Annotated in this window: 55 protein-coding genes, 1 tRNA gene and 1 other RNA gene (2 of these 57 only partly in view); 38 read left to right on the forward strand and 19 right to left on the reverse strand. The window is 65.2% G+C overall.

Annotated elements, in window-relative coordinates; genetic code table 11:
* Window positions 1–166, forward strand: partial view of an AsmA family protein gene (locus CYD53_RS02685; RefSeq protein ID WP_103716545.1) — the end only. 3437 nt of this gene lie to the left of the window's left edge; the window shows 166 of its 3603 coding nt (coding positions 3438–3603); its start codon lies off the left edge, out of view; it ends in the stop codon at window positions 164–166.
* Window positions 167–277: 111 nt separating this feature from the next.
* Here CYD53_RS02685 and CYD53_RS02690 read toward each other — a convergent pair whose 3' ends face one another.
* From CYD53_RS02690 to CYD53_RS02720, 7 genes are all read right to left on the reverse strand, one after another.
* Window positions 278–502, reverse strand: a complete 225-nt coding sequence (locus tag CYD53_RS02690; RefSeq protein WP_092166840.1) for a ribbon-helix-helix domain-containing protein — start codon at window positions 500–502, stop codon at window positions 278–280.
* On the reverse strand, window positions 499–690 hold the full coding sequence (locus CYD53_RS02695; RefSeq protein ID WP_103716546.1) for a DUF4169 family protein: 192 nt from the start codon (window positions 688–690) through the stop codon (window positions 499–501). Before CYD53_RS02695 ends, CYD53_RS02690 begins: the two co-directional genes overlap by 4 nt.
* A gap of 14 nt (window positions 691–704) precedes the next feature.
* Window positions 705–2099, reverse strand: coding sequence for a class II fumarate hydratase (gene fumC, locus CYD53_RS02700; RefSeq protein WP_103716547.1), 1395 nt, complete (start codon window positions 2097–2099; stop codon window positions 705–707).
* 43 nt (window positions 2100–2142) lie between these two features.
* Complete coding sequence (locus CYD53_RS02705; protein ID WP_103716548.1) at window positions 2143–2781, reverse strand: SspB family protein; 639 nt, start codon at window positions 2779–2781, stop codon at window positions 2143–2145.
* Between the two features lie 64 nt (window positions 2782–2845).
* Window positions 2846–3258, reverse strand: a transfer-messenger RNA (tmRNA) gene (gene ssrA, locus CYD53_RS02710).
* 41 nt (window positions 3259–3299) lie between these two features.
* Window positions 3300–3575 carry a hypothetical protein gene (locus CYD53_RS02715; RefSeq protein WP_146055795.1) on the reverse strand — a complete coding sequence of 92 codons (276 nt, stop codon included), beginning with the start codon at window positions 3573–3575 and terminating at the stop codon, window positions 3300–3302.
* Between the two features lie 153 nt (window positions 3576–3728).
* Entirely contained in the window at window positions 3729–4040 is a 312-nt protein-coding gene (locus CYD53_RS02720; protein ID WP_103716550.1) for a PepSY domain-containing protein, read from the reverse strand.
* Window positions 4041–4254: 214 nt separating this feature from the next.
* Here CYD53_RS02720 and CYD53_RS02725 point away from each other — a divergent pair, with 214 nt between their 5' ends.
* The 7 genes from CYD53_RS02725 to CYD53_RS02755 all read left to right on the forward strand — a co-directional run bounded on the left by CYD53_RS02725 (window position 4255) and on the right by CYD53_RS02755 (window position 10268).
* Window positions 4255–5049 (forward strand): thymidylate synthase, encoded by a 795-nt coding sequence (locus CYD53_RS02725; RefSeq protein ID WP_103716551.1) that lies wholly within the window; start codon window positions 4255–4257, stop codon window positions 5047–5049.
* A complete protein-coding gene (locus CYD53_RS02730) occupies window positions 5046–5528 on the forward strand; it encodes a GNAT family N-acetyltransferase (RefSeq protein WP_103716552.1) in 483 nt (160 codons plus the stop codon). The genes CYD53_RS02725 and CYD53_RS02730 overlap by 4 nt, the downstream gene beginning before the upstream one ends.
* A 4-nt stretch (window positions 5529–5532) precedes the next feature.
* Window positions 5533–6063 (forward strand): dihydrofolate reductase, encoded by a 531-nt coding sequence (locus CYD53_RS02735; RefSeq protein ID WP_103716553.1) that lies wholly within the window; start codon window positions 5533–5535, stop codon window positions 6061–6063.
* 135 nt (window positions 6064–6198) lie between these two features.
* On the forward strand, window positions 6199–7374 hold the full coding sequence (hflK, locus tag CYD53_RS02740) for an FtsH protease activity modulator HflK (RefSeq protein WP_103716554.1): 1176 nt from the start codon (window positions 6199–6201) through the stop codon (window positions 7372–7374).
* Window positions 7371–8288 (forward strand): protease modulator HflC, encoded by a 918-nt coding sequence (gene hflC / locus CYD53_RS02745; protein WP_103716555.1) that lies wholly within the window; start codon window positions 7371–7373, stop codon window positions 8286–8288. The genes hflK and hflC overlap by 4 nt, the downstream gene beginning before the upstream one ends.
* 20 nt (window positions 8289–8308) lie before the next feature.
* Window positions 8309–8500, forward strand: a complete 192-nt coding sequence (locus tag CYD53_RS02750) for a DUF2065 domain-containing protein (RefSeq protein ID WP_103716556.1) — start codon at window positions 8309–8311, stop codon at window positions 8498–8500.
* Between the two features lie 247 nt (window positions 8501–8747).
* Window positions 8748–10268, forward strand: coding sequence for a Do family serine endopeptidase (locus CYD53_RS02755; RefSeq protein ID WP_245928047.1), 1521 nt, complete (start codon window positions 8748–8750; stop codon window positions 10266–10268).
* A gap of 103 nt (window positions 10269–10371) precedes the next feature.
* On the opposite strand, the gene serB is transcribed toward CYD53_RS02755, so the two are convergent.
* Window positions 10372–11259, reverse strand: a complete 888-nt coding sequence (gene serB, locus CYD53_RS02760) for a phosphoserine phosphatase SerB (protein WP_103716557.1) — start codon at window positions 11257–11259, stop codon at window positions 10372–10374.
* Between serB and miaA the strand changes: the two genes are divergently transcribed.
* The gene (gene miaA / locus CYD53_RS02765; protein ID WP_103716558.1) at window positions 11230–12198 is read left to right on the forward strand and encodes a tRNA (adenosine(37)-N6)-dimethylallyltransferase MiaA; all 969 of its coding nucleotides are present in this window, start codon (window positions 11230–11232) and stop codon (window positions 12196–12198) included. The genes serB and miaA overlap by 30 nt on opposite strands.
* A 3-nt stretch (window positions 12199–12201) precedes the next feature.
* Here the strand turns inward: miaA and CYD53_RS02770 are convergent, their stop codons facing one another.
* The gene (locus CYD53_RS02770; protein ID WP_103716559.1) at window positions 12202–13674 is read right to left on the reverse strand and encodes a GGDEF domain-containing protein; all 1473 of its coding nucleotides are present in this window, start codon (window positions 13672–13674) and stop codon (window positions 12202–12204) included.
* A gap of 358 nt (window positions 13675–14032) precedes the next feature.
* Here CYD53_RS02770 and CYD53_RS02775 point away from each other — a divergent pair, with 358 nt between their 5' ends.
* From CYD53_RS02775 to CYD53_RS02805, 7 genes are all read left to right on the forward strand, one after another.
* Window positions 14033–15796, forward strand: a complete 1764-nt coding sequence (locus CYD53_RS02775; RefSeq protein WP_181011684.1) for an acetolactate synthase 3 large subunit — start codon at window positions 14033–14035, stop codon at window positions 15794–15796.
* Between the two features lie 79 nt (window positions 15797–15875).
* Complete coding sequence (locus CYD53_RS02780; RefSeq protein WP_103716561.1) at window positions 15876–16583, forward strand: aspartate/glutamate racemase family protein; 708 nt, start codon at window positions 15876–15878, stop codon at window positions 16581–16583.
* A complete protein-coding gene (locus CYD53_RS02785) occupies window positions 16580–17269 on the forward strand; it encodes a glutathione S-transferase family protein (RefSeq protein WP_103716562.1) in 690 nt (229 codons plus the stop codon). Before CYD53_RS02780 ends, CYD53_RS02785 begins: the two co-directional genes overlap by 4 nt.
* Window positions 17270–17305: 36 nt before the next feature.
* Window positions 17306–17848 carry an acetolactate synthase small subunit gene (gene ilvN / locus CYD53_RS02790; protein ID WP_103716563.1) on the forward strand — a complete coding sequence of 181 codons (543 nt, stop codon included), beginning with the start codon at window positions 17306–17308 and terminating at the stop codon, window positions 17846–17848.
* A gap of 23 nt (window positions 17849–17871) precedes the next feature.
* Complete coding sequence (locus CYD53_RS02795; RefSeq protein ID WP_146055796.1) at window positions 17872–18069, forward strand: hypothetical protein; 198 nt, start codon at window positions 17872–17874, stop codon at window positions 18067–18069.
* 97 nt (window positions 18070–18166) lie between these two features.
* Window positions 18167–18913 (forward strand): helix-turn-helix domain-containing protein, encoded by a 747-nt coding sequence (locus tag CYD53_RS02800; RefSeq protein ID WP_103716565.1) that lies wholly within the window; start codon window positions 18167–18169, stop codon window positions 18911–18913.
* Between the two features lie 107 nt (window positions 18914–19020).
* Complete coding sequence (locus tag CYD53_RS02805) at window positions 19021–19746, forward strand: haloacid dehalogenase type II (RefSeq protein WP_103716566.1); 726 nt, start codon at window positions 19021–19023, stop codon at window positions 19744–19746.
* A gap of 138 nt (window positions 19747–19884) precedes the next feature.
* Here CYD53_RS02805 and CYD53_RS02810 read toward each other — a convergent pair whose 3' ends face one another.
* Window positions 19885–20430, reverse strand: a complete 546-nt coding sequence (locus tag CYD53_RS02810) for a DUF924 family protein (RefSeq protein ID WP_425428256.1) — start codon at window positions 20428–20430, stop codon at window positions 19885–19887.
* Between the two features lie 267 nt (window positions 20431–20697).
* Between CYD53_RS02810 and CYD53_RS02815 the strand changes: the two genes are divergently transcribed.
* From CYD53_RS02815 to CYD53_RS02830, 4 genes are all read left to right on the forward strand, one after another.
* Entirely contained in the window at window positions 20698–21360 is a 663-nt protein-coding gene (locus CYD53_RS02815; RefSeq protein ID WP_103716568.1) for a TetR/AcrR family transcriptional regulator C-terminal domain-containing protein, read from the forward strand.
* A gap of 16 nt (window positions 21361–21376) precedes the next feature.
* Complete coding sequence (gene ilvC, locus CYD53_RS02820) at window positions 21377–22396, forward strand: ketol-acid reductoisomerase (RefSeq protein WP_103716569.1); 1020 nt, start codon at window positions 21377–21379, stop codon at window positions 22394–22396.
* A gap of 308 nt (window positions 22397–22704) precedes the next feature.
* Window positions 22705–22896, forward strand: a complete 192-nt coding sequence (locus CYD53_RS02825) for a hypothetical protein (protein ID WP_103716570.1) — start codon at window positions 22705–22707, stop codon at window positions 22894–22896.
* A gap of 41 nt (window positions 22897–22937) precedes the next feature.
* The gene (locus tag CYD53_RS02830) at window positions 22938–23165 is read left to right on the forward strand and encodes a hypothetical protein (protein WP_103716571.1); all 228 of its coding nucleotides are present in this window, start codon (window positions 22938–22940) and stop codon (window positions 23163–23165) included.
* Window positions 23166–23484: 319 nt separating this feature from the next.
* Here the strand turns inward: CYD53_RS02830 and CYD53_RS02835 are convergent, their stop codons facing one another.
* Window positions 23485–23850, reverse strand: coding sequence for a ComEA family DNA-binding protein (locus tag CYD53_RS02835; RefSeq protein ID WP_181011685.1), 366 nt, complete (start codon window positions 23848–23850; stop codon window positions 23485–23487).
* A 257-nt stretch (window positions 23851–24107) separates the two neighbouring features.
* Window positions 24108–24632 carry a DedA family protein gene (locus CYD53_RS02840; protein WP_210202275.1) on the reverse strand — a complete coding sequence of 175 codons (525 nt, stop codon included), beginning with the start codon at window positions 24630–24632 and terminating at the stop codon, window positions 24108–24110.
* Between the two features lie 271 nt (window positions 24633–24903).
* Here CYD53_RS02840 and CYD53_RS02845 point away from each other — a divergent pair, with 271 nt between their 5' ends.
* The 11 genes from CYD53_RS02845 to CYD53_RS02895 all read left to right on the forward strand — a co-directional run bounded on the left by CYD53_RS02845 (window position 24904) and on the right by CYD53_RS02895 (window position 35886).
* A complete protein-coding gene (locus CYD53_RS02845; protein ID WP_103716686.1) occupies window positions 24904–25746 on the forward strand; it encodes an ABC transporter ATP-binding protein in 843 nt (280 codons plus the stop codon).
* Complete coding sequence (locus tag CYD53_RS02850) at window positions 25743–26534, forward strand: ABC transporter permease (RefSeq protein ID WP_103716573.1); 792 nt, start codon at window positions 25743–25745, stop codon at window positions 26532–26534. Before CYD53_RS02845 ends, CYD53_RS02850 begins: the two co-directional genes overlap by 4 nt.
* Window positions 26535–26601: 67 nt before the next feature.
* A complete protein-coding gene (locus CYD53_RS02855) occupies window positions 26602–27963 on the forward strand; it encodes a DUF3592 domain-containing protein (RefSeq protein WP_103716574.1) in 1362 nt (453 codons plus the stop codon).
* A 124-nt stretch (window positions 27964–28087) separates the two neighbouring features.
* Window positions 28088–29122 carry an ABC transporter substrate-binding protein gene (locus CYD53_RS02860; protein WP_103716575.1) on the forward strand — a complete coding sequence of 345 codons (1035 nt, stop codon included), beginning with the start codon at window positions 28088–28090 and terminating at the stop codon, window positions 29120–29122.
* Window positions 29123–29180: 58 nt separating this feature from the next.
* Window positions 29181–29588 (forward strand): nuclear transport factor 2 family protein, encoded by a 408-nt coding sequence (locus CYD53_RS02865; protein WP_103716576.1) that lies wholly within the window; start codon window positions 29181–29183, stop codon window positions 29586–29588.
* A gap of 97 nt (window positions 29589–29685) precedes the next feature.
* Window positions 29686–30534: a pyridoxal kinase PdxY gene (pdxY, locus tag CYD53_RS02870; protein ID WP_103716577.1), complete on the forward strand. Its 849-nt coding sequence runs from the start codon at window positions 29686–29688 to the stop codon at window positions 30532–30534.
* Between the two features lie 6 nt (window positions 30535–30540).
* Window positions 30541–31665, forward strand: coding sequence for an endonuclease/exonuclease/phosphatase family protein (locus CYD53_RS02875; protein ID WP_103716578.1), 1125 nt, complete (start codon window positions 30541–30543; stop codon window positions 31663–31665).
* The gene (locus tag CYD53_RS02880; RefSeq protein ID WP_103716579.1) at window positions 31662–32564 is read left to right on the forward strand and encodes a PhzF family phenazine biosynthesis protein; all 903 of its coding nucleotides are present in this window, start codon (window positions 31662–31664) and stop codon (window positions 32562–32564) included. Before CYD53_RS02875 ends, CYD53_RS02880 begins: the two co-directional genes overlap by 4 nt.
* Window positions 32561–33295 (forward strand): hypothetical protein, encoded by a 735-nt coding sequence (locus tag CYD53_RS02885; RefSeq protein WP_103716580.1) that lies wholly within the window; start codon window positions 32561–32563, stop codon window positions 33293–33295. Before CYD53_RS02880 ends, CYD53_RS02885 begins: the two co-directional genes overlap by 4 nt.
* A gap of 49 nt (window positions 33296–33344) precedes the next feature.
* Window positions 33345–35420 (forward strand): M3 family metallopeptidase, encoded by a 2076-nt coding sequence (locus tag CYD53_RS02890; RefSeq protein ID WP_103716581.1) that lies wholly within the window; start codon window positions 33345–33347, stop codon window positions 35418–35420.
* 97 nt (window positions 35421–35517) lie between these two features.
* Window positions 35518–35886 carry a hypothetical protein gene (locus CYD53_RS02895; RefSeq protein WP_092166728.1) on the forward strand — a complete coding sequence of 123 codons (369 nt, stop codon included), beginning with the start codon at window positions 35518–35520 and terminating at the stop codon, window positions 35884–35886.
* A 13-nt stretch (window positions 35887–35899) separates the two neighbouring features.
* Here the strand turns inward: CYD53_RS02895 and CYD53_RS02900 are convergent, their stop codons facing one another.
* On the reverse strand, window positions 35900–36271 hold the full coding sequence (locus CYD53_RS02900) for a hypothetical protein (protein WP_146055798.1): 372 nt from the start codon (window positions 36269–36271) through the stop codon (window positions 35900–35902).
* On the opposite strand from CYD53_RS02900, the gene CYD53_RS02905 reads away from it, so the two are divergent.
* The 4 genes from CYD53_RS02905 to CYD53_RS02920 all read left to right on the forward strand — a co-directional run bounded on the left by CYD53_RS02905 (window position 36270) and on the right by CYD53_RS02920 (window position 40840).
* Window positions 36270–36857: a hypothetical protein gene (locus CYD53_RS02905; protein WP_210202276.1), complete on the forward strand. Its 588-nt coding sequence runs from the start codon at window positions 36270–36272 to the stop codon at window positions 36855–36857. The genes CYD53_RS02900 and CYD53_RS02905 overlap by 2 nt on opposite strands.
* A 326-nt stretch (window positions 36858–37183) precedes the next feature.
* On the forward strand, window positions 37184–38767 hold the full coding sequence (locus CYD53_RS02910) for a 2-isopropylmalate synthase (protein WP_103716584.1): 1584 nt from the start codon (window positions 37184–37186) through the stop codon (window positions 38765–38767).
* A 455-nt stretch (window positions 38768–39222) separates the two neighbouring features.
* Window positions 39223–40494 carry a solute carrier family 23 protein gene (locus tag CYD53_RS02915; RefSeq protein ID WP_103716585.1) on the forward strand — a complete coding sequence of 424 codons (1272 nt, stop codon included), beginning with the start codon at window positions 39223–39225 and terminating at the stop codon, window positions 40492–40494.
* A 270-nt stretch (window positions 40495–40764) separates the two neighbouring features.
* Window positions 40765–40840 (forward strand) — tRNA-Lys (locus CYD53_RS02920).
* Window positions 40841–41393: 553 nt separating this feature from the next.
* Here the strand turns inward: CYD53_RS02920 and CYD53_RS02925 are convergent.
* The 5 genes from CYD53_RS02925 to CYD53_RS30975 all read right to left on the reverse strand — a co-directional run bounded on the left by CYD53_RS02925 (window position 41394) and on the right by CYD53_RS30975 (window position 47016).
* A complete protein-coding gene (locus CYD53_RS02925; protein WP_103716586.1) occupies window positions 41394–41924 on the reverse strand; it encodes a flavin reductase family protein in 531 nt (176 codons plus the stop codon).
* 179 nt (window positions 41925–42103) lie between these two features.
* Window positions 42104–44752 carry an erythromycin esterase family protein gene (locus CYD53_RS02930; RefSeq protein ID WP_103716587.1) on the reverse strand — a complete coding sequence of 883 codons (2649 nt, stop codon included), beginning with the start codon at window positions 44750–44752 and terminating at the stop codon, window positions 42104–42106.
* Complete coding sequence (locus tag CYD53_RS02935; RefSeq protein WP_103716588.1) at window positions 44752–45324, reverse strand: nitroreductase family protein; 573 nt, start codon at window positions 45322–45324, stop codon at window positions 44752–44754. The genes CYD53_RS02930 and CYD53_RS02935 overlap by 1 nt, the downstream gene beginning before the upstream one ends.
* 376 nt (window positions 45325–45700) lie before the next feature.
* Window positions 45701–46747 (reverse strand): alpha/beta fold hydrolase, encoded by a 1047-nt coding sequence (locus CYD53_RS02940; protein WP_245928048.1) that lies wholly within the window; start codon window positions 46745–46747, stop codon window positions 45701–45703.
* Window positions 46748–46779: 32 nt separating this feature from the next.
* A complete protein-coding gene (locus CYD53_RS30975; protein WP_103716590.1) occupies window positions 46780–47016 on the reverse strand; it encodes a ChaB family protein in 237 nt (78 codons plus the stop codon).
* A 321-nt stretch (window positions 47017–47337) separates the two neighbouring features.
* Here CYD53_RS30975 and CYD53_RS02950 point away from each other — a divergent pair, with 321 nt between their 5' ends.
* The 3 genes from CYD53_RS02950 to CYD53_RS30110 all read left to right on the forward strand — a co-directional run bounded on the left by CYD53_RS02950 (window position 47338) and on the right by CYD53_RS30110 (window position 56024).
* A complete protein-coding gene (locus CYD53_RS02950) occupies window positions 47338–48525 on the forward strand; it encodes a patatin-like phospholipase family protein (RefSeq protein ID WP_103716591.1) in 1188 nt (395 codons plus the stop codon).
* 1803 nt (window positions 48526–50328) lie between these two features.
* A complete protein-coding gene (locus tag CYD53_RS02960) occupies window positions 50329–55548 on the forward strand; it encodes an autotransporter-associated beta strand repeat-containing protein (protein WP_181011686.1) in 5220 nt (1739 codons plus the stop codon).
* Between the two features lie 173 nt (window positions 55549–55721).
* The gene (locus CYD53_RS30110) at window positions 55722–56024 is read left to right on the forward strand and encodes a hypothetical protein (protein ID WP_103716594.1); all 303 of its coding nucleotides are present in this window, start codon (window positions 55722–55724) and stop codon (window positions 56022–56024) included.
* A 12-nt stretch (window positions 56025–56036) separates the two neighbouring features.
* Here CYD53_RS30110 and CYD53_RS02970 read toward each other — a convergent pair whose 3' ends face one another.
* Window positions 56037–56123, reverse strand: partial view of a M20 family metallopeptidase gene (locus CYD53_RS02970; RefSeq protein WP_103716595.1) — the 3' portion only. It continues 1302 nt past the right edge of the window; the window shows 87 of its 1389 coding nt (coding positions 1303–1389); its start codon lies beyond the right edge, outside the window; the stop codon is at window positions 56037–56039.

Genomic DNA, 56123 nt, shown 5'->3' on the forward strand with positions numbered 1-56123 from the left:
GCAACAGCCCGGCCCGCTCGTGCTGCCCGGTGCGCCGCGCGCCAGTTTCCCGGAACCCGATCTTCAGCCGGCAAGGCCGGGCGGCTCGGTGCCGCCGCCCCTGCCGCCTCCGATGGCGATCGAATCCGTGCCGCGTCCGCTTTCGCGCAGCGTCCAGCCAAACTGATTCAAGTTCTTTGCAGCAAGTTCTTGGCAGAGTGATTCAAGTCGCTGGCGCTTTGATTCAATAGGGCGCCGCAAGCCGCTGGGATTGCACCGCTTTTGTTTGTCGCGGCGCTTACGCGCCGGCGGCGAGCCGGCGGTAATGTGCGAGCACATGCAGCCGCAGTGCCGAAGAGAGGTTGTTGCCCTCGCGCCGGGAATCAATCTCGACGATCAGGGCTGCCATCGTGCGCCCCTCGGCTGCCGCGATCTCCTTCAGGGCGGTCCAGAACGGATCCTCGAGCGAGACGCTCGTACGGTGGCCGGCAATGGAGAGCGAGTGCTTGCGCTCGCGGCTCATCGCTTCGGGGCGTCGCCGTCGAGCCGGTGGCCGTCGAGTTCCCGGGTGGCCTTGTCGCGCTCGGCATCGCTCAGGCTGCGTTCGGCCTTGCTGCGGCCGAAGGTGATGCGGTTCTGCTGCGCCTGGTCCTCGGCGTCCTGCCGGGCGCGCTGCTTGCGCGCGCGACGGAGATTGATGATCTCGGCCATGGCGCGCTCCGTGCTCAGGCCGGCCCGAGCATCAGCTCGGGTTTGACCGTTGCGTCGAATAATTCACCCGACACGCCGGCGCGCAAGGCTTCCTCGCGCAGGGTCGTGCCATTGTGATGGGCCGCCTTGGCGATGCCGGCGGCCTGATCGTAGCCGATGGCGGGCGCCAGCGCTGTGACCAGCATCAGCGAGCGTGAGAGCAACTCCGTCAGGCGGTGCTCATTGGCGACGATGCCTTCGACGCAATGGGCCTGGAAGCTCGCAGCCGCATCCGCCAGCAGCCGGACCGACTGCAGGAAGGCGCTGGCGATCACCGGCTTGAACACGTTCAGCTCGAAATGGCCCTGGCTCGCGGCGAAGCCGATCGTCGCCTGATTGCCATGGACTTGCGTCGCCACCATGGTCAGCGCCTCGGCCTGGGTCGGGTTGACCTTGCCGGGCATGATCGAGGAGCCGGGCTCGTTCTCCGGCAGGCTGATCTCGCCAAGCCCCGAGCGTGGGCCGGAGCCCATCAGGCGGATGTCGTTGCCGATCTTGAACAGGTCCGACGCCAGCGCCGCGAGCGCGCCATGTGCTGCGGCCAGCGCGCCATGGCTCGCCAGGGCCTCGAACTTGTTGTCGGCGGTGCGGAAGGGCAGGCCGGTCAAGGCGGTGACTTCCTTGGCGAAGAGCACGGCGAAATCGTGATGGGTGTTGAGGCCGGTGCCGACAGCCGTACCGCCCTGCGCCAGCGCGTAGAGGCCACCGAGCGAGGCCTCGATGCGGCCGATGCCGAGATGTATCTGCGCGGCGTAGCCAGAGAATTCCTGGCCGAGCGTGACCGGCGTCGCATCCTGGAGATGGGTGCGGCCGATCTTGATCAGATCCTTGAAGGCCTCGGCCTTGGCCTGCAGCGCCTTTTCGAGGTTGCGCAGCGCCGGCAGCAGCAGTCGGGAGAGTTCGAGCACGGCAGCGATATGCATCGCGGTCGGGAAGCAGTCGTTGGAGGATTGGCCGCGATTGACGTGGTCATTGGGGTGGACCGGGCTCTTGGCGCCGAGACCAACGCCGAGCAACTCGTTGGCGCGGTTCGCCAGCACCTCGTTGACGTTCATATTGGTCTGCGTGCCCGAGCCCGTCTGCCATACGACCAGCGGGAAATGCCCGTCGAACTTGCCACCGAGCGCCTCGTCGGCCGCCTGGCCGATCGCACCCGCGACACGCTGCTCGACCAGGCCGAGGCGCGCATTGACATGGGCGGCGGCCTTCTTGACCAGCACAAGTGCGTGGATGAGCGGCAGGGGCATGCGTTCACGCTCGCCGCCGATGCGGAAATTCTCAAGCGAGCGCTGCGTCTGAGCGCCCCAGTAACGATCGGCAGGCACGGCGATCGGCCCGAAGGAATCGGTTTCGGTGCGTGTCTCGGACATGGGTCGCCGTCAGGTTTTCGGGTGGGTCAGATCTTCTTGTACGTCAGGTCTTCTTGCGGAAGGAATCGAGGCTGACGACCTGTGCGCTGCCGGCCTCTTCACTCTCATCCGCCTCGGCCTTCTTGGCGCTCGCCTTGCCGGAGGTCTTGGCGGGTTCGGCATCCCGCTCCGCGGGCTTGAGCTTGAGGGCGGGGACGCCGGCGGGCGTCACCTTGGCGGGCAGGGCGATGGGGGCGGGCGGGGAGACGCTCGGCTCGGAGCCGGCACCGCGCGGTGCCTTGCCTGCGCCTGGCGCATCGTCCTCGACAGCTGCACCTTCGACGGCGTCCTGCGCCTCGAATTTCAGGCCAAACTGCACGGAAGGGTCGAAGAATGTCGTGATCGCGTCGAAAGGAACCAGCAGGCGCTCAGGCACGCCGGAGAAGGACAGCCCGACCTCGAAGGCGTGCTCACTGACGTTCAGGTCCCAGAACTGGTGTTGGAGGACAATCGTCATCTCCTCCGGGTGCTTGTCGCGCAGGCGCTGCGACAACCGCACGCCAGGCGCGGTGGAACGGAAGGTGACGTAGAAATGATGGTCGCCGGGCAGGCCATCGCGGCCGGCCTCGGTCAGAATCTTGCGCACGACGCCCTTGAGTGCCTCCTGCACCATGAGATCGTAGCGAAGAATATCCTTTGCCATCGTGTCGAGAATCCGTTTCCGCTTCGCGCTTCCGGCGGGAACAGCCGGCAGGCCTGCATAAAGAAGTGGAGGCTTCTGTTGCCAGGCGCCTCCGAGCCCCGCCTTACGTCGCTAAACGGAAGGACTTAGGTTTGGGAACCAGCACCGCTTACGCGGCGACAGCAACCCGAGCATTGTTGTCGTTGGCAACTATGCGTTAGCCCTATAACGGCGGAACCATACCGGGCAAAAGAACGGCCTTTACACTCTCGTCGATCCTATTTCGCCCCCGCCGCAACCCTGCCACCTGAGTGACCTGGCGAGCCCGCGGTCCAAGATCCCGCAGGCCGCCCCAAAGCTTGCGCCGCAGGGCTGTGGTGGAGGCGCCGGGTACCGCCCCCGGGTCCGAAAAGCTTATTACGACGTCCGTTTATCGCCATAGCCGGTCTTGCGATCGGCACAGCGAATATAGGGGCTGCGGAGGCGCGGGGAAAGAGAGGAACGCGAACCATGCCGGCTTAATTTCCCAAGGCTTCGCTTCAGTCGAGAATCCGGCCGTCATAAGCGCTGATATCGAGCATGGTTTCGTTCCCGTCACGGTCGCGCCCGGCGATCTCCCAGCGACTGCCGCAACGCGCGATCTCTTCGACATGAACGATGCCGAAACGCCAGGCGACCTGGCGCGCGCCATGCTCGGAGAGCAGCGCCGGCTCGCCGGGAGGGGGCTGATTCGACGTCATCGACAAAGCTGGCCCCGGCATCGTCATAACCGCGCTCAGCAGCGCCAATCCGGTCATCCGGCCGCGAAAATTCATCATATGCCTCCAATGCCGGTCTCCGGCGACGCCCCATCGATCGAGGCGAATAGATCCCTGGAATTGTGGCCGGCCTGAAGGCAGCTGGGGTGCTCACGGTTCACGTCGTTTCCCGATCTCGTGAGCGGGAACGTCGCGCGGAGGCCTTTACACTCAATGCGGTGCGGCGGCGGAGAGCGGGTCGTTGCGCTCGACTTTGACGACCTTGCCGTCGCTGGCGCGCAGGTCGATCTCGATGTCGGCGCCGAGATTGTCGCTGCCATTGAGCTGCCAGAGGCAGTCCTCAAGCTCGACCTCCTCGATCCGCACCATGCCGTTGTCGATGGCGATGCGACGGGCTTCAGTCATCGAGATGCCGGGCTCTCCGGGTTGATTCGGGGCAGCCGGCTGGGCGGCAGCGATGCCCGCCTGCAACATAAACGTACCTGCGAGCGCCCAGGCTGACGCAGCGCGATAAAGCGGCATTGCCTTGTCCCTAACTTTCTAATGCTGTTTTCAGGAGTGAAACACGGCTTCATGGCTTTGTTCCGGCATAGCGATGGCGAAGCCGGTTCGGGAGGGTGCCGGATGGGGCAAGCCGGGCAGAAGGCCATGCCGAGAAAGCTTGGGACAGTCGCTGATGACGGTGCGGCGCGCCTGACGCAAAGCGGCTAAACTGTCTGGCCTCACGAGATTCGCCATGCGCCAATATCACGACCTGCTCAATCGCGTCCTGACCGAAGGCGTCCGCAAGGACGACCGCACCGGCACCGGCACCTTTGCGGTGTTCGGCCATCAGATGCGCTTCGACCTCGCGGAGGGCTTTCCGCTCGTCACGACCAAGAAGCTGCATCTGAAGTCGATCATCCACGAATTGATCTGGTTCCTGCGCGGCGACACCAATGTGCGCTACCTGCAGGAGAACGGCGTCACGATCTGGGATGAATGGGCTGACGAGAATGGAGATCTCGGCCCCGTCTATGGAAGGCAATGGCGCTCATGGCCCGCGCCCGACGGCACGACGATCGACCAGATCGCCTGGCTGGTCAGCGAGATCCGGCGCAACCCGGATTCGCGCCGATTGATCATCTCAGCCTGGAATCCGGTCGACATCCCGAAGATGGCGCTGGCGCCCTGCCACTGCCTGTTCCAGTTCTTCGTCCTGAACGGCAAGCTCTCCTGCCAGCTCTACCAGCGCTCGGCCGATGTCCTGCTTGGCGTGCCCTTCAACATCGCGAGCTACGCGCTGCTGACGCATATGGTGGCGCAGGTGACCGGGCTGGCGGTGGGCGATTTCGTCCATTCCTTCGGCGACACCCATCTTTATATGAACCATGTCGATCAGGCCCGGCTGCAATTGACGCGAGAGCTGCGCGCCCTGCCGAAGCTGACGCTCAACCCGGATGTGAAGCGGCTGGAGGATTTCACCTTCGCGGACGTGCTCATCGAAGGCTACGATCCGCACCCGGCGATCAAGGCGCCGATCGCGGTATGAGCTTGACCATCCGTCCCGCCCGTCCAGACGAGGCCGGCCTCGTCCTCGGTTTCATCAGGGAACTGGCCGAATACGAGAAGCTGCTGCATGAGGTCGCGGCGACGGAAGCCGACATCGCCTTGGCGCTGTTTGGCCCGAACCCGCGCACATTCTGCGACATAGCGGAGTGGGAGGGCGAGCCGGTCGGCTTCGCGGTCTGGTTCTACACCTATTCCACCTTCTCGGGTCGGCATGGCATCTGGCTGGAGGATCTCTATGTGCGGCCCGGTCAGCGCGGGCGCGGCATCGGCAAGGGGCTGATCGCGCATCTCGCCAGGCGCTGCGTCGAGGAGGGGTTGCCGCGCCTGGCCTGGTGGGTGCTGAACTGGAACGAGCCGTCGCGGGTGTTCTATCGCTCGATCGGGGCCACCGCGCAGGGCGAATGGACGGTGAAGCGGCTCGAAGGCGAGGCTTTGGCGCGGTTGGGGCAGGGGGGCTGAGACGATGCCAGCGCTTCCCCTCGTGATTGTCGCAGCCATCGCCGACAACAATGTCATCGGCGACGACAACAAGCTGATCTGGCGACTGAAGACCGACATGCGGCGGTTCCGCCGCCTGACGACGGGTTGCCCGATCATCATGGGGCGCAAGACCTATCTCTCGATCGGCAAGCCGCTGCCGGGACGCGAGACGATCGTGCTGACGCGCGATGCCCATTTCAGCACTGAGGGCGTGCATGTCGCGCATTCACTTGACGGAGCGCTCGAGCTCGCCCAGAGCCTGGGCCGCGCGATGGGCGCGCATTCAGTCATCATCGGCGGCGGCACGGAGATCTATGGTCAGGCCCTGCCTTTCGCGGACCGGCTCGAACTGACCTTCGTGCATGCGGCGCCGCAGGGCGATGCGGTTTTCCCGGAGTGGAATCGCGCTGCCTTCGAAGTCGTCGCGCGCGAAGACCATCCCCACGGTCCCGATGATGAGCACGCCTTCACCTTCGCGACCTTTCGCCGCCGCGATGAGCCGGCTTTCCGTTGACGATGAATGACTTGCGCCGTTGACGAATCCATGGCCCATGCCCAAGTCAGCGCCACGGCCCCGCAAGGGCGCTGACAAATGGCCGGCATTCGCCTATTGCACGGCCTGACACGAGCGTAAGGGAACGGCGCAAGTATGCCTTGGAGCAACCAGAGCGGCGGTAGTGGGAGCGGTGGCGGCGGGGGCGGACCCTGGGGCAATCGCGGTGGAAGCGGCGGTGGCGGCCCCTGGGGCGGCGGCTCGAATGGCGGCGGCAGCGGCGGCGGTTCGCCGCCCGATCTGGAAGAGATCCTGCGGCGCAGCCAGGACCGGCTCAAGAATTTGCTGCCGGGCGGCAATGTCGGCGGGCGCGGCCTCGTTCTCGGCCTGCTCGTCCTGGTGCTGGTCTGGCTTGCGAGCGGCGTCTATTTCGTGCGTCCCAACGAGGTCGGCCTCAACACCGTCTTCGGCAAATATATCGGCAAGACCGGCGAAGGCGCCAACTGGAACTGGCCCTATCCGATCGGCGGCGTGATCAAGCCTCAGGTGACCAATGTCGTCACCACCGAGGTCGGCTTCCGCACGGTCGAATCGGTGCGCACCTCGCGCCAGACCGACGTGATCGAAGAGAGCCTGATGCTGACCGGCGACGAGAACATCGTCGATGTCGACGTCATCGTGCAGTGGCAGATCGACCCCGTCGCGCCCGAGAACTACGTCTTCAATATCCAGGATCCGCCGGGCACGGTGAAGGCCGTCGCCGAGAGCGCGATGCGCGAAGTCGTCGGCCGCCGCAACATCCAGCCGGTGCTCACCACCGATCGTGGCGCGATCGAGACCGAGGTGCGCCATTTGATGCAGCAGACGCTGGACAGCTACAAGGCGGGCGTTCAGATCCGCCTCGTGCAGATGCAGAAGGTCGATCCGCCGCAGCAGGTCATCGATTCGTTCCGCGACGTCCAGGCGGCACGCGCCGACCAGGAGCGCCTGCGCAACGAAGCGCAGACCTATGCCAATCGCGTCGTGCCGGAAGCGCGCGGCCGTTCGGCGCAGCTGATCCAGTCGGCCGAAGCCTATAAGGACCAGACGGTGGCGGAAGCGCTGGGTCAGGCGAGCCGTTTCAATGCGGTCTATGCGCAGTACAAGAATGCGCCGGCCGTGACTCGCGAGCGCCTCTTCATCGAGACGATGGAGCGCGTGCTCGGCGGCACCGACAAGGTGATCATCGACCAGAAGAATGGCAGCCAGGGCGTTGTGCCCTATCTGCCCCTCAACGAACTCCAGCAGCGGCGCACGGCGCCGGGCGCTCAGCAGGGAGGAGCGGTCCGATGAACGGTTCGATCCTGCGCGTTGGTGCGCTCATCCTCGTCGGCCTCGCCGCGGTCCTGCTCTATGCCGGCACCTTCGTCGTGCAGCAGACGCAATCGGCCATCGTGCTGCAGTTCGGGCGGGTGCGCACCATCGCGACCGCACCCGGGCTTTATTTCAAGCTGCCGGCGCCGTTCGAGACGGTGACCTTCCTCGACAACCGCATCCTCGACCTGGACTTGCCGTCGCAGGAAATCATCGCCTCCGACCAGAAGCGGCTCGTCGTCGATGCCTTCACACGCTACCGGATCTCCGATCCGCTGAAGTTCTATCAGGCGGTCAACAGCATCCCGCGCGCCAACTCGCAGCTGGCCTCGATCGTCAACGGCAATGTCCGCAGCGTGCTGGCTGAGGCGAGTTTCACCGCCATGGTCCGTACCGACCGTTCGCGGTTGATGAGCCGTATTCGTGACGATGTGAACCGCGAGGCGGAGCGCTTTGGCATGACCGTCGTCGATGTCCGCCTGCGCCGCGTCGATCTGCCGGCGGCCAACTCGCAAGCCGTGTTCCAGCGCATGCAGACGGAACGTCAGCGCGAGGCGGCCGAAGCCCGCGCACTCGGCGCCCAGCAGGCGCAGGAGATCAGGGCGCGTGCCGACAGGGATTCGACCGTGATCGTCGCCGAGGCGCAGCGCCGTTCGGACGAGGTTCGCGGCGAGGGCGAAGGCGAGCGCAACCGCGTCTTCGCCGAAGCCTTCGGCAAGGATCCGGAGTTCTTCGCGTTCTATCGTTCGATGCAGGCCTATGAGGCCAGCATCAAGCCGGGCGATACGCGCATGGTGCTCTCGCCCGATACCCCGTTCTTCCGCTTCTTCAATGGGCCGCAAGCTCAGCGGGATGCGACGACGACCGTGCCGGCCGCGCCGGCGCGGCCCTGATTCGAACCCGGGCGCCGCGTATGTGGGATTTCATCGCGGCGCTCGGCCTGGTTTTCGCCATCGAGGGCATTCTGTTCGCGGCTGTGCCGAACCTCGCCAAGGATGCCTTGCGCAGCGCAGCCGAGACACCGGTCGACCGCATGCGGTTGATCGGAATCGGCTCCGCCGTGCTCGGCGTGATCCTGGTCTGGCTGGCGCGCGGCGGCGTTTAGGCCGCGCCTGTGCGGCGGACGGACCGCGGTTCAACGCTGCGTTTATGCCCTTGCGTCAGCTGGCCTCCCGCTGGCTCAGGCGCGGCGGCGCTCTCCGCAAGCCTGGCCGCAGCGGCACTGGGCGTCCGATGACGCGATCGTGCACCGCGATTCACGCTGCATCGTGCTTCCGCCGTATTTTCAGGTTCATTACTTGGGCCTATTCTGGCAGGCTGATTGCCTGCCCATTCTTCTCATGAGGACCCTGATGGCATTCAAACAGTCTCCTCTTCGGCTCGCCCGGATCGCGTTGGTCTGCAGCACGGCTCTGCTGCCGCTGGGCGCCGCTTTGGTTCCCGCGCAGGCGAATTCGCCCGTGCTGGCGGGCCAGGTTTCGCTGGCCGATCTCGTCGACAAGGTCATGCCCGCGGTGGTCAACATCTCGGCGGTGACGACGGGAGACGCCAAGGGCCGCACCCTGCCGCAACTGCCGCAGCTCGGCCCCGACACGCCCTTCGGCGACCTGTTCGAGGAATTCTTCAACCGGCGCGGCCAGGGCCGCGACGGCCAGAACCAGCAGGGCGAGCGCCAGGCGCCACAGCCGCGCCGTTCGCAATCGGCAGGCTCGGGCTTCGTGATCGACGCGTCGGGCATCGTCGTGACGAACAACCACGTCATCGGCGACGCCAACGAGATCACGGTGATCTTTCCCGACGGGCTGCGTCTCAAGGCCGAGGTCATCGGCAAGGACGCCAAGGTCGATCTTGCAGTGCTGCGGGTGAAGCACGACAAGCCGCTGCCGGCGGTCAAGTTCGGTGATTCCGACGCGATGCGCATCGGCGATCCGGTGATGGCGATCGGCAATCCGTTCGCGCTGGGCGGCTCGGTGTCGTCGGGCATCATCTCGGCGCGCAACCGCGACATCAGCCAGGGACCCTACGACACCTATATCCAGACCGACGCTGCCATCAACAAGGGCAATTCCGGCGGGCCCCTGTTCAACATGGCGGGCGAGGTCATCGGCATCAACACGGCGATCCTTTCGCCGACGGGTGGTTCGGTCGGCATCGGCTTCGCCGTGCCGTCCTCGCTTGCGGCCAATGTCGTCGAGCAATTGCGCGAATTCGGCGAGACGCGCCGCGGCTGGCTCGGCGTGCGCATCCAGAGCGTCGATGACGCCACTGCGGAGGCGCTCGGCCTTGGCACGGCGCGCGGCGCGCTCATCGCCGGCATCGACGACAAGGGGCCGGCCAAGCCCGCGGGCCTCGAGGTCGGAGACGTGGTCGTCAAGTTCGACGGCAAGGACGTCAAGGACTCGCGCGATCTGCCGCGCATCGTCGCCGCCACCCCGGTCGGCAAGGATGTGCCGGTCAGCATCGTGCGCAAGGGCAAGGAATTGGTGAAGACCGTCAAGCTCGGTCGCCTCGAGGATGGCGAGAAGGTCCAGCCCGCCTCGGCACGCTCGCAGACCGAACCGGCCAAGCCCGCCGTGACCAGCGCGCTCGGCCTCGAATTCTCGCCGCAGACCGAGGAGCTGAAGAAGCGCTACGCGATCAAGGAAGGCACGAAGGGCGTCATCATCACCAAGGTCGACCCGAATTCGAACGCCGCCGACAAGCGCATCTCGGTCGGCGAATTGATCGTCGAGGTCGGCCAGGAGCCGGTGAACTCGCCTGAGGACGTGACCAAGCGTCTCGAGGCCTTGAAGAAAGACGGCAAGAAGTCCGCCCTGCTCCTGGTCTCGAACGCACAGGGCGAGGTCCGCTTCGTCGCGGTGTCGATGAACTGATCAACTGATCTGCGAAGCAGATCATGCTCGGGCTTGACCCGAGCATCTCTCGCAGGAGATTCTCGGGTCCAGCCTTCGCCCGGCCCGAGAATGACGCGTCCAGCTAGGCCCGCACGATCTCTGCGCCTGTATAGCCCTGGGCATAGAGCAGCGCCGTCAGATCGGCGTGGTCGAGCCTCGCATGGGCGGCGGCGGCGACTGCGGGCTTGGCGCGGAAGGCTGCGCCCAGGCCCGCCTCGCCCAGCATGGCGAGGTCATTGGCGCCGTCTCCGACGGCGAGTGTCTGTGCCGGTGAGAGGTCAAGACGCCCGCGCAGTTCCAGCAGCGCATCGAGCTTGGCCTGCTTGCCGAGGATCGGGTCGGCGACCTCGCCGGTCAGCACGCCCTCATGCGCGAGCAGGACATTGGAACGGTGCTCGTCGAAGCCGATCGTCGCGCTGATCGGCCCGGTGAAGACGGTGAAGCCGCCCGAGACCAGCGCGGTGTAGCCGCCATGGGCGCGCATGGTGCGCACGAGGGCCGATCCGCCCGGCGTCAGGGTGATGCGGTCAGTGATGATCTCGCCGACGACCGAAAGCGGCACGCCCTTCAGCAAGGCGACGCGCTCGCGCAGGGCCGGCTCGAAGGCGATCTCGCCGCGCATGGCACGCTCGGTGATGCCGGAGACCTTCTCCTTGAGGCCGACATAGGCGGCGAGCTCGTCGATGCACTCCTGCCCGATCATGGTCGAATCCATATCGGCGAGGAACAGCGCCTTGCGCCGCGTCGCTTCCGGCTGGACGACGATATCGATGGCGCCTCCAGCGAGCGCGAGGCGGATCTCGGCTTCGAGCTTGCGCGCGTCGTCCGCTTCCGCGAAGACGTCGGCGGCGATCTCGCCGTCGAGGCGCACGCTGCGCGCAAGGCCTGGAATGGTCGCGAAGAGATGGCTCAGCAAGCTGTCATCGACCAGCGCCTGGCCATGGGCGGAAACGAGCGTGGCGACGAGCATGTGGAAGGACCGGGCAGGGTGACGATCAGGGCGGTGCTCATCGCAGGTCCGACGGCCAGCGGCAAGTCCGCGCTGGCGATGGCGATCGCGCGACGCTGTGGCGGCACCGTGGTCAATGCCGACTCCATGCAGGTCTATGCCGATCTCCGGATCATCACGGCGCGCCCGACGCAAGCCGAGGAGGCGTCCGTGCCGCATCGGCTCTATGGCCATGTCGACGGCGCGGAGAACTATTCGGCGATGCGTTACGCCGCCGAGACCGGCGCGCTGCTGGCCGAGCTCCAGCAGGCCGGCTCGCTACCGGTGCTGGTCGGCGGAACCGGGCTCTATTTCAAGGCGCTGACCGAAGGGTTTTCGGCGATTCCGCCTGTGCCGGAGGCCGTGCGGATGGCGTTCCGCGCCCGCGTCGATGAGCTGGAGACGGTTGCCTTGTATGATGAGCTCCGGGCGCGCGATCCAGCCATGGCGGAGCGGTTGCGGCCGAGCGACCGGATGCGGACCATGCGGGCGCTGGAGGTGCTGGAGGCGACGGGGCGTTCGCTGGCGAGTTTCCAGGGCGACCGCCGGCCGGGTCCGCTCGACGGCCTGCCGCTGCTGCGCCTCTTCGTGGCGCCCGATCGTGAGGAGATCCGCGCGCGGATCGACCGGCGCTTCGAGGCGATGATGGCCGAAGGCGCGCTGGACGAGGTCGCGCGCCTGCGCGAGCGCCGGCTCGACCCGCTCTTGCCGGTGATGCGCGCCCATGGCGTGCCGGGGCTGATCGCCCATCTCGACGGCGATCTGCCGTTGGCGGAGGCGATCGCGCGTGGCCAGGCCGATACGCGCGCCTATGCCAAGCGGCAGGTGACCTGGTTCCGGCATCAGATGGCGGGATGGACGGCGGTCGCGCCGAACGCAGCGCTGGATGCTGCCCTGCAGACGATCGAGGCCGCGTCCTAAGGTTCAGGCCGCGGCTGCGGCCGCGGTGACGAGGGCGGGCTCGGCCAGCCTGATGCAGTCGCGGCCATCGTTCTTGGCGCGGTAAAGCGCGCGGTCGGCGCGCTCGATGAAGGTGGTGAAGTTTTCGCCCTTCTGCCGCGTGGCGATGCCGAAGCTCGCCGAAACCTGCAGGGCCAGCGTCTCCGACACCGGCAAGCGCCTGGTTTCGAGCGTGTGCTGCATGCGCTGCGCCATGCGCTGCGCCGTCGCTGCATTGGCACGAGGCAGGAAGACGGCGAATTCCTCGCCGCCGAAGCGGCCGACGAGGTCGCGGTCCGAGCGGACCGCGCCGAGCAACAGATCGGCGAAGGCGCGGATCACGGCATCGCCGGCGGCGTGGCCGTGGCTGTCATTGACGCTCTTGAAATGGTCTAGGTCGACGATGATCAGGGAGGTGTCGTCACCGCTCGCATCGCAGGCCGCGATGGCATCGTTGGCCTTCTCGATGAAGGAGCGCCGATTCAACAGCGCCGTCAGCGGGTCGGTCTCGGCCAGGCGCCTCAATTCCTGCTCGCGCTCCTCGCGCTGGCCGATCTCCTGCGACAGGGCCCGGCGGGTCGCGCGTTCGCGGCCGATCTCGAGCGCCAACGTCGCTGCCCGGCTCTGCAGGGTCTGGTTGGCGACCATCAATTCGGAAACGTCGGTCATCGTCATCACCAGCCCGTCGCCGAGCGGTGCGATGGCGATCTGCAGCCAGGTGACCTTGCCGTCATGGCTGAAGGAGGTCTCGATCATGTCGCTGCGGCGCAGTTCGATGGCGTAGAGGCAGCGTCGCCAGATCATGGCGTCGGCGAGGAAGGGCAGGCTCTCTCGCGCATCGGTATCGTGCAGGTTCTCGTCGCCCCGACCCGCGATCACCGCCGCGCGCTGATTGGCAGTGATGATCAGCGTGCGGGTGATGTCGCCCTGGTCGTCGCGCATGACCCGCAGCGCCACGATGCCGGAGGGCGACGTCTCCAGGACAGTGGTGAGAAGCTCCTCGTGGAACTGCAGGGGTCGGCTGAAGACGATGAGGAAGCGCTCGCCATTGCGTGCCGTGGTCGGCATCACCAGCCGCTCCCACAGGCAGACGCGAACCGTCTTGAGCGAGCGATGGACGGTATAGGCCGGCTTGCCGTCCCAGAGCGCCTGGTCGTAGCAGGCGGCGGTGAAGCGGGCGACCTGGGGCGTCATGCTGGAGATGCGCTCGCCGAGCCGGCTGCCGCCGGCATAGCGCGTGATCTCGCGGCCGTAATGGACATAGGTGTAGTCGCCGTCCTCTGTGCGGGCGAGCACCATCACATCCTCACCGAAGCGCGGCAGAACCTCGTCGCAGAACGCTTCATGCGGCGCGCCGCCTTCATCCTGGGCATGCCGCGCGAAGCGGTGCAGAAGCTCGGCGATCTCCTTCGCATGGGCCCGCGCCACGATGTTCTCGGTGTGGACTTCCTGATACATGGCGTTCCCGAATCCAAGTCGGCGGACGCTATCAACGCGTCCTTGAAAAAGTGTTCCCTTCGGTCAATTGATTTTCGCGGTTGGCGGCGAGGGTGGCGCAGTCCCGCTCGCGCGACCGCGGGGAGGCGGTTCGCGTTGCCGCTTGACCGGGCGCAGCGCCTCAGCTAGCGTCCGGCAATATCTGCAAAGGGTGGAAGCGCGATGCGCAAGCTTATTATCGTACGGGTGCGCTGGTAGGGGCCGGTTTCAACAAACCGCGCGTCCCCGACGCCAGCGCACGTCCAGGCCCCTCAGAGGGCCTTTTTTATTGCCCGCTTTCCCCCGACCGACCTCAACATAGCTGCCGCAGGAGATCGTTATGAGCGAGATGATGACCGGAGCCGAAATGGTCGTCCGCGCGCTTCAGGACCAGGGCGTCGAACATCTGTTCGGCTATCCCGGCGGTGCGGTGCTGCCGATCTATGACGCGCTGTTCCAGCAGGACAAGGTCAAGCATGTCCTCGTCCGCCACGAGCAGGGCGCGGTCCATGCGGCTGAGGGCTATGCACGTTCCTCTGCAGGCAAGGTCGGCTGCGTGCTCGTCACCTCCGGTCCCGGCGCGACCAACGCCGTCACCGGGCTGACCGACGCGCTGCTGGATTCGATCCCGATCGTCGTCATCACCGGCCAGGTTCCGACCCATCTGATCGGCTCCGACGCCTTTCAGGAATGCGACACGGTCGGGATCACGCGCTCCTGCACCAAGCACAACTACCTGGTGAAGAGCATCGCTGACCTGCCGCGCGTCCTGCACGAGGCCTTCTATGTCGCCGCTAATGGCCGCCCGGGTCCCGTCGTCATCGACATCCCCAAGGACATCCAGTTCGCGACGGGCGCCTATAGCCGCCCGCGCGACAACCAGCACAAGACCTACCGACCGACGGTCAAGGGCGATCTGAACCAGATCAAGGCCGCGGTCGAACTGATCGCCAAGGCGAAGCGCCCGGTGTTCTACACCGGCGGTGGCGTGATCAATTCGGGGCCGCACGCTTCGGCGCTGCTGCGCGAACTCGCGCGGCTGACCGGCTATCCCGTCACCTCGACATTGATGGGGCTTGGCGCCTATCCCGCCGCCGACCGGCAATGGCTCGGCATGCTGGGCATGCACGGCACCTATGAGGCCAACCTCGCGATGCATGACTGCGACGTCATGATCAATATCGGCGCACGCTTCGACGACCGTATCACCGGCCGGCTCGACGCCTTCTCGCCGCGCTCGAAGAAGATCCATGTCGATATCGACCGGTCTTCGATCAACAAGAACGTCAAGGTCGATATCGGCATCGTCGGCGATTGCGCCCATGTGCTGGAGGACATGGTCCGGATCTGGCGCGAGACCTCGCCCCAGATCGACAAGACCGCGCTGACCGCCTGGTGGACACAGATCGAGGGCTGGCGGGCGCGCAAAAGCCTCGCCTACAAGAACTCGTCCTCGATCATCAAACCGCAATACGCGCTCGAACGGCTGCATGCGCTGACCAAGGACCGCGACACCTACATCACGACCGAGGTCGGGCAGCACCAGATGTGGGCGGCGCAGTATCTCCAGTTCCAGGAGCCGAACCGCTGGATGACCTCGGGCGGCCTGGGTACGATGGGCTATGGCTTGCCGGCTGCGATCGGCGTGCAGATGAAGCATCCCAAGGCCCTCGTCATCGACGTCGCCGGCGAGGCTTCGATCCTGATGAACATCCAGGAGATGTCGACGGCAGTGCAGTATCGGCTGCCGGTCAAGATCTTCATCCTCAACAACGAGTATATGGGCATGGTGCGCCAGTGGCAGGAATTGCTGCATGGCGGGCGCTATTCGGAGAGCTATTCGCAATCTCTGCCCGATTTCGTGAAGCTCGCCGAAGCCTATGGCGGGCACGGCATCCGCTGCTCCGATCCCGCCTCGCTTGACGACGCGATCATGGAGATGATCGACACGCCCAAGCCCGTGATCTTCGACTGCCTCGTCGCCAAGGAAGAGAACTGCTTCCCGATGATCCCGTCCGGCAAGGCGCATAACGAGATGATCCTGCCCGATTTCGAAGGCGACACCGGCGAGATCATCGACGCCAAGGGCAAGCAGCTCGTTTGAGCGGGCAGTAGGCAGTAGGGGAATGGGGTGGCGTCCGACTGCCTATTGCCCACTGCCTATTGCCGTTGTGGAGCATCACATGACGACAATCGGCCTGATCGGCGGCATGAGCTGGGAATCGACGGCGGTGTATTACCGCTTGCTCAACGAGGGCGTGCGCGCGCGCCTGGGCGGGTTGCATTCCGCCGATATCATGCTGCATTCGCTGGATTTCGGGCCGATTGCCGAGATGCAGGCGAGGGGCGACTGGGAGGCGGCCGGCGACGTGCTGGCCGACAGCGCCAGGCGGCTCGAGCAGGCCGGCGCCGGCTGCATCGTCTTGTGCACCAATACCATGCACAAGCTGGCCGACTGGATCACCGGGGCGACGCGCGTGCCGTTCCTGCACCTGGCCGACGTCACCGCCAAGGCGATCAAGCGCAGCCCGTCGCGGCGGCCGCTGCTGTTGGCGACGCGCTTCACCATGGAGCAGGATTTCTACCGCGACCGCCTGCGCGCCTTCGGCGTCGATGCGATGGTGCCCGATGCCGCGCAGCGCAGCGATGTCCACCGCATCATCTATGAGGAGCTGTGCCGCGGCGTGATCGAGCCAGCCTCCAAGGCGCGCTATCTCGATATCGTCGCGGAGGCGGCAGGGCAGGGCGCCGACGGCGTCATTCTCGGCTGCACCGAGATCACGCTGCTGGTCTCCCAGGCCGATTTCGCCATTCCGGTGTTCGACACCACGGCGCTGCATGTCGAGGCGGCGCTCGACGCGTTGGCTGAGAGCGCGAGTGCCGCGGCATGAAGCTCCTCATCGGCAACAAGTGCTATTCGTCCTGGTCGCTGCGCGCCTGGCTGTTGATGCGCGCCAAGGGCATCGCCTTCGAGGAGGTGCTCATCCCGCTCGACCAGCCCGGCTTCAAGGAAGCGATCTTGGCTCACGCGCCCGGCAGCGGCGGGACCGTGCCGATGCTGATCGATGGCGAGGTCGCCGTCTGGGAAACGCTGGCGATTTTCGAATATCTGCACGAGAAGCATCCCACGCTCGGTATCTGGCCGCGCGATGCTGCGGCGCGCGCCCATGCCCGGGCGACTGTCAGCGAGATGCATGCCGGCTTCATGGCGCTTCGCAGTGCCTGCCCGATGAATCTCGGCAAGCGCTTCGCCAGCCGCGACCGGGGCGCGCAGGTCGCCAGGGATGTCGCCCGCATCAACGCGCTCTGGCGCGCTGCGCGCGAGCGTTTCGGCATGCCGGCTGGCGGCCCCTATCTCTATGGCGAGTTCTGTGCCGCGGACGCGATGTTCGCTCCGGTGGCGACCCGCCTCGACACCTACGGGATCGCGGTGGATTCACTATGCCAGGATTACTGCGACGTCGTGCTGGCGCATCCCGCTTATTGCGACTGGCTCAAGGCTGCTCTCGTAGAGCCCTGGATCCTCGATCAGGACGAAGTCGATGAGCCTGCCCTGATCGATCTCCGCCAATCCTAATCCCTGTTTCCTTCCGCGACGCTCACAGGTTGTCCGATGTCCAAATCCGCCACGCATTATCCCAACGCTCCCAAGACCGAGCCCACCGCCCGGCACACGCTTGCTGTGATCGTCGACAATGAGCCCGGTGTGCTCGCCCGCATCGCGGGCCTGTTCTCGGGCCGCGGCTACAACATCGAAAGCCTCACGGTCTCGGAGACCGAGCACGACAAGCACATCTCGCGGATCACGGTGGTGACGTCGGGCACGGCCCACATCATCGACCAGATCAAGGCGCATCTCGACCGGCTGGTGCCCGTCCATCGTGTCGTCGACCTGACCCTGCAGGGCGAGGCGCTGGAGCGCGAACTTGCCTTGGTCAAGGTCGTCGGCAAGGGCGAACACCGGGTCGAGGCGATGCGCCTGGCTGCAGCCTTCGGCGCACGCACGCTCGACGCCTCGCTGACCTCCTTCGTCTTCGAACTGACGGGATCGACCGACGAGATCGAGCGCTTCATCAAGCTGATGACGGCGGTCGGCCTGACCGAGGTTTCGCGCACCGGCATCGCGGCGATGAGCCGTGGCCCGGATGCGATGTAACGATGCCTCCCGAAACCTTGAACATGGTTGCCCTTGGCCTCGGCATCGTGGGCTTCTCCTGCTTCGCCTGGCCGATCATCCAGCGCATGAACGGCAAGGCGGAGCCTGAGGCTCCCGGCAGCGGCAAGAGCCTGCGCTCGCCGCTGTGGTGGGTCGGCTTCATCCTGACGATCGCGGCGATCTTCCTGCAGCGGATCGCGAGCCAGCAGATGGGCGGCTAGAGGTTGTCCGGGCATCCGGCGATGAGCACTCTGCTCTTGCTCGCTTGCGGCCGTTGGCGGCTAATGGACGGCATGATCCCGGGCGCATGAGGACGCGATGTCGGTCCATCTCGAAATCCGAAGCTATAGCTCCGGCGACCGCCATCGCCACGACTTCAGCCAGATCCTGCTGCCGATGCATGGCGCCATGAAGCTCGATATCGAGGGGCGCTCCGGCATCGTCTCGAGCAATTGCGTCGCGATCGTCCCGCAGGACTGTGAGCACGACTTCGTGCCGAGCTCGGATTGCAGCATGCTCGTCCTCGACGTGGAAACGGCGGCGCTCGCCGGCGAGGCGATACCGGCTTTGCTGTGCAATGCGAGTCCGTCGCTCACGCGGATCGAGCCCTGGCTGTGGCGGATGTTCCGCCAACTCGGGGCCGAGGTCGAAGCTGGCGCATGCCGGGCGCATGATGCCGCCCACCTGGCGCTGGCGGGGCTGCAGCTCATCGAGCCGAGCAGGCGGCCGCGGCCCTGGTCGCGGTCCGAGCACCGTGTCCTTGGCGTCGCGGCGGATGCGCAGACGGCGAGCGTGGCGGAGATGGCCCGGATGGCCGGCCTCGGCCAAAGCCAGTTCCATGCCCTGTTTCGTACGACGACGGGCCAGTCGCCGAAGCAATTGCAGCTCAGCCAGCTGTTCGAGAGGGCCGTCGACGCGTTGGTCGGCACGTCCACGCCGATATCGGAGATCGCCTACGGATTGGGCTATCAGAACGCCTCGTCCTTCAACCGGCAGTTCAAGCGGCGCTTCGGCCTCACGCCGTCGGAATTCCGTGCCGCTGGCCGCAACCGGGCAGGGAACTGAGTCGAGGATCGCATCTTCGGTCAACTCGTTCGGAGCTTCGCCTCATCACAGCCTTGCAGGGCCCCGCTAAATTCAAGCTTCATGATGCCGTGTGAGGAGGCCTTTCGATGAAGCTGACCGAGTTCAAGGTTCTGACATTCGATTGCTATGGGACGCTGATCGACTGGGAAACCGGGATCTGGAATGCGCTGCAGCCGCTGTTGAGCGCCGGGCAACTCGACCTGGGGCGCGAGGAGGCGCTCGCCCGTTTCGGGCGCTATGAGAGCGAGCAGGAACAGGCGACGCCGTCTCTGCGCTATTCGACGCTGCTCTCCGTGATTCATGCGCGCTTCGCCAAGGATCTCGGCGTGCGCATCCATGCCGATCTGAACGAACGCTTCGGTGCGTCCGTGCCGGACTGGCCGGCCTTTCCGGACTCCGCCGAAGCGCTCGCCTATCTCAAGCGGCACTACCGGCTCGTCATCCTGTCGAATGTCGACCGCCAAAGCTTTGCGGCCAGCAACAGGAAACTCGGCGTGAGCTTCGACGGCATCTACACCGCCGAGGATGTTGGCTCGTACAAGCCCGATCCGCGCAACTTCGCCTATCTGCTCGAACATCTCGCGGCCGATCTGGGCTTTGGCCCGAGCGCGGTGCTGCATACGGCGCAGAGCCTCTACCATGACCATGTGCCGGCCGGGGAGGCGGGGCTGGCTTGCGCCTGGATCGACCGGCGCTTCGGCAAGACCGGCAGCGGCGCGACCCCGCTGCCTGAACACCAGCCGAAGGTGAACTTCCACTTCAAGAGCCTCGCCGAGTTGGCTCAGGCCCATCGCGAGGCCGCCGCAGCCTGATCGCGTCCCAGATCATGTCGCATTTGCATGGAAACGTTCGAATGCGACGCGATCGAGTCCAAGAGGTGAGAGCATTGCGCATGCGAAAACCCGGAGCTCGCGATGCTCTAACTCGCCGCGACGGGTGTGATGTCAGCTTCAGCCGCTGAAGCCGCCTTCGCTGAGGAAGGCCTGTTCGTCCGTCGTCGTCTGCCTTTCCAGCACCGGATTGCGATGCGGAAAGCGGCCGAAATCACGGATGATGTCGCGATGGATCTCGGCGAATTTCACCCCCTCGGGATCGTCCGAGGCTGTGCAGAGCGCGACGCAGCGCTCCTGATGCACGAGATCCTCGGCATGCATGAACGGCATGTAGATGAAGCGGCTTTCGGGCGGCGCGAAGGCGCGGTCGAAGCCCCTGGCGACTGCGCGCTCGGCGATGCCGAGCGCCATGGCGTCGGTGGCGAAGGCGCGCGGGCTGCCGCGAAACAGGTTGCGCGGAAACTGGTCGAGCAGGATCAGCAATGCGTAGACGCCTTCGGGCGTCGTCTCCCAATCGGTCAGCTTGCCGGCCGCTGCAGCCTCATGCGTCGCCAGGAAGCGGCGGTGGATTTCGGCGTCGAAGGCCGCGTCCTTGGTGAACCATTTATCCGGACCGGCTTCGCGCCAGAAGGCGACAATCTCCGCTGCGGAGGGCAGTTTCACGGGCATCTCCTAGAGCATTTTCGAGCGAAGTGGGCACCGGTTCGCGTGAAGAAAATGCGATAAAACAAGGAGGTAGAGTATTTCCGCGATTCGGAGAAACGCGGAAATACTCTAAGATCAGGCGAAAGCGCTTCGCGGGACGGGTAGCCCGGGTCCCGCACGCGGCCAAGGAAAATCCGCGGGAGTGAACCAAGCCGCTTGCATCGCCGTGTCCGCTCCTGTAGACGGCAGAACCGTAACGTACGGTACGCAAGCGTAGCTCCTTTCATGGCCAGTCCCATCGACGCACAGCAGGAAGGCCCGACCGCGCGCCAGCAGGCCGTGCTCGACGCCGTGCTGGGGCTGATGGTGGAGAAGGGCGATCATCTGACCATGACGGCGGTTGCCCGCCGTGCGAGCTGTTCGAAGGAAACGCTCTACAAATGGTTCGGAGACCGCGACGGTTTGCTGACGGCGACCGTACAGTGGCAGGCATCAAAAGTCCGGGCGGGCAATTATGACAGGCAGACGCTCAATGCGCTTGGCCTGCGCGACAGCCTGACGCGCTTCGCCGCGAACTGGCTTAGCGTGATCTCGAGCTCGACTTCGGTCGCCCTGAACCGCATCGCCATCAGCCAGGCGGGCTCGCGGGCCGGCAATCTCGGTGCCATCGTGCTCGCCAATGGGCGCTTTGCGATCGGCGAGCGCCTGAAGCCGGTCCTCGATGCGGGGCGTGAGGCCGGCCTCCTGGCCTATGACGACACCGAGACGGCGTTTCGCAGTTTTCTGGGTCTCGTCGGCCGCGACGTACAGATCCGGCTGTTGCTGGGCGATGCGCTGACGCTCGGACAGGCCGAGATAGAGCGCGATGCGGAGCGCGCGACCGAACAGTTTCTCACCCTCTACGGCACGGCGAAAAACGATCCGGGCCTGGATAAGACCAACGCGTGACAAAAGGAGACACCCAATGCGCGTTTATTACGATCGTGATGCGGACATCAATCTGATCAAGGGCAAGAAGGTCTGCATCGTGGGCTACGGCTCGCAGGGCCATGCCCACGCGCTGAACCTGCGCGATTCCGGCGTCAAGGACGTCATTATCGCGCTCAAGGCCGGCTCGGCGACGCGCAGGAAGGCCGAAGAGGCCGGCTTCAAGGTGATGACCCCGTCCGAGGCCGCCAAGGTTTCCGACGTCATGATGATGCTGACCCCCGACGAATTGCAGGGCGACATCTATCGCGACGAACTGCACGGCAACATGAAGGAGGGCGCTGCCCTTCTGTTCGCGCATGGCCTCAACGTCCATTTCAACCTGATCGAGCCGCGCAAGGACCTCGACGTCCTGATGGTCGCCCCCAAGGGCCCCGGCCACACGGTGCGTTCGGAATATCAGCGTGGCGGCGGCGTGCCGACCCTGATCGCGATCCACCAGGACGCGACCGGCAACGCCCATGACCTCGGCCTCAGCTACGCCAGCGCCAATGGCGGCGGCCGCGCCGGCATCATCGAGACGACCTTCAAGGAAGAGTGCGAGACCGATCTCTTCGGCGAGCAGGTCGTGCTCTGCGGCGGCATCGTCGAATTGATCAAGGCCGGCTACGAGACGCTGACCGAGGCCGGCTATGCCCCTGAGATGGCCTATTTCGAGTGCCTGCACGAGGTGAAGCTGATCGTCGACCTGATCTATGAGGGCGGCATCGCGAACATGAACTACTCGATCTCGAACACGGCCGAGTATGGCGAGTACGTCACCGGCCCGCGCATCATCACGCCTGAGACAAAGGCCGAGATGAAGCGCGTGCTGACCGACATCCAGTCGGGCAAGTTCACCCGCGACTGGATGCTGGAAAACAAGGTCAACCAGACCTCGTTCAAGGCGACCCGCGCCCGCATGGCCGCTCACCCGATCGAGGAAGTCGGCGCGAAGCTGCGCGACATGATGCCCTGGATCAAGGCCAAAGCCCTGGTCGACAAGACCAAGAACTGATCCTCTTCTTCCGCGACGGCCCGGCTCACGCCGGGCCTTTGGGATCAAGGCCAAGGCTCTGGTCGACAAGACCGAGACCCGATCTGGCATCTGCCAGCTTGCTGACATGCTGATTCAAGGCCTTGCCGACTTGATTCCGAATCTCAGCGGAAGGTCTTGGCAAGGTTGAGATAATCCTGATTTTCCAAGAAGGCGGGCGCAGCGATGCGTCCGCCTTTTTCGTTCCGGAGCGCGGGTTGCCATATCGGGCGGAACCGAGGCGCGCTCAGTGCGTTTTCATGGCTAGCAGGATCAACCGGGGCACGGGCATGGCACGGAATTGGGATTCCAGCGAACGGGCCATCCGCGAGCGCGACAGGCAGTTGCGCGAAACCGAGGCCGACCCAGGCGATGTCCTTCAGCAGGAAGGCGGACCGAATTGGCCATTGCTGATCGCGCTGCTCGGCGGCCTCGTGGTCGCACTGCTCGCCAACACCTTCGTCGGCCTGCTGCCCGATTGATCCGCCAGTGGCAATCGCGGCTGGGGAGAAGGAGACGAGAGATGACGACCGACACAGAGGAACGCGCCAAGGCGCAATCCGAAGGGCTGCAGGATGGCGGTCGAGTTCCACCGATGCGGGCCGACGATCATTCCGATGCTGATCCCGCGGTCGAGACGCCCGTCGAGGCGCGTCAGGGTTTCCTCGGCAAGCCTGTCCTGCTGGTGCTCGCCGTTGCCCTGATCCTGAGCGCCATGGCGGGCATTCTCGTCGGAGCGTTTCCGAGCTGAGCCGCAAGGCTCGCGGCCTTCGAGAGGCCAAAGATTTCCGAGAGGCCAAGAATTTCCGAGAGGCCAAGAATTTCCGAGAGGCCAAGAGTTTCGACGTAAAGAATTTCGACATGACAGAGGAGAGCGACATGACGGTTCTGAAGCTGCTCGACTCGCAGACCCTGACGCGCATCGTGCTGGGGCTGTGCTTCGGGCTGATGGCCGCAGTCATCGCTGGCTTGATCCGCAGCTGACGGGCTTATCCCGACAGCAAAAAGGCCCGGCGACGTACCGCCGAGCCTCTTTGCGTCTGGATGGCCGTACTAATGCGGAAGCCAGCTCAGAAGGTGATCTTGTCCTTGATGTCGGCTTCGACATTGGAGGGCAGCACGTTGCGCTTCACCAGATCGGCGAAGTCCTTGAACTTCGCCTTGGCGCGCTCCTCGATGATCTTCTTGGAGCGGGCCTCGCCGATGCCCTTCAGCGTGTCGAGTTCGGCGGCGGTTGCCGTGTTGATGTTGATCTTCTTGGTCTGGGCGGGCTGCGTCGCTATCGGCTTGGCGGGCTGAGCCGCGGGAGCTGCCGGCGCGGTGACCGGGGCGGTCGGCTTTGCAGGCGTCGCGGGCTGCGTCGCCGTCTGCGCGAAGCCCTGGCCGGCGGTCAGAGCGAGCGCGGCGAGGGGGATCAGGAAACGGGAGATCGTCATGTCATGGACCTCAGTGTTCGGCCCGGATTGTCGCATCTGACGCAGGCCGGGCCCTTCGCCAGACGACGCTGCCGGCTTGAGGCCGGTCCAACGTATCACGGCGGCGTCGAACCGCTTGGTGGCGGGCGCCGACGTGACGCCGCCATATCGCGCCGGACGGCGTGAACCCGCGCTGAATGGCGCATTCAGCCAATTGCAGTGTTTCGGGGCCGGGTTTCCGATCCCGGGAAATCGGCGCTTGCTTACCGCCGCCTGCGCTATTTCGTCATGAACTCGGCGAGGCGCCCGGCTCCGTAAAGCAGCGCGAAACCCCAGACGGTCGAGGCGATCCAGTTGGCGATCTGGAAAGGCCAGAACGGCATCTGCACGATGCCGGCGACGATCGCGATGACGGCGCGCAGCGGCCCGAAAAAATGGCCGATCAGGATGCTGGCGACACCCCATTTCTCGAAGAAGGCATGGCCGCGCGCCAAAAGCTCGGGGTTCTTGGTGAACGGCCAGTGATGGTCGACGCGGGGGCCAAGCACGAGGCCCGCCCAATACGAGATCCAGAAGCCGCAGCCCGCTCCGGCCGAGGCGGCGGCTGCGAGCGGGATCAGGTTCAGGCCCGACGCGCCTGCCGCGGCTCCAAAGGCGGTGAAGAACACGGTTGCCGGCACGAGCCAGGACAAAACCGCGACGCATTCACAGAAAGCGACCAGGAAGACGATCGGGATCGCCCATTCCTGATGGGCCCGCATGAACTCGACGAGCGCTTGCATCCAGAGTTCGAGTTGGGCCATGGCGAGCGCGATCTTTCCGGCGGGAGGCGCCGGCTTATCGCGTCTACCACAAGGTTATGCAACCGCAGGCCGGTGCGACGAGCGGTCTGCTTCGCCGAAGGACGACTTTGCCTTCTCCGGGGGATCGCATAGTCTTAGCAGCAAAGGTCAAGGTCTTGGCCGCAAAGATCAAGGCATGAGCGGCGAGCGCGGATCGGTGCGCCAGGCCGACGGGGAAACGGATTTCATGGAGTTGCACCACCCCCCGCAGCGCGATGCGGGAGCAGGCGAGATGTCGCCTGCGGTCGCCCTCAGCGGGCTCGACATCACCTTCCACATCGATGGCGGCAAGCGCTACAAGGCGGTCACCGGGATCAACCTCTCGGTTGCGGCGGGCGAGTTCGTTTCGGTCGTCGGACCAACCGGCTGCGGCAAGTCGACCCTGCTCAACGCGGCGGCGGGCCTGCTCGTGCCCTCGGCCGGCACGGTCGGCATCTTCGGCAAGCCGCTCTCGGGCCTGAACCGCCGGGCCGGCTATCTCTTTCAGGCCGACGCGCTGATGCCGTGGAAGACGGCGCTAGACAACGTCAAGGTCGCGCTGGAGCCGATGGGCGTTTCCGACGCGCAGGCTGATGCCCGGGCACGCGAATGGCTCGGTCGGGTGGGCTTGCGCGCCTTCGTCGATCGCTATCCGCATATGCTTTCAGGCGGCCAGCGCAAGCGTGTCAGCCTCGCGCAGATGTTGATCCGCAACCCGGAAATCCTGTTGATGGACGAGCCTTTCGGCCCGCTCGACGCGCAGACCCGGCAGATCATGGGCAATCTCCTGCTCGATCTCTGGTCGAAGGACCGCAAGGCGCTGATCTTCGTGACGCATGACCTGGAGGAGGCGATCTCGCTCTCCGACCGCGTCGTCGTGATGTCGGCAGGGCCTGCAGCCGGCATCGTCGCCGATTACCGCGTGCCGCTGCCGCGCCCGCGCGACATCGCCGAGATCCGGCTGGAAAAAGCCTTCCACGAGATCCATCGCGACATCTGGGCCTCGCTCAGGGTCGAGGTGCAGAAGGCCTATGCGATGGGCGATGGCCGGGAACTGGTCGAGGACAAAGCGCTGGTCGAAGGAGCCTCGCCATGAACCGCGCCAAGCTGCTTGGCCTGCAGGCGCTGGTCATGGTCGTCTTCCTGCTGATCTGGCACGTCGTCACCGCCTATCCGCTGTTCGGCGAGGTCAAGACGATCCAGTTCTTCTTCTCGACGCCCGCCGCCGTGCTGGGGCGGACCTTCAACCAGCTGATCGGGCCCGACATTTACTGGCATCTCGGCATCACGCTGACCGAGACCGTGCTCGCTTTCGTCATCGGTTCGGCCGCGGGCATCTTCTTCGGCTTCACCTTCGCGCGGCAGGAGTTGCTTGCTGCGGTGTTCGACCCCTATATCAAGGCGGCGAACGCCTTGCCGCGCGTCGTGCTGGCGCCGATCTTCGCGCTCTGGTTCGGGCTCGGCATCTGGTCGAAGGTGGCGCTCGGCTTCACGCTGGTCTTCTTCATCGTCTTCTTCAACGTCTACCAAGGCGTGCGCGAGGTTTCACCGACCGTGCTGGCGAACGCCCGCATGCTCGGCATGAACGAGCGCCAGCTCTTCCGCCATGTCTATTGGCCTTCTGCGCTGACCTGGATGTTCTCCTCGCTGCACACTTCGGTGGGCTTTGCTCTGGTCGGCGCGGTGGTCGGTGAATATCTCGGCTCCTCGGCGGGCCTGGGCTACAAGATCCACGAGGCCGAGAGCGTCTTCGACGTCACCGGCGTGTTCTCCGGCATGCTGATCCTGGCGATCTTCGTGATCGCGATCGATGCGCTGGTGACGCTGGTGGAGAAGCGGTTGCTGGTCTGGCGGCCAGGGCAGAGTTCAACCACGGCGACGTAACGTCATCTTGGCTTGATAGCCGGGAATTGCGGGCTCATGCTCGTCTCCGCGATGGCGGAGGCCTGCGATGGAACTCGAACTCAACGGCCGCATCATCGAGGCGCCGAAACCTGCCGATATCACCGCCGCCATCGACGGGCATGGCGGCGACCCCGACTGGTTCGTCAATCTCGGCGACGATGACGGTGATGTCGAAGCCTTCCTGAACGGCGACGGCTCGTTCCGGCTGAGCTATCATGACGGCAAGGATCGCTTCACCGCCCCCGACCCGGTCGATGCCGCGACATTGAAGACGATCCTGCTGGCGGCGCTGCGTGGCGAGCTGGGCTGGCGCCGCGACCGGGCGTGGCTGCGCCAATTGTCGCCGAAGAAAGCGGCCGAGGCGGCGGGCGAGCCGCCGGTCTGGGCGATCGCGGCGGTCATCGCCTCGGTCGCGCTGATCTTCCTGGTCACCAATCTGCCCGATAGCTGGCTGGAGAGGCTGCCTGTTCCCAATACGACGCTGGGCACGATCGGGCTGATCGCTCTTCCGATGGCGGTCATGGTTCTCGCGATGGTCGCACATAAGGCGATCCAGCTGCGCCGGGCCAAGAGCTGGCTTCCCGCGCAGGGGCGGATAACGAGTTCGCGCATGGCGACCCGCCGCTCCGGGGTGGGCGAGGACGCCACCATCATCAACATTCCCGCCGTCGCTTACAGCTTCTCGGTCGGCGGGCGGAGCTATCAAGGCGGGAGGCTCAGCATCGGCGACATCAGCGGGCCCTTCGCCGAGGAGGCGCTGGCACGCTACCCGGTCGGCACGGCCGTGACGGTGTATTACGACCCCGCCGATCCCGAGAACTGCGTGCTGGAGCGGGATGCGCCCAAGGGCGCGGTCAAGGGCTGCGGCGCGGTTCTCCTGGTGCTGGCGCTGCTGGGCGGGGGCGGATACTGGGCGTTCACGCAAGGGCAGCAGACGCTGCAGGCGAGCATGCCGCAGGCCGAGGTGCCGGTGATGCTGTTCGCCTTCGGCTTCGGCTGCGCGGCGCTGCTGTTCTTCCTCGCCTATCGCCGCCATCTGGCCCGCGCCAATGCCTGGCCGGTGGTGTCGGGACGGGTCACCGAGAGCCGCGTCGAGCAGCGCAGCACCACGGAAGACGGCCGGACCCGCACGAGCTATGCGCCGGTCGTCGAATTCACCTATCAGGTTCGCGGCCACAGCTTCAGCAGCCGCCAGATCGCGCTCGGCATGCAGATCTCGGGCTCGCAAGGCAGTGCGGAGAAGCTCGTCGACCGCTATCCGGCGGGAGCCGAGGTCGAGGTGCATTACGACCCCGCAAACCCCTCCCAGGCGGCGCTTGAGAACCCGACCGGCGCGAGCTGGATCCTGTTGGGGATCGCGCTGTTCTGCTTCGGCGTCGCGCTCTACGCCAGCCACATCTTTCGATGACATCGCCGTCTTGATCCTGCAACGCCTTTGACTCAAGGCGGGGTTGGCGCGAGGCCTGCGACTAATCTAGAACTGCTTCCCAACAAGGCTTTCGAAGCAAAGCATCCTCAGGGAAGGAAACCCGATGAACCGCAGACATCTGATCATGGCAGCCGGCGTCGCGCTGGCGGCCTGGAGCGCTCCGGGCTTTACCCCGACCGCACTGGCGCAGAACGCCGAAAAGCCCAAGCTGACGCTCGGCGTCGGCGGCAAGCAATTGCTCTATTATCTCCCGCTGACGATCGCGGAGAAGAAGGGCTTCTTCAAGGAGCAGGGGCTCGAGGTCGAGATCAACGATTTCGGCGGTGGTGCCAAATCGCTGCAGGCCTTGGTCGGCGGTTCGGTCGATGTCGTCACCGGCGCCTATGAGCACACCATCCGGATGCAGGCCAAGGGCCAGGATGTGCGCGCCGTGGTCGAGCTCGGGCGCTTCCCGGCGATCACCATCGCCGTGCGCAAGGAGCTCGCCGGCAAGGTCAAATCGGCGGCCGACTTCAAGGGGCTGAAGATCGGTGTCACGGCGCCGGGCTCCTCGACGGCGCTGACCGCTCAATACGCCATGGTCAAAGCCGGGCTGAAGGCGACGGATGCGCCGATCATCGGCATCGGTGCCGGCGCGAGCGCGGTCGCCGCGATCAAGCAGGGCCAGGTCGACATCATCTCGCATCTCGACCCCGTGACTTCAAAGCTCGAGGCCGATGGCGACATCGTCACGCTGATCGACACCCGCACCGAGGCCGGCACGCGCGCCCTCTTCGGCGGCTCTAACCCCGCCGCCGTGCTGTATCTCAAGGGCGAGTTCGCCGAGAAGAACCCGGTGACGACGCAGAAGCTCGTCAATGCCTTCGTCAAGGCGCTGAAATGGCTGGAGACGGCCAAGCCCGAGGATGTGGCCGACCTCGTGCCGCCGGAATATCTGCTCGGCGACAAGCCGCTCTACCTGCGCGCGGTCAAGAACTCGCAGGAGAGCTATTCCCGCACCGGCATCTCGCCGCCCGAAGGCCAGCAGAGCGTCTATGACGCGCTGAAGCTGCTCGACCCGGAACTGGCGACGTCGAATGTCGATCTGAAGAAAACCTTCATCGATACCTTCGCGAAGAAGGCAGCATCCGGCTCCTGACCTCTCGACATTGTCCGGCGCGCTGGTCACACTCGCCTCTGACGCAAGGAGAGGCGAGATGACCGAGCGTGCTGCGATCGAGACCTTGATCAAGGATGCCTATGAGGCGCGCCATCGCGGCGACCTCGACGCCGTGATGGGCTATTTCCATCGCGATTGCAGCTATCGGCTCTCGGGAGCGTCGGCGCCCGCGCCGATGTTCATGCAGCCGACCGGCCATGCCGCCGTGCGCGCGCAGATGGCAGAGCTGATCGGCGCCTTCGTCTTCAGCAATGTCGAGACGCTTGCGCTGACGATCGAGGACGAGAGGGCGGCATTGCATTGGCGTGCGGATGTGCTGTGCGTCCCAAGCGGGCGCAGCGCGCCCTTCGAGGTCATGGACCTGTTCACGATTGCGGACGGCAAGATCCTGAGTCTGGTCCAGTTCACCGATACGGCCGGCGTCGCCCAGCTGACTGGGGCGTGATCCTGAAGGCTTGATCGCGGCCATCACCGCTTTCGATTTGCGGCGAGGCGGGGCGAGCGGGTAGAGCTTTCGTTTCCGTCACCAAGCGCGTTGCCTCATGAACATCCTCTCGATCCAGTCGCATGTCGCCTATGGCCATGTCGGCAATGCCTCCGCCGTGTTCCCGATGCAGCGCCTCGGCGTCGAGGTCTGGCCGATCCACACCGTCCAGTTCTCCAATCACACCGGTTACGGCGCCTGGAAGGGCCGCGTCTTCGACGGCGGCATGATCGACGAGGTGATGGAAGGCATTGCCGAGCGCGGCGTGCTGCCGTCCTGCGACGGCGTGCTCTCCGGTTATATGGGCTCGGCCGATATCGGCCATGCCATCCTCTCGGCGGTGGAGCGTGTCCGCGCGGCCAACCCCAAGGCGCTCTATTGCTGTGATCCTGTCATCGGCGATGTCGGGCGCGGGATCTTCGTGCGGCCGGGCATCCCCGAATTCATGCGCGAGCAGGCAGTGCCGGCGGCCGATATCGTGACGCCCAATCAGTTCGAGCTGGAATTGCTGACCGATATCGCGGTCAAGACCATTGCCGATGCGCATCGCGCGACGGAGGCGCTGCGCGACAGCGGGCCGAAGGTCGTGCTGGTGACCTCGCTCTCGACCAATGAAACCCCCGACGACGCCATGGACATGATGGCCTCCGACGCCAAGGGCTCCTGGCGCGTGCGCACGCCGAAACTCGACGTCAGCCTCAATGGCGCTGGCGACGCCATCGCGGCGCTGTTCTTCACCCATTATCTGCGCGAGGGATCGGCGGCTGCTGCGCTCGCCAAGGCTTCGGCCTCGATCTACGGCCTGCTGAAGCGCACCAAGGAGGCGGGGTCGCGCGAGATCCTGATGGTCGCGGCGCAGGACGAGTTCGTCACGCCGTCGCACCAGTTCGTGCCCGAGCCGGTCTGAACCGGCATGAAGCTGCGCATCGGCACCTTCAATGTCGAGAACCTGTTGACGCGGCATCGCTTCGGGCCGAGCGGGCGGTTCGAGACCGATGCGGCGATGTCGCTGTTCCATTTTCCGCGCGCGGACGAACGCGACGCCGTCGAGCGCTCGCTGGCGGTCGCGCTGGAAGACGACAAGCGCCAGATGACAGCGCTCGCCATCGCCGAGGCGCAGGCCGATCTCTGGATGCTGCAGGAGGTCGATTCGCTCGCGAGCCTGCAGGCCTTCTTCGCCAATTACGTCCACTGCAGCTCTGACCATCGCTATGGCCATTTCGCATTGCTCGACGGCAATGACCGGCGCGATATCGACATCGGCTTCGCGGCCCGGCGCAACCTGCTGGCGCCGCAGGCGGTTACGGTACGCTCCCACAAGGATCTGACCTTCGCGCAGGCTGGCGTGCATGACCGCGATCTCGCCGCGCTGGGCATCGGCCCCGATGGCAAGGTGTTCGCACGCGATTGCCTGGAGGTCGCGCTCGATTTCGGCAGCCGCAAGCTCAGCCTGTTCGGCTGCCATCTGAAGTCGATGGACAACGGCCGCGAGGATGGCCGCCAGGCGACGCTGCCGATGCGCCGCGCCGAGGCGAGGGCGGTCAAGCATCTGGTCAAGGCGCGCTTCGGCGACGGCTGGCGCGAGGCGAACTGGATCGTGCTCGGTGATCTCAACGCCTATCGCTATGGGCTCGGCCCCCTGGCCGAGATCGTCGATGAGGGCGAGAGCGGCATCGAGCCGTTGCTGGAGGATTTCGCCGTCGATCCGATGGAGGCGCTGCCTGCGCATGAGCGCTGGACGCATTTTCGACGCTTCTGGTCGGAAAGTCAGGAGAGGCTGATCGACAGCCACATGCCGCTCGACCACATCCTGGTCTCGCCGGCGCTGGCGGCAGCGAATCCAAAGCCCGCGATGCAGCTGATCCGGCGCGGCCTGCCTTATCGCGTGCCGCTCGATCCACGCGCGCCCGACCGCTCGATGGCAAGACTCGCGACCTGTGCCGACCGCTATCCGCGCGTCGGCTGGGACCGGCCTAAAGCCTCCGACCACAGTCCACTGACCATCGATCTCGTCATTCCCAAGGGACCGTCTCCATGAAGCGCCGCTTCGTCACGCTCGACGTCTTCACCACCCAGGCCCAAGCCGGCAACCCGCTCGCCGTGGTGCTGGATTCCGACGGGCTCGATACCGAGGCGATGCAGGCGATCACGCGCGAGTTCAACCTGTCCGAGACGGTGTTCGTGGCGCCGCCGATGCAGCCCCGCCATCGCGCCGCGCTCCGCATCTTCACACCCGGCCGGGAGCTGCCCTTCGCGGGACATCCGACCGTCGGCACGGCGGTTCTGCTGGCCCTGCGCGATGCGGTTGAAGGCAAGGGGGCCGATCTCCTGGTGCTGGAGGAGAAGGCCGGGCTCGTGCCTTGTGCGGTCTCGGTCGACGGGCCTCGGTCCGGCCATGCGGTCTTCACCATGCCGCGCCTGCCGCAGGAGATCGAGGCTGCGTCCTCCAACACCGCGCTCGCGGCCGTGCTCGGGCTCGACGAGTGCGAAATCGGGTTCGGGCCGCATCGCGCCGCTGTGTTCTCGGCCGGTGTCCCCTTTACCTTCGTGCCGCTGGCCGGCCTCGATGCGATCGGCAGGGTCAAGCTCGACCTGTCCCGCTGGGACGCGGCGATGAAGCCCGCCGAGCATCCCAACGCCTTCGTCTATTGCCGGCAGACCGTTGAGACGGGACATCATTATCACGCACGCATGTTCTGGCCCGGCGCCGGGATCGCGGAGGATCCTGCGACCGGTGGGGCTGCTGCTGCCTTCGCCGGCGTGGTCATGGCCTTCGACAAACCCGCCGATGGCGAGCATCGCTTCGTCATCGAGCAGGGCTATGAGATGGGCCGGCCCTCGCAGATCGCACTCGAACTGACGGTCGAGAGCGGGGCGCTGGTTTCGGCCCGCATTGGTGGCTCGGCAGTGCTGGTCAGCGAGGGCGTGCTGCTGTGACCTCGCTCGGACAGAACGGCATTGCCGATGGCGCGATTGTCGAGCTTGCCGGCCTGGAGGCGTTGATCGAGCCTCATGACTGGATTTTCGCGCGGGAGCGTGCGGACGAGATCGCGGCGCATTGGGGCCGTATCAGCTCCGGCAAGCCGGCGATGTTCAACGGCAAGGTGATGCTGCAGCACCGCGCGGCGATCGTCGACGGCGTCTTCCGGGCTGGCTATTTCGAGACTGATTATGCCGCTTTCATCAGCTGGCGCGATTTCGGCCATCCGGGTCCGGTGGTGCGCAACGGCTTTGCAATGGCGGCCCTGCGCGCTGCCGACGGCGCGTTCCTGTGCGGCGTGATGGGCCAGCACACCGCCAATCCCGGCAAGGTCTATTTCGCCGCCGGCACGCCCGACCGCGAGGATGCACGGCCGGACGGCACGCTCGATCTCGCAGGCAGCGTGACGCGCGAGCTCTGCGAGGAGACCGGACTGATGCTTGACGAGATTGCGGTGGAGGAGAGCTGGACGGCGGTGATCCAGCCTGGGCGCATCGCCTTCATGCGGCCGGTTTCCATCGCCATGCCAGCCGAGGCGGCGCGCGCGCTGATGCTCGCGCGTATGGCGACGCAGGATGAGCCTGAGCTTGCCGATATCGCCATCGTCCGCGGCCCCGAGGATGCCGAGCGCCTCGACATGCCACTCTTCATGCGGCCTTATCTTGCCCATATCTGGCGGCAAGACTGAGCCTTCTATGCGCCCGAGTCCTGCGCCCTCACTTCAACCGGATGCCCCGATGACGCTTGCCCCCGAAGCCCTGTCGCTGCCCGCCGACAATCCGTTTTCGCGTGTCTGGGACACGCCCTTCGGCCTGCCGCCTTTTGCCGCGATCACGCCCGAGCATATCCGCCCGGCCTTCGAGGCGGCGCTCGCCAAGCACAGATCCGAGATCGATGCGCTGACCACCGAGGCCGCGGAACCGGACTTCGCCAACACGATCGAGGCGCTGGAGCGCGCGGGCAGGGCGCTCAGCCGCGTCGGCGGCGTGTTCTACAACCTCACGGGGGCCGACACGAACGAGGCGCTGCAGGCGATCGAGCGCGAGATGTCGCCGATCACCTCGCGGCACTGGTCGGCGATCATGATGGATCCCGCGCTGTTTGCTCGCGTCGATGCGGTGTTCGCCAGGCGCGAGACGCTCGGCCTCGACGTCGAGCAGGCACGGCTCCTGGAGCGGACGCATCGCGGCTTCATCCGTTCTGGCGCGCAACTCGGCCCGGAGGACAAGACGCGGCTCGCGGCGATCAACGAACGCCTTGCGGGGCTGGGCACGCAGTTCAGCCAGAACGTGCTGAAGGACGAATCGAGCTATGCGCTGATCATCGCGGACGAGGCGGGGCTTGCCGGCCTGCCGGCCTTCCTGACCGCGGCGATGGCGCGCGCCGCTACCGACCGCGGTCATGCGGGCCGGCATGCGGTGACCTTGTCGCGCTCGATCATCGAGCCCTTCCTGACCTTCTCGACGCGTCGCGATCTGCGCGAGGAGGCCTTCATCGCCTGGAGCAAGCGCGGCGAGAATGGCGGCGAAACCGACAACCGCGCCATCGTCGCCGAGATGGTGAAGCTTCGGGCCGAGAAGGCGAAGCTGCTCGGTTTCCCGACCTTCGCGCATTTCAAGCTCGACGATTCCATGGCGAAGACGCCGACCCATGTCCGCGACCTGCTCGAACTGGTCTGGAAACCGGCCAAGGCGCGCGCGGCGCAGGAGGCCGCCGATCTCGCCGCGCTGGCGCAGAGCGAGGGTGAGAACGGACCGATCCGCCCCTGGGACTGGCGCCATTATGCCGAGAAGGTACGCCAGCAGACCTATGCGCTCGATGAGGCGGTGCTGAAGCCCTATCTCCAGCTCGACCGCATCATCAATGCGGCCTTCGATGTCGCCGGCAAGCTGTTCGGGCTGGCCTTCGAGGCGAAGACTGAGCTCAAGGGCTATCATCCGGATGTGCGGATCTGGGAGGTCAAGGAGGAGGCGAGCGGCCGGCATATCGGCCTGTTCCTCGGCGATTATTTCGCCCGCGCCTCGAAGCGCTCCGGAGCCTGGATGAGCGCCTATCGCGGTCAGCGCAATTTCGATGGCGAGGTCCGACCGATCATCGTCAATGTCTGCAATTTCGCCAAACCCGCAGAGGGCAAGCCGGCGCTGCTCTCGATCGACGATGCGCGCACGCTGTTCCACGAATTCGGCCATGCCCTGCATGGTCTGCTGTCGGATGTGCGCTACGGCTCGCTTGCCGGCACTTCGGTCTCGCGCGATTTCGTCGAACTGCCCTCGCAGCTCTATGAGCACTGGTTCCTGACATCGGAGGTGATGCAGGCCTATTGCCTGCATGCCGAGACGAAGGAGCCCATCCCCGAGGCGCTGATCGACAAGATCAAGATGGCGCAGACCTTCAATCAGGGCTTCGCCACGGTCGAATACACCTCATCGGCGCTGGTCGATCTCGCCTTCCATTCCCTGGAGAACCCCGGCGAGATCGACCCGCTTGCATTCGAGGCGGCGGAGCTTGAGCGGATCGGCATGCCGGCCGAGATCATCATGCGCCACCGCACGCCGCATTTCACCCATGTCTTCTCCGGAGACGGCTATTCGGCCGGCTATTACAGCTATCTCTGGTCGGAGGTGATGGATGCCGACGCCTTCAACGCCTTCGTCGAGGCTGGCGACGTCTTCGCGCCTGCGGTCGCGAACAAGCTGAAGCGCTACATCTATTCGGCCGGCGATACGCGCGACCCGGCCGAGGCCTATACATTGTTCAGGGGCAGGCTGCCGACGCCGGACGCGCTCCTGGAGAAGCGTGGGCTCGCCGCGTGAGCGCGGCGGGTTTTGCAACCCCAGGCAAGCCCTTGCGTTGTTTGGCTAAATGAGCACGATTGACCCAAGGGGAGGATCTCTCCCCACCGGGGGATCCATGCTGCGACACTGCCTTGCGGGCCTGCTGACGGCCGCCGTTCTGATGCCGTCGGCCGCATCCGCCGACGTCATGACCTGGAAGCTGCGCAGCTTTTCGGCCAATGCGATCGAAGTCGCCTTCTACTCGCAGAACCGGCGCAATGAATGGCCGGGCGGCGGCAAGGTCTATGTCAACCGCACCTATGACACGGTGAGCTACCCGCTGACCTGCATCAAGGGCGAGAAGATCTGCTACGGTGCCTGGCTCAAGGGCAATGCGGCGCGTTACTGGGGCATGGGCCAGGGCGGCAAGCAGGCATGCACCGAGTGCTGCTACACCTGCGGCGGCAACACCACCACCAAGGTCCATAACCTCAACGAGCGTTAAGGCTTCCGCGGCCTTAGCCCGGATAGCCGAACTTCGTCTTGGTCGCGTGGAGCTGCCCCATCGCGCCGCCTTCATTGCCCGCGCTACAGGTCGAGCGGGCGGTTGCGATCTCAGCGCTGACGCGGGCGTGGACGCCCTTGGTGGTGTGTCCGGTGGCGAGGTCGTTATCCATCACGGCCTGGAAGCGCTCGATCTCGCCCGAGCAGCCCGAGCCGCCCGGCATATGGAAGGTGCTGGGCGTCACGCCGGGATAGGCCTGCTCCGGCGGCGGCGCCGGCGGTGCGACGGGCCGGGTCTGACAGCCTGCGAGGGCGACGCCGAGGGTGGCAAGGAGAGCAAAAGCGCGCATGGCGGCATGTCCGATCGACGAAAGACGCGCGACCATGACCGATTCCACCGTGGCCAACAACATGTGCCGCCGCGTGGCGAGACACACTCTCGACATGGTCGCGCTGGAGGTTGCTGGCGCTGTCGCAGGAGGAGCGCCCATGACGACGGAGACCACGATCGAACTCGCGATCTTCGCCGATTATTTTCAGTTCTACATCCAGGACGAGACGGCCAATGACGATTTCGGCTCGCTCTGGACGGACGAGGCCGTCGAGCGGCTGTTTGCGACATCAGCCCAGTCCATCGGTGTCGGCACGGTGCGCAACATGACCGTGCCGGTCGTCGTCTCGCTCCATTCGCAGGAGCCGGCTACCGATTTCGGCGAGTGGGACATGGTCAATGAGGGCTCCTTCACCGTCCGCTCCGGCTGCGTCGCGATTGCCGGCTGCACCGATTATCTGCCCGATGCGCCGCGCCTCAGCGTGCCGCCGGGAAGCTACCGGGTTCGCGTCTCCTATGCCGGCTTGGACACGCTGAGCGAGGACGGGCTCGAGGGCGACGACTTCTATCGTGTGCAGCTCTGGCCTGCGCCCACGGCCCCGCTCGCCGTGGTCAAGGCCCGCAGCAGCGCGGCGGTGTGAGTGAAGGCCGGATGAGAAGGGCGCGGGCCGAGATGAAAAACCCTGCCTTGCCTTGCCCCCCTGCTATCGGCTATGCAGTTTGTGTCGATACGAGGAACGCCCGTGGCCGCATCCGCCACCCATGCCCTGAGCCAGAACCGCGCTGCTGCGCGGGCTGCCGGCATGCGCGCTCCGCTCGGTCTTGGACTGCTTCTTCTCCTTAGCCGCCCCTGAGGGCCGGCCGGGCATGCATGCCTGGGCGCTCAGGGGAGTGACGAGAACCGCCTTCCAGACATTCTGCGCCTGCCTTCAACCATAGCGGCGCGACCCTCTACAGGATCACGACCATGACCGATGCGACCCGGAACGCCTCCTCCCCCCAAGGCTGTTCGCCCAAGGACCGCGTGCTGATCTTCGACACCACCTTGCGCGACGGCGAGCAATGCCCCGGCGCCACCATGACCTTCGAGGAGAAGCTTGAGGTTGCCGACGTACTCGACGCGATGGGCGTCGACATCATCGAGGCCGGCTTCCCGATTGCCTCCGACGGCGATTTCGAGGCGGTCTCCGCTATCGCCAGGCGAATCAAGCGTGCGACCGTCGCGGGCCTCGCCCGGGCGATCAGCGCTGACATCGCACGCGCCGGCGAGGCGGTGCGCCATGCCGCCAAGCCGCGTATCCACACCTTCGTCTCGACCTCGCCGATCCATCTGGAGCACCAGATGCGCAAGAGCGAAGAGGAGGTTCTGGAGATCATCACGAAGACGGTGGCCCAGGCCCGCAACCTGGTCGAGGATGTCGAATGGTCGGCCATGGACGCGACCCGCACCCCGATCGACTATCTCTGCCGCACCGTCGAGGCCGCCATCAAGGCCGGCGCGACCACGATCAACCTGCCCGATACGGTCGGCTATGCGGTGCCCGACGAGTACCGCGCGATGTTCCGCCAGATCCGCGAGCGCGTGCCCAATGCCGACAAGGCGATCTTCTCGGTGCATTGCCACAATGATCTGGGGTTGGCGGTGGCCAATTCGCTGGCCGGCATCGAGGGCGGGGCGCGGCAGATCGAATGCACGATCAATGGCATCGGCGAGCGTGCCGGCAATGCCGCTCTGGAAGAGGTGGTGATGGCGCTGCGCGTGCGCGGCGATGTCCTGCCCTACGACACCGGCATCGACGCCTCGCTGCTGACGCGCGCCTCGAAGGCCGTTTCGACCGCCTGCTCCTTCCCGGTGCAGTACAACAAGGCGATCGTCGGCCGGAACGCCTTCGCCCATGAGAGCGGCATCCACCAGGACGGCATGCTGAAGAACCAGACGACCTACGAGATCATGACGCCGGAATCGGTCGGCGTCTCCAAGACCTCTCTGGTGATGGGCAAGCATTCCGGCCGCGCGGCCTTCCGCTCCAAGCTGAAGGAGATGGGCTACGATCTGGGCGACAACCAGCTCGAGGATGCCTTCACGCGCTTCAAGGCCTTGGCCGACCGCAAGAAGCATGTCTATGACGAGGATATCGAGGCGCTGGTCGACGAGAATCTGGCCTCGGCGCATGATCGCGTCAGGCTGGTTTCGCTGACCGTGATCGCCGGCACGCGCGGGCCGCAGCGCGCGACCATGAAGCTCGATGTCGATGGCCGCTTCGTCACTGAGGAAGCCGAGGGCAACGGCCCGATCGACGCCGTGTTCAACGCCATCAAGGCGATCGTGCCGCATGAGGCGGTGCTCGAGCTCTACGACGTGCATGCCGTGACCGAGGGCACCGACGCGCAGGCCGAGGTGACGGTCAGGCTCTCGCATGAGGGCTCGTCGGTGACCGGGCGCGGCGCTGACCCCGATACGCTGGTCTCCTCGGCCAAGGCATATCTGGTGGCGCTCAACAAGCTCATCGCCAAGGGCGTGCGCCTGCACGCGCAGGCTGCGGCGGAGTAGGGGCGCCGTGTCATCCCGTGCGCGCTGCGGCATTCATGCCGCGGCGCAGACACGGGACCGCATGACGAGAAGGCGCCTGTCCTGATGACGGTCCCGGATCTGCGCAGCAGCACTTCGTGCCGCAGCGCGTGCGGGATGACACGCTATGCCCCCTTCATACCGGCCAGCCCTTGTCCGGCTTGAGCGGCGCCAGGACGAAGGAGGGGCGCATGTCGGCGATGGCACCGGCGCGGGCCGATATCGACCCGTCGGTGGTGCTGCCGCGCGACCGCTTGCTGGAGCGCGGCGACAGCAGCCATCACCTTGGGAAGATCGCCTCCTGAGGCCGCTGCAGGTCCGGTTTTCCCCTGAAATCGCACGGGTCACGCCAGGGCGGGCTTGGCGTGAACAGGGTCTTTGCCTGTAGTTCGGTCTCGGCGCGGCCGAAAGAGCGCGCGCCCGCTGGGGAGCGCGCCATGTCTTATTTTCCGAACTGGACCTTGAAGACCTCCGGCGCGGTGATGCCGGACGAGCGCCTGTCGACCGTCCAGACCTTCATCGCGGGCCTGCAGCATGTCGTCGCCATGTTCGGCGCGACAGCGCTGGCGCCGATCCTGATGGGGTTCGACCCCAATGTGGCGATCTTCTTCTCCGGCATCGCGACGCTGCTGTTCTTCGTGATCACGCGCGGACAATTGCCGAGCTATCTCGGCTCGTCCTTCGCCTTCATCGGGGTGGTGATCGCGGCGAGCGGCTATGCCGGTTCAGGACCCAACGCAAATATCGGCGTGGCGCTCGGCGGCATCATTGCCTGCGGTGCGGTTTATGCCGCCATCGGGCTCCTGGTCCAGGTCGTCGGCACGGCCTGGATCGAGAAGTTGCTGCCACCGGTCGTCACCGGTGCGGTCATCGGCGCGATCGGGCTCAACCTGACGGCGGTGGCGATGGGCATGATCTCGGCGAGCCCCTACACCAAATGGATCGCGCTGTTCACGGTCGTCGCGGTCGCGCTGGTGGCGGTTTATGGCAGAGGCCTCGCACAGCGCCTGCCGGTGCTGATCGGCGGCGCCGGAGCCTATATCCTCTATGCGGCGACGGCGCCGAGCTTCGGCGCCCCGGCGGTCGATTTCGGGCGGATCGGCGCCGCGGCCTGGCTCGGGATGCCGCACTTCGTCGCGCCGGTGTTCGATTTCAAGGCGATGGCGCTGATCGCGCCGGTCGCGCTCATCCTGGTTGCCGAGAATCTCGGGCACATCAAGGGCATCGCCGTGATGACCGGGCGCAATCTGGACCCGCTGATCGGGCGCGGCTTCATGGCGGACGGGCTTGCCACCATGATTGCGGGCTCCGGCGGCGGCACGGGCGTGACGACCTATGCCGAGAACATGGGCGTGATGGCGGTGACGCGGGTCTATTCGACGCTGGTCTTCGTCGCCGCGGGGATCATCGCGCTGGTGCTCGGCTTCTCCCCCAAATTCGGCGCGGTCATCGGCACGATTCCCGTCGCGGTGCTCGGCGGGCTGGCGATCGTCGTCTTCGGCCTGATCGCGGCGACGGCCGGGCGAATCTGGGTGGAGAACCAGGTCGACTTCTCGAACCCGAAGAATCTGCTCACCGTCGCGACCGCGTTGATCCTGGGCGCGGGTGATCTGAAGCTGCCGCTCTTCGGCTTCGAACTCGGTGGAATCGGTACCGCGACCTTCGGGGCTATCGCGCTCTACCACCTGTTGAATCGCCGGCCGGGATAAGGCCGTCGCGCCTAGAGCCGGATGATTTCAGATAGGGTTACCAAGTGATCCCATCTGACATCTGAATCCGTCTCTCATCAAAGAGTTAGAGCGGGATCGACGCGAAAAACCGGTTCCCACTTTTTCGCATCCTGCTCTAGCGCCGAATTCATTTCGGCGGCTTGGCATATTTCTGTCTTAGATGGGTGGACAGGGCGGGGGGCGTTTGCTACATCGCCGGCCTGCCTGACGCGGCCTTGGCCGCAGCGACGGCGACGCTTCGTGGCGTATGGGTGATTAGCTCAGTTGGTAGAGCAGCTGACTCTTAATCAGCGGGTCGTAGGTTCGAGCCCTACATCACCCACCACGGAATTCAATGCTGAGCGAGTTTAAGGAGCACTCCAGCGGTGCTCTTTGCGTTTTCGCTGTCCGCATGCCGTCTGCGCTTCAGGGCCTCTCCCGGGCATACCGGAATCATCCGGGACGTGGCGAGCGGTGCAGACTCAGGAATAGCTGATCGACCAAGTGGCTTGTGTCGGTCACGCTGCGTTCGCTGGCTGAGCAAGCGGCAGACGGCGCCGCGTTTTCCGCTGTCGCACTGAGATTCCCCATGGCCGATGACCGGCGCGTCGTGAGCGGCATTCGTCCATGTGATCCGCAATGACCTGCAGGGGAAGCACGCGCCCAATGTCTGCGACAACGCCGTTATGGCGAGCTTCGTCTCTTCGCTGAGAACCGAGTGGATCAGGGGCAAGACCGACCGGACACGCGACGCAGCGAGAGTCGCTGTGTTCGATTGCTTCAGAGATTCCGCAACGCGATCCGCTGGCACTCGACCATCGGCCATCTCGGCCCCAGCGCGTTCGAAAAGAAGATCGGCTCAGCTTAAGTGACCGCCCACAGCGCCGGCAGCAGGTCAGCTATCGCATCTTCGACTGCAACTGGATCGTGGAGCCGTCGACGACGAACTTGCCATAGCCATGATGGTGGATCGTTTTTGGGCGTCTCTGCGCGCGATCGATCCAAGCCTCCACGACTTCGAGGAAAAAGAGATTGTGGCTGGTGACCAGGCGGGTATCGATGACCTTGCATTCGAGATTGGCAAAGCATTGAGCAATGAGGGGCGCCTGGACGCGCGAGGCCGGTTTGGCCGTGAGCGCGAAGCTTTCGAATTTATCGATGTCGCGTCCGGATGAATTGCCGACCTCGACCACCGCAACTGCCAGCCTCCGAGCGGGGACGGCGATGACGCATTCCTTCGTCGCTTGCAGCGCGGCAAAGCTGTAATTGGCCGCGCTGACGATGCAGGCTATCTGCGGCGGCTCGAAATCCACCATCATATGCCAGGACATGGTCATGACATTGGCGCGTCCTTCGTGCGCCGTCGTCAGAAAGACGACCGGCCCGGGCTCAATAATTTGATAGACCTTGGACAGCTCGAGCTTGTTCATCGTGGAGTTCTCGACGAAGACGTCACCAGCGCATCGCAACTCATGACGCGGATGACCGCGGAAGCGAGGAACCGCTAGTAAGCGCCGACCTGCTACGGACGCGTCCCAATCGGGTCGAAGCCACCACAATTCGGTCGCTCCGCGGTGTGGGTGGCTGTCGGCGCTGCCTGAATCCGGTCTCAGAGACCAAAGGGATAGGTCTCGTCCTCGCCTGTCGAGAGCTGCGTAGCCAAAGGCGTGACGGCATGGGTCTCGTCGAACCAGACGAAGCCGTCATACTGGTCGGACAAAGAGGAATAGGCGTAGTGGCTCATCCGCTCGCTCTCGGGCCGATAGACCACGCCGATATAGCGTGTGAGCCGAGTGGGGCGGAGATCGCCGCGCAAGGCTTCGTTGTGGCCCTTGCGCAAGTCGACCAGACAGCGTGCAACGCTCGCGGTGTGGAACAGCGCCTCGTAACTATCGGGCCTCGAGGGAAGCACGGCTTTGACCTCGGCGGGGGCGTCCCAATCGGAGGCGGCCAACACCGAGCCGCTATGGGTGCCAAAGCCGATCAGGGCGGCATCCCGGCCAAACTGCTCCCGGCAGAGCTGGCCGATGTTGAGCTCGCCGCGTGAAGCCCCCATTTCCGTGTAGCGGGCGTCCCCGATATGGGAATTATGAGCCCAGACCACGATCTTCGACTTGGGGCCGCGCATGGCCAGGATTCGTTCCAGCGTATCGAACATGTGCCGGTCACGCAGATTCCAGGCCTCGCGCGCACCATGGTACATGACGCGATAGTAGCGCTCGGCGTCGGCGACCAGTCGCGCATTCTGGGTCGCATCGAAGAAAGTCTCGCCATCATGTGCGGCGTACTCTGTCGCCCTGCGCACCAGATCGACCAGGATACTCACGACCGGCGCCTCGCAGATCGCGTAGCCTTCGCTCAGCGCGGCGCGGCCGTAGGCGGCGGGCTCGGCGTTCCATGGCGTCATACAGGCGTAACGCGCGCGCGCCTGCCCCGCTGCCTGGGGATCGACACTGTCGAGGTATTCAAGCACTGCCGCCATCGAGGCGCGCATATTGTAGAGGTCGAGGCCATAAAAGGCCGCGCGATCGGCGAGCGGCCTGGGGGCGTTGCGTTCACGCATCCAGCGCAGGAACGCTTCGACGTCGGTATTACGCCACATCCAGGTGGGGAAACGGCTGAATGGCGGGACCGGCATCGCCTGATGCGGCTTCAGCCGCACATGCCGGTCGACGGCTGCCGCATCCGGCCAGTCGGCCTCCACCGCTACCGCGTCGAAGCCGTGTGTTTCGATCAGGCGCTGCGTGATCGCGGCGCGCGCTCGATAGAATTCGCTGGTCCCGTGACTGGCCTCTCCCAGCAGGACCACGCGCGCATCCGCATAGCGATCGAAGGCTTTGGCAAAAGCCTGGTCGCTGATTTCGGGCAACGGTTCGGCCGCGGCAGCAAGACGAGCCGATAGAGTCAGTGCGGCTGCGCGGGTCGTCGATGCCGGCGCTAGCGCGCCGGGACGAGCGAGTTTGGCCTGGAACCAGCCCCCGGCCAGCTCCATGACCTGCTCCAGCGCTCCGGCCTCTTCGAACAGATGACCAGCATGGGGAACCAGCTTCAAGGCCTTGTCGCATGTCAACTGTGCGAATGCGTCCCGGTTCAGTCCGATGACGGCTTTGTCCGCGCCGCCGACGATGAGCAACGTGGCGGCGCCGACGTCATGCAGCGCGGCGCCGGCAAGATCGGGGCGACCACCGCGAGAAACGACGGCCTGCACCCGCTTGCCGAGCCTGGCCGCTGCCTTGAGTGCCGCGGCGGCCCCAGTGCTGGCACCGAAGAGGCCAAGCGGAAGGCCGGCGAGATCGGTCCGCTCGCCGATATAGCTCGCTGCATGCAAAAGCCGATCGGCGAGCAGATCGATGTCGAAGACCCGGCGGCGATCCTTGGCTTCATCCTCGGCCAGGAGATCAAACAGCAAGGTGGCGAATCCGCGATTGTTCAAATCGTCAGCAACGGCGCGATTGCGCGTACTCAACCTGCTCGAGCCGCTGCCGTGAGCAAACAGAACAACACCTCGCGCACCCTCGGGGACTTGCAAGTCCCCGACGAGATCATGCGGTGGCAATCGAACCTCATACCGAGCGACCGCATGGGCCGGTGCCTTGTCGTCCCAAGCCTGCGCGAGCAGCGCCACGGTTTCGGCATCGGAGAGCTGATGAAAGTCGTCATAGAAGGCGCCGACACTGAAAAAGGGATGGGGCGTCTCAAGACAGATCACTTCGTCGGCTTCTGCGCGCATCGGCTCGAGCATATCGAGCGGTGCGACGGGGACAGCCAGGATCACCTTGGTCGCACCCCGGCGGCGCAGCGCTTGCAGAGCCGCCTTGGCGGTGGCGCCGGTGGCCAATCCGTCATCAACCACGATCGCCGTACGGCCCGACGGATCGATGTGCTGCCGGGCGCCGAGATAATGCGGGCGCCGCCGCTTGATTTCCGCAAGCTCCCGGTCGCGCGCGGCGTTCAGGAAGGCCGCGTTCGCCCCGGTCATCGCTTCAACGCTTTCATTGAGGACGGTCTGCGCCGCGTCGCCATCGACGACGGCCGCAAGTGCGAGTTCAGGGTGGCCCGGTGCTCCGATCTTGCGCACCAGAATGAGATCGAGCGGAGCCTTCAAAGCCTTGGCGATCTCGACCGCGACCGGAACGCCGCCGCGCGGCAGCGCATAGACGACGGGGTGGTCGAGCTGGAGCGTCCGTAGCCGGGCCGCGAGCATCCTTCCCGCGTCGGCGCGGTCGATAAAGAGTGATCGGGCGTTGGCGCTTGTCATCATGATTTATCCGCCGTGACATGCCGAATATCGGGTTTACGCCGCTCGGTGGCCTGGGTCGGGCCGCTCGGATAACCGATGATGATGGGGGCGACGGGCCTGAATTCGACCGGAATACCGAGCCTGGCCTTGCCTGCCGGCGTGTTCAGCCACGCCTCGGAAAAACCGATCCAACAGGTTCCGAGACCTTGGGCATGAGCGGCCAGCATCAAGGTCTGGGCGGCGAGACAACAATCCTTGAGCGCCATTTCGTCCGGCGTGGTCGAGCAGATCACGATCAGGACAGGCGCATTGTAGAAGATGTTGAATTGCGGCGAGGCCAGTCTCTCGCGCATGTCAGCAAGTTTTGGATGTAGCTGCGTTTGCTTCAGTATCAGAGCCTTGGCCTCAGCCGAGCAGGCGGCCAGCGTGGCTGGGTCGTCGACCACGAAAAAGCACCAGGGCTGGAGATTGATGCCGCTCGGCGCCCAGACGGCCTCGCCGATGAGGGAGTGGATCACGGATTCCGACGGCGGTTTATCCGCATAGTCGCGAACCGCGCGCCGTCCATGGATGGCTTCGAGAATGTCCATGAAATCCTCCGAGCAAGCCAGTTCTCGGAAACACTCGGCCGTCGATGACCCGACGGCCATGATCAAAATCAAATGGTCGCGAAATCGCTTGCTCTTTCGGCAAGTCGGACAGGCAGATCGCCGATCGAGGTACACGCCTCGTGTTTCACGAGCGAAGTTGCACTCCACAAGACCTGCTTAGGCTTGCGTCTGGTCAAGGTCGTGATGCCGGGCCGAGATGGAGGCTGGCGGCATCGCCAGGCTCGCGAGCTGTCGGGATCAGAACGGTTCTGGAGGCCGGGCGCGCGCAGCCGCATCGCCACGCTCCGGCGCCTGCTGGATCGGTACAAGGTCATATTCGAAACAGTCGGCGCATCCTTGGCCTCAAACTCGGGCCTCAAACTCGGGCCTCTATCCAGGCCGCAATCTCCGGCCAAGTCTCGGCATGCGCCTGGCGTCCGGTGAGAATTGCCAGATGCTGCAGAACGATGCCTATTTCCGCCGGGTGCTCGATGATCCTCGTATCGCTCGTGGCCATCCTCTCGAAGAAGGGCTGCGCCGATTCACGAGGGCCGATCTCGTCCGAGGGATTGACGACGGCCAGCACGGGGATGCGCAAATCGCCGGGGCCGAGCGTTCTGCCCGCAATCGTGAGAGTGCCGTTGCGGAATCGGTCCTCGCGGTAGAGCCATTCGACCATCTGATGGACGAGGCGGCCGGGAAGCGGCACCTCATCCAGCGCCCAGCGCAGGACGCGGATATGGGTTTCCAGAGCGGCGGGATCGGCGAGGCTGAAGGCGGCATCCATCAACCGGGGCCAGACGAAGGTTTCGGGCGCCAGGAATGCGCAGGACTGCGAGAGCAGCGAGCCTGGCACCGTGTCATCCTCTGGGATGTCACCGTCCTGCGAAACGACCAGGTCGCGAAAGCGGCTCGAACCCGGCTCGAAGCTGATCGGCGCGCCGAGCAGGACGAGACCGCGGGCGAGAGAAGGCCGCCATGCGCAGGCGATGGCAGCAAGGGTGCCTCCGAGTGAATGGCCCAGGACGAAGGGCGGGAGGCCAGGGCGCTCCGCAGCGATAGCGTCGCAAGCTGAGACGAGCGCGTCGGCGTAGTCCTCGATGCCCGCAGGGCCATCGCTTTCCGCCGGAGGCTGCCATTCCATGAGATGGACGCTGAACCCGCGGTCAAGACAGAAACGAACCGTACTGACGCCCGGAGCAAGGTCCCAGATATAGGGCCGCTTGATCGGCGCCGGAACGAGCAGCACCGAGGCGCCTGTCGCTGGCCCCGGGTAATGCCGCAACCGCCAGTGCGGGCCGGAGGCGATAACCTCATAGGCGCACTCATGCACACCGAAGCCGAAGAGGTCGAGCGCGCGTGCGTGTGCGCCGCGCAGTCCGTCCATAGCCGCACGCTGCACAGCCAGCAGGCCCGGAAACAAGCCCGGCGCAGGGCCCCAAGAGCGTTCTCTCGTCATCCCCGCCTCCGTTCTTCAGGAATGGGCGTCGCGGGAGCCCGACGCTTGCCGTTCCTGACATCGGATCGTCCGATAGCTGCCCAGGCGATCCCATGGGCGGTCTCTTTGCGAAGGCCTTCATCCGCATGGACGGTGAGGGCATGGCTCAAGGTTGCACGGACGATTGCCTGCGCTTGCCGAGGCAGGTGGCTCCGCATCATTGAGGGCAGGTCGGCGGGGCTGGCGTAAGGCATGGGTCGCGCCTCCACGCGGCGGCGGCGCGACCGCCTCCGCGTTCGTCATGATGACTGCCTTGCAGGCCGATGAACTTGATTCAGATCAGTTCGTGCGTCGCCTGCGGTGCCTGCTCGCCGCCGGAAGGTTTCCAAGTCGTCACGGGAAAGCCGATCAACGGCCGCAAGGGCAATCCGGCAAGTTGACGATGATCAATGCCCCCGCCCGGATCTGACCGACAATGCACATCGTCTGACGAGTGACGTCGATGAACAATATATCGGCATATCGCCCGTAGGGCCTAACCCGACGGGGACGATCTGCTCATTCAAGAGGTTCAGATGAATTCGCCTCGAACCGCGTTGCGCAAGTCACATCGTGGCCTGGCGCGCCCCGACTTCGATCAGATCGTCCTCGTGCTGCAGGGCGGTGGAGCGCTCGGTTCCTATCAATCCGGCGTCTATCAGGCGCTCGAGGAAGCCAATCTTGAGGTCGATTGGATCGTGGGCGTTTCCATCGGTGCCATCAACGCCGCCCTGATCGCCGGAACACCGCCGGGCAATCGAATCGCGAAGCTGCGGACATTCTGGGACGAGGTGGCCAGTCAACCCTGGTGCACGGCCTGGCTGGCGGCTTTGCCCGCGGATGTGATCGGTTCGCGGGCAATTCGCGCCTGGCTTGGCCATCTAAGCGCTGTCTCTGCCGCGGCTGCAGGCGTCCGGTCGATGTTCTCGCCCAGGCTGCTTCCGGCGTGGCTGTGGCCAACCGGCTGCGACGGCGCCATCAGCCTATACGACGCCACTCCACTCAAGGAGTCGTTGAGCCGCTATGTCGATTTCGACCGCATCAACGCGGGTTCGATGCGGTTCAGTGTCGGAGCCGTGAACATCCGCACGGGCAATTTCGGCTATTTCGATACCGCCTCCCACGACATCCGTTTGGAGCATGTGCTCGCCAGCGCAGCGCTACCGCCGATGTTCGCACCCGTGGAGGTGGATGGCGAATTCTATTGGGATGGGGGAGTGGTCTCCAATACGCCGTTGCAATGGGCTGTCGAGGCCGAACCGCACCGCGACAGCCTGGTGTTCCAAGTGGACGTCTGGAACACGCGTGGCGACTACCCGTCCGACCTTGCAGAGACGATGACTCGCCAAAATGAGATTCAATACGCGAGCCGCACGCGGGCGGGCAGTAACGCCTTTCGGCAAATGCAGAGACTGAAGAACACAGTCTCTCTAGCGCTCGCTGAATTGCCCTCTGATGTGTCCGATTTGCCAACAATACAGCGCCTTCATAAGCAGGTCGATCGCAAATTATTCCGCATTGTTCAGCTGATCTATCACGCTCGCCCGCATCTTGGGGCGACCAAGGATTTCGCTTTCTCCGCGTCAAACATCAACGAGCATTGGGATACAGGCTACCATGATGCTGTGCGCACCCTTCGTCATCCTGAAGCCTTGACCCGGCCGGAGCTGGAGGTTGCCGAAGGCGTCGCTACCTTCGACGTGGCAATCGACGGCAGGCTATGAACGCTGAGCGAAAAGCTCGCTCGCAGTAGCAAGGATTTGCAGGCGATCATCGCGTTGATGCAACGGCAGCCATATCCCTGACGGTGAGTCTCGCCAGCGATACAGCAATCGCCCGGCAGGATAGCGTCCGGAACGACCGGGCGATCATTGCAGGCATCTGCGCCCGCTGCCATCGGAGCGCACCGGACGCTCGCGGTGCGCGCCGCCCGATCCGCCATCCGCCGCCGGTGGCCGGCCTCCTGAAAAGTGGTCCTTCGGCGACACAAAGTCGGAACGGTTTGTGCGGCTTGTCTTTCATTTCGCAGTTTCCATGCACCGTACGCCGAAAAGGCGCGGTCGGTCGCTCAGGCGATCTTGCCGATGGCTGCTTCCGCCGTCGCGATGGCGGCATTCATCCGGGGGCTGGAGACGTATAGACGTGGTGCCGGAGCGCTCTTGGCGACCGCGCCGCGGCTCGGCGAGGCTTGAACGCAACGCAGTCTCCCCGGTAAGTCGAGTGGAACGATTCGACGCTCTTCGCGTTATTAGCCGCCCGCCTGACGCGGCACGAGAGGATTTAATATGAATAGGACGTCTATCCTTGCCGGATTCGTCGGTGCCATTGCTCTTGCGAGTGCTGCGATTGCTGCCTCGACGGCAGCTAACGCGGCCGAGACATTGCCTGCCACCGTGGCTCGTCAGCTCGACGGGCAGGCTGTAGAGTTCGCCATGACCGCGGCCAAGCAGCGTCGCCTCATGATCATCGAAGAAACACAGCGCCAGCAGCGCTACGGGCGTAGAGGTTACGAACGTGGGCCTGGCTACGGGCGCGGGCCTGGCTACGGATACGGGCCGCGCCGCGGCTATGGTGGCCCGCCTCCAGGTTACCGCCGTTACGACAGATACTGATCGGACGAGGAGCCCTGACATCGGGGCGTCCTTTCGCAGCATTGTTTGCAGATTGGGCGCGCGTTGAGCGCTCCCTTTTTTGGTTTGAGGCTGGAGCCGAGCCGCGCTCATCGAAGAGTGAGAGCAGCATGCGAAAAACCGGCTCCTGCTTTTTCGCATGCTCCAGGCGGCTCACGGCACAGGGTCGGCACATGTGTCGCTTGGCGTTGCCGGCCTTGCGTCACGCCCGCTCGAATCACGCTTTGCGGCGATCAGGCGCCAAATGTGGCGAGAGACGCGCTCCGGACCGCGCGTCGGGGCTCGCTGCCCGGCGTAACCTTGATCCTGCGGATGTTAGCGCGGCAACGATGTCGGAGGCGCGAATACTGCCGGGTGTGCGCTTCGGTCTGGTGTTCGTGTGCAGGCAACATTGAGAAACCCGCGCAAGCTAAGAGACTAACGTCAATTTTCTCTGCGTTGCCAAAACGGGGCGGGCGCCCTGCATGCTTGTGAGCGAAGTAAGACGCTGCGGTGCGTGGATAAAACGCCGTTTAGCCGGCATCTGCGTTGTATTTCTGTAACGCGCCGGCAAAAACGGCCGCCGCTATCTCTCCGCATTTCGCAAGTGCGTTGTCGGTTCTTGAGAAAATTGCAGCAACATTTTGATTTAAAAAGAATAAGCCAAATATCGCACTTGCGTCATGCATGCGCAAAGCTGGCCATGCCGGTCTCTGACTGTCGGGCATGGTATTGACTTAAGGGGAGCAAACAGGGGATGGATTCAGGTGAAATTTTGTCGATTTGGCGGCCGCCTTGTTTCCGCTTCGCTTCTATCTGGCGCCAGGCCGACGAATACGGACACGCTGCAAATACGACTTGAGGTCCTAGATGCTGAAGACGGCCGACGTTCTGGACGCTCACAGACTGAGCGCGCCCATGCCGACCGGGACCGCCAGCGAAGGTTTGCGGCGACTCGCAGCGACAACCGCCCTGACGACGGGCGTGATCGTCGGGCTGATGCTGTTCCAGCCGGACGTGGCGCAGGCGCAGCAGGTCTGGGCCGGCCCGGGCAATGACTGGAACACGGCGACGAACTGGTCCGCGCCGGCCGATGTCCCCGACACGGCCGGCGAGACCGCAGTCTTCCAGGGCGCGATCGCGCCCGCGGCGCTCGCGATCTCGGCCTCCACCTCGGTCGGGGGCATCACTTATGACGCCGGCGCGCAGGGCTATACGATCACCGTCGGCAACACCCTGTCCATGGCCGGCTCGGTGACGAACAACTCCGGCGTGACGCAGAATTTCGTGATCAGCCCCAGCCAGGGTCTGGTTTTTGGTGGTGCTGCCGATGCCGGGACGAATGTGGTTTACACCACCGCTGGAAATGGCGGCATCTCGTTCCAGGGAACCGGCTCGGCCGCGGCGGCCAGCTTCGTGCTCGGCGCGGCCGGGAATATCTTCATCCAGACGGCCAGTGCGGTTTCGCTCGGCGAGCTGAGCGGCGGGAGCAGCTCTCGCGTGCTCGCCACGTTGGTCGGAGCAACTTTGACCATCGGTGCTCTCAATACCTCCACGACCTTCGCGGGCAGCATCCAGGAAGGCGGTGGCGTCGGCCTGACCGTGACCAAGACCGGCACCGGAACACTGACGCTCGGCGATGCCGGAGGAGCCTCCAATTATACCGGCCTGACGACGATCTCCCAGGGTGTGCTGAACATCCAGGCTGCGACGGCGCTCGGCACGGCGGCTGCGGGCACTGTGGTTGCGAGCGGCGCGGCGCTGGAGCTCCAGGGCGGCATTACGATCGCCAGCGAGGCGCTGACGCTGAACGGCACCGGCGTCGCGGGCGGTGGTGCGTTGCGCAATGTCAGTGGTACCAACACCTATGGCGGTGCGATCACGCTTGGCAGCAATGCCTCGATCGTCTCTGCGGCTAACGGGCTCGCTCTGACGGGCGGTGTCGCGCTTGGGGCGAACACGCTGACATTCGGCGGTGGCGCGATCAACGTCACAACAGCGGGCATCACGGGCGCAGGCGCGGTTGTTGTCGGCAGCGGTCTAGTTCTCATCGACGCCGCAGGTGCCTATGTTGGCGGGACGACGATCGCCACTGGAGCCACTGCGGCGACCTCCGTGGCCGGCGGGTTCGGCACGGGGACGATCACGCTCGCCGGCGGCACGCTCGGCTCCAACGCGGTGGCCGTTACCATAGCCAATGCGATCAGCCTTTCTGCGAGTAGCTTCGTCAGCGTCCAGGCGAGCCAGGCGCTGACTCTGACCGGCGGCATCGCGTTGGGCGCCAATACGCTCAGTTTCAGCGGACCGGGGCAGACCACCGTCAGCACGACAGCGATCACCGGTGCCGGCGGGCTGACCAATTCGGGCACAGGCACGCTGATCCTGACAGGCGCCAACACCTATGGCGGCACAACCGCGATCAATGCCGGCGTCGTCAACATCCAGAACGCTACAGCGCTCGGCACGACGGCCGGTGGGACCACGGTCGCGGCTGGCGCGGCCTTGCAGATTCAGGGGAATATCGCGGTCGGGGCGGAATCGCTGTCGCTGAACGGGACAGGCGTGGCCTCGGATGGCGCGTTGCGCAACATCTCCGGCGCCAACAGCTTCGCGGGATCGGTGACGCTCGCCGGGGCCAGCCGGATCAATTCCGACGCCGGGACGCTTACCTTGTCGGGCGGCGTTGCCGGTGCGTTCGGCTTGACCGTCGGCGGCGCGGGAGACACGACGATCTCGGGCGCGATCGGAACGGGCGCGGGCGCCCTGACCAAGGACGGGGCGGGAACGCTGATCCTCTCCGGCGCCAACAGCTATACCGGCACGACCACCGTCAGCGGGGGCACGCTGACCCTGCAGGGCGGCGCGGCGATCGCCGATTCGGGGGCGGTCAATATCGATACGGCGGGCGCCACGCTCAATGTCGCCGCAGCCGAGACGATCGGCTCGCTCTCCGGCGTCGCCGGCTCGCTTGCGACGCTGGGGGCAACCCTGACCGTCAGCGACAACAGCTCGACGATCTTCGCTGGCGCGGCCTCGGGCGCGGGCGGGCTGACCAAGACCGGCACTGGCCTGTTTACGCTCTCCGGGGCCAACACCTACAATGGCGCTACCACGATCAATGGCGGCGAATTGCGGGTCAATGGCTCGCTCGGCGCGACTGCGGTGGCAGTCAACAACACCGGCACCTTGTCCGGCATCGGCACGATCGGCGGCGCGGTCACGGTCAATGCCGGCGGCACGCTCTCGGCCGGGCAGAGCCCGGGAACGCTGACAGTCGGCTCGCTGACCTTGAACGCCGGCTCCAATTCGGTGTTCGAGCTCAACAGTCCGGGTACGGTCGGCGGCGTCACCAATGATCTCGTGATCTCCAACGGGCCGGTTCAGCTCGGCGGCACGCTGACCGCGACGGCGGCATCCGCGGGCTTCTACAGGCTGATCAGCGTCGTGGGTGGCGGGGCGATTACCGGGAACTACGCCACGGTCAACGTCGCGGGCTTCACGGGGCAGGTCTACACCAACGCTCCCGGCGCGGCCGAGCAGGTCAACCTCGCCGTGCTCGGTGCCGGGCAGATCATGCAGTTCTGGGACGGGGCAGACACGCTCGGCAACGGCACTGTCGATGGCGGCGCGGGCACCTGGAACGGCACCGATACGAGCTGGACCGGCATGCCCGGCCAGGCCGGGGTGAACGCTTCCTGGCGGAGCTCCGTCGGCGTGTTCCAGGGCACGGCCGGCGTCGTCACCGTCGCGGGGACGCAGGCCTTCGACACGCTGCAGTTCAATGCCGACGGCTATACGCTCAATGGAGGCCAGCTCGGCATCGGGGTCGCCGGCGGGGGCACGATCAATGTCAACGGCGCCGGTCTGACGGCAACCATCAATTCGGCGATCGTCGATGGCGCAGGGACGAGCCTGATCAAGGTCGGCGCCGGCACGCTCAATCTCGGCGGCGTCAACACCTATACCGGCGGCACGACGGTCTCCGACGGCACGCTCGGCCTGCTCGCCGGCGGCGTCCTGGCCTCGAATGTGACGGTGGCCGCGGCCGGCGCGTTCAACAATGCCGGCACGGTCAACGCCGCGGTGATCAATAGCGGCACGACGAACAACAGCGGCCTCATCGCGGGGAGCGCGACCAATACCGGCACGCTGACGACGACCGGCACGATCCAGAGCGGCGTCACCAATAGCGGCACGGTCAATGCGGCCGGCACGATCAATGGCGCCATCGCCAACAATGCCGGAACCTTCACGGTGAGCGGTGTGCTTGCCGGCAATGGCGGCTTCAGCAATGCCGGTGGCGCCATCCTTGCCGTGAACGGCGGCAATTTCACGGGGCTCGCCAGCCTCGTCAACGCCGGCTCGATCACGATCGGCGCCGGCAGGACGCTGTCGGCAGGCACGATCACCAACAATGCCGGCACGATCACGCTTGATGCCGGTGCGATCCTGCAAGGCACGGCCAATACGCTGAACAACGCCGCGACGATCAATGTCGGCACGAACGGCGCGCTCCTCGATGCGGGAGCGATCAACAATCTCGCCAGCGGCGTGATCAACTTCAACGGACCCGGCGGGACGGCGACGCTGAGCAGCGGCCTGCAGGTCAACAATGCCGGCGCGATCAACCTCATCGGCGGCAATCTCAACGTCATCGGCCCTCTCAGCAATACCGGCCAGGTGACCATCGCGGCCAATCTCGCAGCCAATCTCGCCTCGCTCTCGAATGCGGGCAGCGTCAGCCTCGGCCAGGGCGCGAGGCTGACGACCTCCGGCAACCTCGCCAACACCGGCATGATCGACCTGCGCAACGGCGCCACCAACAACCTCGTCACGGTCGGCGGCGGCTGGTCCGGCAATGGCCGTGTCGGGCTCGATCTCGACATCGTCAACGCGGCGGCCGACCGGATCAGCGTCGGCGGAGCGTCCTCAGGCCTGACGACGGTCGATTTCGCACAGCTGACCTCGACATCCGCGGTGCTCAATCGCGACGTCCTGGTGGTCAACGGTGCAGCCGGCGCCCAGTTTGTCGCCGCCAATGCGCTGACTCCGACCGGGCCGAGCCCGTTCCCGAACGGTGCCGGCCAGCTCATCACCAATAACGGCCTTGTGCAGTACTGGTTCGGCGAGGCCACGCCTGGCTCGGGCAATTATGTCGTGCGGCCGGATCTCAACGTCGTTGCGGCCACGGGCTTCGTTGCCTCCGTGTCGAGCGCCTTGGCCTCGATCAACGCCTTCAGCGAGCCGGCCTCGGCGTTCATCAGCGGCCCGTCCGACCCGCAGCCGAACACCTTCTCGCTCGGCACCTGGGGGCGTGCGCGCGGCGGGCATTTCGACATCACTTCGAACAGCACCGTCGGCAGCCTCGGCGGAGTGTCGCGTTCATTCCGGAGCGTCAACGAGGCTGGCTTCAGTGGTTTCCAGCTCGGCATCGACGCTGGCCTCTACAACATCAACGGCACCGGCTGGACCGCCAATCTCGGCATCCATGGCGGCAAGGTCGACGCCAAGGTCACGACACCCGATACGCGCCTAGAGGTCGAGCAGCCCTTCTATGGCCTCTATGGCGCGGTCCGGAGCGGCTCGGGCTTCGCCTTCGACGTCTTGGTGCGGCGGGACAATTTCGACCTCAAGCTGAATTCCGCTTCGGCCGGTATCACCAATGCGAAGTTCAAGGCGGATGGCTGGAGCGGCCTGGCCTCGATGAGCCAGCGCTTCAACATCACCGACAGCATCTATATCGACCCCTCCATCGCGCTGCTCTATTCGCGCGCCGAGGTCGACTCGCTGCGGACGCTGCAGGCCAATGTCAGCTGGCAGCCGATCGAGAGCGTCACCGGCCGCTTCGGCGTGCAGCTCGGCACCTTTATCCAACCGACCGAGACGATCGTGCTCGCGCCCTATATCGCGGCCAGCGTCTGGCGCGAATTCGCCGGCAAGAGCAAGGCGTCGGGCGAGATCGGCGGCCTGAGCTTCCCGACGACCACGGACCGGGTCGGGACCTATGGACAGTTCAGTGCGGGTCTCGCCGTCTCCTCGACGACGCCCGGCCTGTCGGGCTTCGTGCGCGCCGATTTGCGCTTCGGTGAGCGGATCGAGGGTTATGCCTTCAATGGCGGGCTGCGCTACCAGTTCTGAGCGCTTCCAGATCCACTTCAGGATGACGGCCGCGCTCAAGCGCGGCCGTCTGCTTTTCACCCGCATTGCGAACCTTCGGCCGGATCGGGCGTTTGCCTGGGGATGGAGGAGCGCGCATGACCCATTCGTTTTCGCAACAGCTGAAGCCATCTCCGATCCGGTCGGACCGTTCAATGGCTCCAGGTCTTTCCTTCAACGCGTTTTCTTCACGCGAACCGGTCTCCACTTCGCCTGGAAACGCTCTGGCCGATCCGGGCGGCACGCCGGCGGCGCCGAATCCGCCGCTCGAGGCGCCGCCCTTGATGCCGACCGAGATTCCACCGGCCCCCCCGGTCGAATCGCCGCCGGACGAGGCGCCGGCCGGCATCCCGACCGAGCCGCCTCCGGAATTGCCGCCGAACGGACCGCCCGAGGGACCGCCGGCGACACCGATCGACCTGCCGCCCGGCCGCGATCCACGCCAGCCGCAGGAATAGCGGCCCGGTCCCTCAGACCGGAGGCGCCTCGCCACTGCCGATATCCCAATAGAGCCCAGCCATGAGCGTCAGCCCCTCGCGGGCGATCGTGACAGGCAG

The organism is Allobosea psychrotolerans (genome assembly GCF_002917105.1).
GTDB lineage: Bacteria > Pseudomonadota > Alphaproteobacteria > Rhizobiales > Beijerinckiaceae > Allobosea > Allobosea psychrotolerans.

Coding starts and splice junctions, on each gene's coding strand:
- CYD53_RS02690 (WP_092166840.1), bottom strand. CDS start 502: ATGAGCCGCGAGCGCAAGCACTCGCTCTCCATTGCCGGCCACCGTACG.
- CYD53_RS02695 (WP_103716546.1), bottom strand. CDS start 690: ATGGCCGAGATCATCAATCTCCGTCGCGCGCGCAAGCAGCGCGCCCGG.
- fumC (WP_103716547.1), bottom strand. CDS start 2,099: ATGTCCGAGACACGCACCGAAACCGATTCCTTCGGGCCGATCGCCGTG.
- CYD53_RS02705 (WP_103716548.1), bottom strand. CDS start 2,781: ATGGCAAAGGATATTCTTCGCTACGATCTCATGGTGCAGGAGGCACTC.
- CYD53_RS02715 (WP_146055795.1), bottom strand. CDS start 3,575: ATGAATTTTCGCGGCCGGATGACCGGATTGGCGCTGCTGAGCGCGGTT.
- CYD53_RS02720 (WP_103716550.1), bottom strand. CDS start 4,040: ATGCCGCTTTATCGCGCTGCGTCAGCCTGGGCGCTCGCAGGTACGTTT.
- CYD53_RS02725 (WP_103716551.1), top strand. CDS start 4,255: ATGCGCCAATATCACGACCTGCTCAATCGCGTCCTGACCGAAGGCGTC.
- CYD53_RS02730 (WP_103716552.1), top strand. CDS start 5,046: ATGAGCTTGACCATCCGTCCCGCCCGTCCAGACGAGGCCGGCCTCGTC.
- CYD53_RS02735 (WP_103716553.1), top strand. CDS start 5,533: ATGCCAGCGCTTCCCCTCGTGATTGTCGCAGCCATCGCCGACAACAAT.
- hflK (WP_103716554.1), top strand. CDS start 6,199: ATGCCTTGGAGCAACCAGAGCGGCGGTAGTGGGAGCGGTGGCGGCGGG.
- hflC (WP_103716555.1), top strand. CDS start 7,371: ATGAACGGTTCGATCCTGCGCGTTGGTGCGCTCATCCTCGTCGGCCTC.
- CYD53_RS02750 (WP_103716556.1), top strand. CDS start 8,309: ATGTGGGATTTCATCGCGGCGCTCGGCCTGGTTTTCGCCATCGAGGGC.
- CYD53_RS02755 (WP_245928047.1), top strand. CDS start 8,748: ATGGCATTCAAACAGTCTCCTCTTCGGCTCGCCCGGATCGCGTTGGTC.
- miaA (WP_103716558.1), top strand. CDS start 11,230: ATGGGCGGAAACGAGCGTGGCGACGAGCATGTGGAAGGACCGGGCAGG.
- serB (WP_103716557.1), bottom strand. CDS start 11,259: ATGCTCGTCGCCACGCTCGTTTCCGCCCATGGCCAGGCGCTGGTCGAT.
- CYD53_RS02770 (WP_103716559.1), bottom strand. CDS start 13,674: ATGTATCAGGAAGTCCACACCGAGAACATCGTGGCGCGGGCCCATGCG.
- CYD53_RS02775 (WP_181011684.1), top strand. CDS start 14,033: ATGAGCGAGATGATGACCGGAGCCGAAATGGTCGTCCGCGCGCTTCAG.
- CYD53_RS02780 (WP_103716561.1), top strand. CDS start 15,876: ATGACGACAATCGGCCTGATCGGCGGCATGAGCTGGGAATCGACGGCG.
- CYD53_RS02785 (WP_103716562.1), top strand. CDS start 16,580: ATGAAGCTCCTCATCGGCAACAAGTGCTATTCGTCCTGGTCGCTGCGC.
- ilvN (WP_103716563.1), top strand. CDS start 17,306: ATGTCCAAATCCGCCACGCATTATCCCAACGCTCCCAAGACCGAGCCC.
- CYD53_RS02795 (WP_146055796.1), top strand. CDS start 17,872: ATGGTTGCCCTTGGCCTCGGCATCGTGGGCTTCTCCTGCTTCGCCTGG.
- CYD53_RS02800 (WP_103716565.1), top strand. CDS start 18,167: ATGTCGGTCCATCTCGAAATCCGAAGCTATAGCTCCGGCGACCGCCAT.
- CYD53_RS02805 (WP_103716566.1), top strand. CDS start 19,021: ATGAAGCTGACCGAGTTCAAGGTTCTGACATTCGATTGCTATGGGACG.
- CYD53_RS02815 (WP_103716568.1), top strand. CDS start 20,698: ATGGCCAGTCCCATCGACGCACAGCAGGAAGGCCCGACCGCGCGCCAG.
- ilvC (WP_103716569.1), top strand. CDS start 21,377: ATGCGCGTTTATTACGATCGTGATGCGGACATCAATCTGATCAAGGGC.
- CYD53_RS02825 (WP_103716570.1), top strand. CDS start 22,705: ATGGCACGGAATTGGGATTCCAGCGAACGGGCCATCCGCGAGCGCGAC.
- CYD53_RS02830 (WP_103716571.1), top strand. CDS start 22,938: ATGACGACCGACACAGAGGAACGCGCCAAGGCGCAATCCGAAGGGCTG.
- CYD53_RS02835 (WP_181011685.1), bottom strand. CDS start 23,850: ATGACGATCTCCCGTTTCCTGATCCCCCTCGCCGCGCTCGCTCTGACC.
- CYD53_RS02840 (WP_210202275.1), bottom strand. CDS start 24,632: ATGGCCCAACTCGAACTCTGGATGCAAGCGCTCGTCGAGTTCATGCGG.
- CYD53_RS02845 (WP_103716686.1), top strand. CDS start 24,904: ATGTCGCCTGCGGTCGCCCTCAGCGGGCTCGACATCACCTTCCACATC.
- CYD53_RS02850 (WP_103716573.1), top strand. CDS start 25,743: ATGAACCGCGCCAAGCTGCTTGGCCTGCAGGCGCTGGTCATGGTCGTC.
- CYD53_RS02855 (WP_103716574.1), top strand. CDS start 26,602: ATGGAACTCGAACTCAACGGCCGCATCATCGAGGCGCCGAAACCTGCC.
- CYD53_RS02860 (WP_103716575.1), top strand. CDS start 28,088: ATGAACCGCAGACATCTGATCATGGCAGCCGGCGTCGCGCTGGCGGCC.
- CYD53_RS02865 (WP_103716576.1), top strand. CDS start 29,181: ATGACCGAGCGTGCTGCGATCGAGACCTTGATCAAGGATGCCTATGAG.
- pdxY (WP_103716577.1), top strand. CDS start 29,686: ATGAACATCCTCTCGATCCAGTCGCATGTCGCCTATGGCCATGTCGGC.
- CYD53_RS02875 (WP_103716578.1), top strand. CDS start 30,541: ATGAAGCTGCGCATCGGCACCTTCAATGTCGAGAACCTGTTGACGCGG.
- CYD53_RS02880 (WP_103716579.1), top strand. CDS start 31,662: ATGAAGCGCCGCTTCGTCACGCTCGACGTCTTCACCACCCAGGCCCAA.
- CYD53_RS02890 (WP_103716581.1), top strand. CDS start 33,345: ATGACGCTTGCCCCCGAAGCCCTGTCGCTGCCCGCCGACAATCCGTTT.
- CYD53_RS02895 (WP_092166728.1), top strand. CDS start 35,518: ATGCTGCGACACTGCCTTGCGGGCCTGCTGACGGCCGCCGTTCTGATG.
- CYD53_RS02905 (WP_210202276.1), top strand. CDS start 36,270: ATGACCGATTCCACCGTGGCCAACAACATGTGCCGCCGCGTGGCGAGA.
- CYD53_RS02900 (WP_146055798.1), bottom strand. CDS start 36,271: ATGGTCGCGCGTCTTTCGTCGATCGGACATGCCGCCATGCGCGCTTTT.
- CYD53_RS02910 (WP_103716584.1), top strand. CDS start 37,184: ATGACCGATGCGACCCGGAACGCCTCCTCCCCCCAAGGCTGTTCGCCC.
- CYD53_RS02915 (WP_103716585.1), top strand. CDS start 39,223: ATGTCTTATTTTCCGAACTGGACCTTGAAGACCTCCGGCGCGGTGATG.
- CYD53_RS02925 (WP_103716586.1), bottom strand. CDS start 41,924: ATGAACAAGCTCGAGCTGTCCAAGGTCTATCAAATTATTGAGCCCGGG.
- CYD53_RS02930 (WP_103716587.1), bottom strand. CDS start 44,752: ATGACAAGCGCCAACGCCCGATCACTCTTTATCGACCGCGCCGACGCG.
- CYD53_RS02935 (WP_103716588.1), bottom strand. CDS start 45,324: ATGGACATTCTCGAAGCCATCCATGGACGGCGCGCGGTTCGCGACTAT.
- CYD53_RS30975 (WP_103716590.1), bottom strand. CDS start 47,016: ATGCCTTACGCCAGCCCCGCCGACCTGCCCTCAATGATGCGGAGCCAC.
- CYD53_RS02950 (WP_103716591.1), top strand. CDS start 47,338: ATGAATTCGCCTCGAACCGCGTTGCGCAAGTCACATCGTGGCCTGGCG.
- CYD53_RS02960 (WP_181011686.1), top strand. CDS start 50,329: ATGCCGACCGGGACCGCCAGCGAAGGTTTGCGGCGACTCGCAGCGACA.
- CYD53_RS30110 (WP_103716594.1), top strand. CDS start 55,722: ATGGCTCCAGGTCTTTCCTTCAACGCGTTTTCTTCACGCGAACCGGTC.